The 53463-nt window shown below is 51.3% G+C and carries 54 protein-coding genes and 2 pseudogenes; 27 read left to right on the top strand and 29 right to left on the bottom strand.

Translation table 11 applies throughout. The features are described 5' to 3' along the window. A partial coding sequence (locus tag HFD94_RS21685; protein WP_167433541.1) for a LysE family transporter occupies positions 1–264 on the top strand: 264 nt, incomplete at its 5' end. A gap of 41 nt (positions 265–305) precedes the next feature. On the opposite strand, the pseudogene HFD94_RS21680 reads toward HFD94_RS21685, so the two are convergent. The 3 genes and pseudogenes from HFD94_RS21680 to HFD94_RS21670 all read right to left on the bottom strand — a co-directional run bounded on the left by HFD94_RS21680 (position 306) and on the right by HFD94_RS21670 (position 2511). Beyond that, positions 306–1465, bottom strand: a pseudogene (locus HFD94_RS21680) (IS30 family transposase). Positions 1466–1607: 142 nt separating this feature from the next. Further along, positions 1608–2111, bottom strand: coding sequence for a GrpB family protein (locus tag HFD94_RS21675; protein WP_033760036.1), 504 nt, complete (start codon positions 2109–2111; stop codon positions 1608–1610). A 31-nt stretch (positions 2112–2142) separates the two neighbouring features. Then, positions 2143–2511: a DUF4440 domain-containing protein gene (locus HFD94_RS21670; RefSeq protein ID WP_033768683.1), complete on the bottom strand. Its 369-nt coding sequence runs from the start codon at positions 2509–2511 to the stop codon at positions 2143–2145. Between the two features lie 253 nt (positions 2512–2764). On the opposite strand from HFD94_RS21670, the gene HFD94_RS21665 reads away from it, so the two are divergent. After that, the gene (locus HFD94_RS21665; protein ID WP_122890153.1) at positions 2765–3691 is read left to right on the top strand and encodes a hypothetical protein; all 927 of its coding nucleotides are present in this window, start codon (positions 2765–2767) and stop codon (positions 3689–3691) included. 173 nt (positions 3692–3864) lie between these two features. Beyond that, positions 3865–4317 carry a GNAT family N-acetyltransferase gene (locus HFD94_RS21660; RefSeq protein ID WP_033760123.1) on the top strand — a complete coding sequence of 151 codons (453 nt, stop codon included), beginning with the start codon at positions 3865–3867 and terminating at the stop codon, positions 4315–4317. A gap of 339 nt (positions 4318–4656) precedes the next feature. On the opposite strand, the gene HFD94_RS21655 is transcribed toward HFD94_RS21660, so the two are convergent. Genes HFD94_RS21655 through HFD94_RS21645 form a run of 3 tightly spaced genes read right to left on the bottom strand, consistent with a single transcriptional unit; the run spans position 4657 to position 7209 of the window. Next, positions 4657–5094: a hypothetical protein gene (locus HFD94_RS21655; RefSeq protein ID WP_364109860.1), complete on the bottom strand. Its 438-nt coding sequence runs from the start codon at positions 5092–5094 to the stop codon at positions 4657–4659. Positions 5095–5143: 49 nt separating this feature from the next. Then, positions 5144–6532, bottom strand: coding sequence for a HAMP domain-containing sensor histidine kinase (locus HFD94_RS21650; protein WP_029519286.1), 1389 nt, complete (start codon positions 6530–6532; stop codon positions 5144–5146). Beyond that, positions 6532–7209 carry a response regulator transcription factor gene (locus HFD94_RS21645; protein WP_010259845.1) on the bottom strand — a complete coding sequence of 226 codons (678 nt, stop codon included), beginning with the start codon at positions 7207–7209 and terminating at the stop codon, positions 6532–6534. The genes HFD94_RS21650 and HFD94_RS21645 overlap by 1 nt, the downstream gene beginning before the upstream one ends. Positions 7210–7415: 206 nt before the next feature. Between HFD94_RS21645 and HFD94_RS21640 the strand changes: the two genes are divergently transcribed. Together HFD94_RS21640 and HFD94_RS21635 are read left to right on the top strand one after the other, a co-directional pair. Continuing rightward, entirely contained in the window at positions 7416–8252 is an 837-nt protein-coding gene (locus tag HFD94_RS21640) for a MipA/OmpV family protein (protein ID WP_010259842.1), read from the top strand. Positions 8253–9144: 892 nt separating this feature from the next. Then, positions 9145–9588, top strand: a complete 444-nt coding sequence (locus tag HFD94_RS21635) for an NUDIX hydrolase (RefSeq protein WP_031292560.1) — start codon at positions 9145–9147, stop codon at positions 9586–9588. Positions 9589–9720: 132 nt separating this feature from the next. On the opposite strand, the gene HFD94_RS21630 is transcribed toward HFD94_RS21635, so the two are convergent. Continuing rightward, positions 9721–10638: an arginase family protein gene (locus HFD94_RS21630; RefSeq protein WP_010259828.1), complete on the bottom strand. Its 918-nt coding sequence runs from the start codon at positions 10636–10638 to the stop codon at positions 9721–9723. A gap of 144 nt (positions 10639–10782) precedes the next feature. After that, the gene (locus HFD94_RS21625) at positions 10783–10992 is read right to left on the bottom strand and encodes a DUF6434 domain-containing protein (protein ID WP_072171226.1); all 210 of its coding nucleotides are present in this window, start codon (positions 10990–10992) and stop codon (positions 10783–10785) included. 382 nt (positions 10993–11374) lie between these two features. On the opposite strand from HFD94_RS21625, the gene HFD94_RS21620 reads away from it, so the two are divergent. Then, on the top strand, positions 11375–12082 hold the full coding sequence (locus tag HFD94_RS21620) for an SDR family NAD(P)-dependent oxidoreductase (protein WP_243234814.1): 708 nt from the start codon (positions 11375–11377) through the stop codon (positions 12080–12082). Positions 12083–12388: 306 nt separating this feature from the next. On the opposite strand, the gene HFD94_RS21615 is transcribed toward HFD94_RS21620, so the two are convergent. Continuing rightward, the gene (locus tag HFD94_RS21615; RefSeq protein WP_022624627.1) at positions 12389–12736 is read right to left on the bottom strand and encodes a helix-turn-helix transcriptional regulator; all 348 of its coding nucleotides are present in this window, start codon (positions 12734–12736) and stop codon (positions 12389–12391) included. Between the two features lie 51 nt (positions 12737–12787). Between HFD94_RS21615 and HFD94_RS21610 the strand changes: the two genes are divergently transcribed. Then, complete coding sequence (locus HFD94_RS21610; protein WP_181955372.1) at positions 12788–13780, top strand: threonine/serine dehydratase; 993 nt, start codon at positions 12788–12790, stop codon at positions 13778–13780. A gap of 208 nt (positions 13781–13988) precedes the next feature. Further along, positions 13989–14429 carry a GNAT family N-acetyltransferase gene (locus HFD94_RS21605; protein ID WP_167433540.1) on the top strand — a complete coding sequence of 147 codons (441 nt, stop codon included), beginning with the start codon at positions 13989–13991 and terminating at the stop codon, positions 14427–14429. Positions 14430–14581: 152 nt separating this feature from the next. Here HFD94_RS21605 and HFD94_RS21600 read toward each other — a convergent pair whose 3' ends face one another. Then, complete coding sequence (locus HFD94_RS21600; RefSeq protein WP_122890047.1) at positions 14582–15202, bottom strand: protein phosphatase CheZ; 621 nt, start codon at positions 15200–15202, stop codon at positions 14582–14584. Positions 15203–15530: 328 nt separating this feature from the next. Beyond that, a complete protein-coding gene (locus HFD94_RS21595) occupies positions 15531–16211 on the bottom strand; it encodes a hypothetical protein (RefSeq protein ID WP_122890048.1) in 681 nt (226 codons plus the stop codon). Positions 16212–16521: 310 nt separating this feature from the next. On the opposite strand from HFD94_RS21595, the pseudogene HFD94_RS21590 reads away from it, so the two are divergent. Then, positions 16522–16832 (top strand): annotated as a pseudogene (locus tag HFD94_RS21590) (cupin). On the opposite strand, the gene HFD94_RS21585 reads toward HFD94_RS21590, so the two are convergent. After that, on the bottom strand, positions 16829–17572 hold the full coding sequence (locus HFD94_RS21585; RefSeq protein WP_122890049.1) for an alpha/beta fold hydrolase: 744 nt from the start codon (positions 17570–17572) through the stop codon (positions 16829–16831). The pseudogene HFD94_RS21590 and the gene HFD94_RS21585 overlap by 4 nt on opposite strands. A gap of 168 nt (positions 17573–17740) precedes the next feature. Then, complete coding sequence (gene gstA / locus HFD94_RS21580) at positions 17741–18346, bottom strand: glutathione transferase GstA (RefSeq protein ID WP_033773722.1); 606 nt, start codon at positions 18344–18346, stop codon at positions 17741–17743. Positions 18347–18475: 129 nt separating this feature from the next. Between gstA and HFD94_RS21575 the strand changes: the two genes are divergently transcribed. Then, complete coding sequence (locus HFD94_RS21575; RefSeq protein WP_181955371.1) at positions 18476–19366, top strand: LysR family transcriptional regulator; 891 nt, start codon at positions 18476–18478, stop codon at positions 19364–19366. Between the two features lie 196 nt (positions 19367–19562). Here HFD94_RS21575 and HFD94_RS21570 read toward each other — a convergent pair whose 3' ends face one another. The 4 genes from HFD94_RS21570 to HFD94_RS21555 all read right to left on the bottom strand — a co-directional run bounded on the left by HFD94_RS21570 (position 19563) and on the right by HFD94_RS21555 (position 25088). After that, positions 19563–21080, bottom strand: a complete 1518-nt coding sequence (locus tag HFD94_RS21570) for a hypothetical protein (RefSeq protein ID WP_122890051.1) — start codon at positions 21078–21080, stop codon at positions 19563–19565. A 230-nt stretch (positions 21081–21310) separates the two neighbouring features. Further along, positions 21311–22279, bottom strand: coding sequence for a YiiG family protein (locus HFD94_RS21565; RefSeq protein WP_122890078.1), 969 nt, complete (start codon positions 22277–22279; stop codon positions 21311–21313). A 135-nt stretch (positions 22280–22414) separates the two neighbouring features. Next, positions 22415–24292 carry a M48 family metallopeptidase gene (locus tag HFD94_RS21560; RefSeq protein WP_010670647.1) on the bottom strand — a complete coding sequence of 626 codons (1878 nt, stop codon included), beginning with the start codon at positions 24290–24292 and terminating at the stop codon, positions 22415–22417. Positions 24293–24650: 358 nt separating this feature from the next. Beyond that, complete coding sequence (locus HFD94_RS21555; RefSeq protein WP_060678963.1) at positions 24651–25088, bottom strand: DUF2628 domain-containing protein; 438 nt, start codon at positions 25086–25088, stop codon at positions 24651–24653. A gap of 401 nt (positions 25089–25489) precedes the next feature. On the opposite strand from HFD94_RS21555, the gene HFD94_RS21550 reads away from it, so the two are divergent. Together HFD94_RS21550 and HFD94_RS21545 are read left to right on the top strand one after the other, a co-directional pair. Further along, positions 25490–25831 (top strand): hypothetical protein, encoded by a 342-nt coding sequence (locus HFD94_RS21550; RefSeq protein ID WP_010259779.1) that lies wholly within the window; start codon positions 25490–25492, stop codon positions 25829–25831. A 30-nt stretch (positions 25832–25861) separates the two neighbouring features. After that, on the top strand, positions 25862–26461 hold the full coding sequence (locus tag HFD94_RS21545) for a hypothetical protein (RefSeq protein ID WP_167433539.1): 600 nt from the start codon (positions 25862–25864) through the stop codon (positions 26459–26461). A gap of 244 nt (positions 26462–26705) precedes the next feature. Here the strand turns inward: HFD94_RS21545 and HFD94_RS21540 are convergent, their stop codons facing one another. After that, positions 26706–27824, bottom strand: coding sequence for an ABC transporter ATP-binding protein (locus HFD94_RS21540; RefSeq protein ID WP_010259154.1), 1119 nt, complete (start codon positions 27822–27824; stop codon positions 26706–26708). 324 nt (positions 27825–28148) lie between these two features. Here HFD94_RS21540 and HFD94_RS21535 point away from each other — a divergent pair, with 324 nt between their 5' ends. The 6 genes from HFD94_RS21535 (at position 28149) to HFD94_RS21510 (ending at position 35761) form a co-directional block, all read left to right on the top strand. Next, positions 28149–29369, top strand: coding sequence for an extracellular solute-binding protein (locus HFD94_RS21535; protein WP_010670651.1), 1221 nt, complete (start codon positions 28149–28151; stop codon positions 29367–29369). A gap of 41 nt (positions 29370–29410) precedes the next feature. Next, positions 29411–30718, top strand: a complete 1308-nt coding sequence (locus HFD94_RS21530; RefSeq protein WP_029519279.1) for a carbohydrate ABC transporter permease — start codon at positions 29411–29413, stop codon at positions 30716–30718. Between the two features lie 10 nt (positions 30719–30728). Continuing rightward, a complete protein-coding gene (locus tag HFD94_RS21525) occupies positions 30729–31580 on the top strand; it encodes a sugar ABC transporter permease (RefSeq protein WP_010259151.1) in 852 nt (283 codons plus the stop codon). 3 nt (positions 31581–31583) lie between these two features. Next, a complete protein-coding gene (locus tag HFD94_RS21520; RefSeq protein WP_122890055.1) occupies positions 31584–32777 on the top strand; it encodes a glycosyl hydrolase 53 family protein in 1194 nt (397 codons plus the stop codon). Positions 32778–32818: 41 nt separating this feature from the next. Continuing rightward, a complete protein-coding gene (locus tag HFD94_RS21515; RefSeq protein WP_122890056.1) occupies positions 32819–34894 on the top strand; it encodes a beta-galactosidase in 2076 nt (691 codons plus the stop codon). A 543-nt stretch (positions 34895–35437) separates the two neighbouring features. Further along, on the top strand, positions 35438–35761 hold the full coding sequence (locus HFD94_RS21510) for a glucose PTS transporter subunit EIIB (RefSeq protein WP_010259145.1): 324 nt from the start codon (positions 35438–35440) through the stop codon (positions 35759–35761). Positions 35762–35844: 83 nt separating this feature from the next. Here HFD94_RS21510 and HFD94_RS21505 read toward each other — a convergent pair whose 3' ends face one another. Next, the gene (locus HFD94_RS21505; protein WP_122890057.1) at positions 35845–37107 is read right to left on the bottom strand and encodes a maltoporin; all 1263 of its coding nucleotides are present in this window, start codon (positions 37105–37107) and stop codon (positions 35845–35847) included. A gap of 265 nt (positions 37108–37372) precedes the next feature. Between HFD94_RS21505 and HFD94_RS21500 the strand changes: the two genes are divergently transcribed. Continuing rightward, positions 37373–38443 carry a LacI family DNA-binding transcriptional regulator gene (locus HFD94_RS21500; protein WP_010259142.1) on the top strand — a complete coding sequence of 357 codons (1071 nt, stop codon included), beginning with the start codon at positions 37373–37375 and terminating at the stop codon, positions 38441–38443. A 185-nt stretch (positions 38444–38628) separates the two neighbouring features. Then, positions 38629–38955 (top strand): hypothetical protein, encoded by a 327-nt coding sequence (locus HFD94_RS21495; RefSeq protein ID WP_167433538.1) that lies wholly within the window; start codon positions 38629–38631, stop codon positions 38953–38955. A gap of 101 nt (positions 38956–39056) precedes the next feature. Here HFD94_RS21495 and HFD94_RS21490 read toward each other — a convergent pair whose 3' ends face one another. The 5 genes from HFD94_RS21490 to HFD94_RS21470 all read right to left on the bottom strand — a co-directional run bounded on the left by HFD94_RS21490 (position 39057) and on the right by HFD94_RS21470 (position 43473). Then, positions 39057–39830, bottom strand: coding sequence for a hypothetical protein (locus tag HFD94_RS21490; RefSeq protein ID WP_122459900.1), 774 nt, complete (start codon positions 39828–39830; stop codon positions 39057–39059). 405 nt (positions 39831–40235) lie between these two features. Further along, a complete protein-coding gene (locus tag HFD94_RS21485; protein WP_167433537.1) occupies positions 40236–40979 on the bottom strand; it encodes an SDR family oxidoreductase in 744 nt (247 codons plus the stop codon). Between the two features lie 53 nt (positions 40980–41032). After that, entirely contained in the window at positions 41033–42136 is a 1104-nt protein-coding gene (locus tag HFD94_RS21480) for an alkene reductase (protein ID WP_061703362.1), read from the bottom strand. A gap of 53 nt (positions 42137–42189) precedes the next feature. Continuing rightward, entirely contained in the window at positions 42190–42771 is a 582-nt protein-coding gene (locus HFD94_RS21475; protein WP_029519282.1) for a TetR/AcrR family transcriptional regulator, read from the bottom strand. 63 nt (positions 42772–42834) lie between these two features. Then, the gene (locus tag HFD94_RS21470) at positions 42835–43473 is read right to left on the bottom strand and encodes a TetR/AcrR family transcriptional regulator (protein WP_167433536.1); all 639 of its coding nucleotides are present in this window, start codon (positions 43471–43473) and stop codon (positions 42835–42837) included. Positions 43474–43706: 233 nt separating this feature from the next. Here HFD94_RS21470 and HFD94_RS21465 point away from each other — a divergent pair, with 233 nt between their 5' ends. Both HFD94_RS21465 and HFD94_RS21460 read left to right on the top strand, forming a co-directional pair. Further along, the gene (locus HFD94_RS21465) at positions 43707–44090 is read left to right on the top strand and encodes a nuclear transport factor 2 family protein (RefSeq protein ID WP_033786812.1); all 384 of its coding nucleotides are present in this window, start codon (positions 43707–43709) and stop codon (positions 44088–44090) included. A gap of 433 nt (positions 44091–44523) precedes the next feature. After that, positions 44524–45771, top strand: coding sequence for a sensor domain-containing diguanylate cyclase (locus tag HFD94_RS21460; protein WP_010259132.1), 1248 nt, complete (start codon positions 44524–44526; stop codon positions 45769–45771). 292 nt (positions 45772–46063) lie between these two features. Here the strand turns inward: HFD94_RS21460 and HFD94_RS21455 are convergent, their stop codons facing one another. The 3 genes from HFD94_RS21455 to HFD94_RS21440 form a co-directional block, all read right to left on the bottom strand. Further along, positions 46064–46315 (bottom strand): hypothetical protein, encoded by a 252-nt coding sequence (locus HFD94_RS21455; protein WP_010670662.1) that lies wholly within the window; start codon positions 46313–46315, stop codon positions 46064–46066. Between the two features lie 198 nt (positions 46316–46513). After that, a complete protein-coding gene (locus HFD94_RS21450; RefSeq protein ID WP_045139921.1) occupies positions 46514–46900 on the bottom strand; it encodes a hypothetical protein in 387 nt (128 codons plus the stop codon). Positions 46901–47409: 509 nt separating this feature from the next. Next, positions 47410–48183 (bottom strand): helix-turn-helix transcriptional regulator, encoded by a 774-nt coding sequence (locus tag HFD94_RS21440; RefSeq protein ID WP_010259125.1) that lies wholly within the window; start codon positions 48181–48183, stop codon positions 47410–47412. 113 nt (positions 48184–48296) lie between these two features. Between HFD94_RS21440 and HFD94_RS21435 the strand changes: the two genes are divergently transcribed. The 4 genes from HFD94_RS21435 to HFD94_RS21420 all read left to right on the top strand — a co-directional run bounded on the left by HFD94_RS21435 (position 48297) and on the right by HFD94_RS21420 (position 51234). Then, positions 48297–49022, top strand: a complete 726-nt coding sequence (locus tag HFD94_RS21435; RefSeq protein WP_010259124.1) for a type 1 glutamine amidotransferase — start codon at positions 48297–48299, stop codon at positions 49020–49022. Between the two features lie 66 nt (positions 49023–49088). Continuing rightward, positions 49089–49709 carry a LysE family translocator gene (locus HFD94_RS21430; RefSeq protein ID WP_033780078.1) on the top strand — a complete coding sequence of 207 codons (621 nt, stop codon included), beginning with the start codon at positions 49089–49091 and terminating at the stop codon, positions 49707–49709. 9 nt (positions 49710–49718) lie between these two features. Beyond that, entirely contained in the window at positions 49719–50657 is a 939-nt protein-coding gene (locus tag HFD94_RS21425) for a right-handed parallel beta-helix repeat-containing protein (protein WP_148037990.1), read from the top strand. A 124-nt stretch (positions 50658–50781) separates the two neighbouring features. Continuing rightward, positions 50782–51234, top strand: coding sequence for a GNAT family N-acetyltransferase (locus HFD94_RS21420; RefSeq protein ID WP_122890079.1), 453 nt, complete (start codon positions 50782–50784; stop codon positions 51232–51234). Between the two features lie 240 nt (positions 51235–51474). Here HFD94_RS21420 and HFD94_RS21415 read toward each other — a convergent pair whose 3' ends face one another. Beyond that, positions 51475–52206: an aspartate/glutamate racemase family protein gene (locus HFD94_RS21415; RefSeq protein ID WP_033780081.1), complete on the bottom strand. Its 732-nt coding sequence runs from the start codon at positions 52204–52206 to the stop codon at positions 51475–51477. A 327-nt stretch (positions 52207–52533) separates the two neighbouring features. On the opposite strand from HFD94_RS21415, the gene HFD94_RS21410 reads away from it, so the two are divergent. Next, a complete protein-coding gene (locus HFD94_RS21410) occupies positions 52534–52950 on the top strand; it encodes a GNAT family N-acetyltransferase (RefSeq protein ID WP_167433535.1) in 417 nt (138 codons plus the stop codon). Between the two features lie 81 nt (positions 52951–53031). On the opposite strand, the gene HFD94_RS21405 is transcribed toward HFD94_RS21410, so the two are convergent. Then, a complete protein-coding gene (locus HFD94_RS21405; RefSeq protein ID WP_243234815.1) occupies positions 53032–53442 on the bottom strand; it encodes a GNAT family N-acetyltransferase in 411 nt (136 codons plus the stop codon). Positions 53443–53463: the final 21 nt, after the last annotated feature.

The following is a 53463-nucleotide window of genomic DNA, read 5'->3' as shown; positions in this document are numbered from 1 at the left end:
TGGATAGCTAATATTTTGAATCCTAAAGCCATCATTTTTTATCTGACAGTCGTTTCGCAGTTCGCAGGGATACAGGGAGGCGTCTACAACTATCTGACATTGGCAACAGTACATGTCGTGGTCATGAGCGTTTGGCTTTTCGCTGTCAGTCAGACACTTATATTTTCAGTAAAAAAAACAAATCCATTAATGCTCAAAAAATACGTCAACATTGCCGGCGGGGTGTTGCTCATTGCTTTTACTCTGCACAGCCTGACCCAGTAACTCATCACCTTTAGCAAAAATGTCCGCTTCTGGCTGTGAGTTCAACTGATAGATGCAACACATTGGTTAAAACGCTCTGCGGGTGATTCATAGTCTAGCGTTTTTCTTGGCCTCTCGTTGAGCTGCCTGGCAACACTGTCTAGTCTTTGCTGGCTGTGAACCGATAAGTCAGTTCCTTTTGGAAAATACTGCCTAAGCAATCTGTTTGTATTTTCATTGGAGCCGCGTTGCCAGGGGGATTGAGGATCGCAGAAGTAAACCTGGATATCTGTGGCTACAGTAAAACGGGTGTGGCTGGTCATTTCAGCGCCCCGGTCCCATGTTAATGTTTTATAAAGCTCAGCAGGTAATTCCCGGGCTTGTTTGATAAGTGCAGATATAACCGTGATGGTCTTGTTGTCCCTGATCCTGGCCAGCATAACAAAACGGGAATGACGTTCTACGAGGGTGACGATATAGGAGTTTTTAGAGCCCTGGATCAGGTCACCTTCCCAGTGACCGGGTATGGCTCTGTCAGCGGCTTCAGGTGGTCTTTCGCTGATAGAGATCGTATCCCGGATTGACCCTAATCCTTTCCCTTTAAGCGATGATGTTCTGGATCTACGCACGACTCTTCCGCTTCTGAGGCATTGCTGCAGTTCTTTTTTTAATGCACCCCGGGTTTGTATAAAAAGCGTTTTATATATCGTTTCGTGTGACACATGCATTTCCTGATTATCCGGATAACAGCGTTTCAGCTAACCGGCGATTTGTTCCGGCGACCAGTCCTGATGCATCTTCTCTGCGATGATTTTACACAGTGTGGGTCTTTCAATTAGCTTGCAAGGTTTTGGTCTCAGAGCATTTTCCCACGCAGCAGTATCCGCTTTTGATGCACGGTATTGATTTGCACCACCGTGCCTCTTTATCTCCCGGCTAATCGTTGAGGGGGCTCTCGATAGTTTGTTTGCGATCGCCCTGATGCTGATTTTGCTACCAGCGCTCTGGATATTTCCTCTCTTTCATCAAGTGAAAGCGCTAACGGATGCCGCTTTCGGACAGGGGGGCGGTATCCACCAGTCTGGTGGATAGTGGGCATAATAGAAGAATGATATCTGTCGAACATTCTGGCGATATCATGCAGGGAATCACCTTGCTTATATCTGTCCCAGATAATCGCCTTCTGCTCTGGCGTGTAGTTAATCCGAGTTCTTCGTTTCATGGAAACGCCCCCCTTGATTAAGGATAGCGTTGCATCGACCCGTTGAACTCACAGCGAACAGCAGACGTTGACTGATGACTACTCAGTGAATTCATCGTTATTGAACATACCCTCCCGGCAACGAACTCAATCTCAATCGTTCTCAGACAGCTAGCGCTAGTTGTTGATGACGCTCTATAAATTTCGCTTTGAGGGCGCTATAGCGATGAGCATCGTTCCTGCTGACTAATACAGCTGCGTGTTTTATCTCAGCATACTCTTCTGCAATGTCTTTGTTTCTTCGAAGATAATCACGGAAAGCAAGATGTCTCAATACCTGCATATCTCCGACTGCAAACGCATGGACTTGATGACTACGCTGATCACCACCTTTAATGAAATATCTGCGCCCCGCAATCCCGTTCTCACCGCGAGCAACATACCCGGCGTGGGCCATTGCTGAATGGTACTTATCCAGTTCATTGATGTCGGAAACTTCAAGTAGCATATCAATTACAGGCTTTGCTGAGAGACCAGGAACTGACGTGCTTCCAATATGATGGACATCCTTAGCCATTCCACCGAGCAATGTTTTTATCAGTAAACTTTCAGCTTCAAACATCTCAGGCCATCTATCAACGTATGGCACAACAATAATCTTCCGCATAAACACATTCTCTCTGTCCTAAGTGTGCAACTCAACCCTGAACCCCGGCATTGCCTGCAGCCGGCGTTCCCTGGTGAAAAAACAGAGTCCACTGGCCCTCATCCGAACAAATCCAGCAAGAGGAACGTAGTGCATGATGGCTACCATCAGCGTAAAACGTCCGATAGTGAAGCAGAGCGTAACCGCAGCCCATCTCCGTAAGACGGAAATCGCTGCTGAGAATATAAGGTGCAGCCTTTTCACTTAGCAGCGACGCAATGGTCTCTGACCGGTCGACCGTCACACCTGACCGGGTGATTTCACGGAATTCAGGATGAAGAATCAGTTCCAGCCACTCCGGATCATTGCGCCTGTCGCCGTGAAGGCTGCACTCAAGCAATCTGAGCTTCTCCAGAAGCATTCTGCTTATCCTCAAGTGATTAAGCCGGACGTTCAAATTTACCATAACAGTTCATGCGCTACTTCCGCTTCTGGCGGTTTTGCCTTCTTGACTGAAGGGGTAATTATCTAAGAGCCTTCTCAACTTTTTTAGACTAACGCCCTACAATCGCTTTATCATTTTTAAACTTATCGGGCCGTAAGTTTAGCAACGCTCAGGTGTGGAAAAGCGTAAAACAAGCAAGATACATATGGAATGAAGATAAGGGACAGGCATGACTGCATATTCAAACTCTGATGCGGCAAGGGACTTACGCCCGGCATTAGACAAGGCACCTATTGGCGCTGTGAACGGTGAATGGTTCTTTATTACGGAACAGGCTGGTGTTTCCTCGCAATATGGAGGTTACATGTATGCTGATGGGAGTCACGTTACTGCTGGTGACCATGTTTTTCAGAGGGTCTGCAACGTTGTAGATAAACTCGAAGCATTACAGATACAGTCCTTTAATAAGGTTATTGTTCGCTGGACTAAGTCTAAAATACCGTTCATGCGCGGGCGCGTTACGGTTGACACAATTTTCGATGAGACAATAGTGCCGCGCGGTCCTCTGAGTCCGATGTATGAGGCTGCCGCTGTCGCAAGGCGAGCATTCTGGAAAAGGTATGGCGACGTGTCAGATAGCTTTATTGCTGAACGAAATGACGCAAACGTACACAACCAGACGAAGTGGTTCGGGCCCCAACGCCGGGTACTCAGTACCAAAAGCAGCACCAAATTAACGCTGGCTACCGATGGTCTCTCGACGCCCTGGGCCGGCATTTCAGACCCGGAAAACGGCGTAAAATGCGAACTTTTCATGGAGCTGGATGCTTCAGATAATACCAGCCAGCAGATTGATGATTGGGCTCATTTGTTAATTAGCTTGGGGGATCTCGTTGCCGACGGCTATCAGGTCGCTGCCGATGTTGAAAAATATAGAGCCATACTGTTTTGCTCTCTTACCGACGACTATAAACCTATGTCCCGCATCATTCTCAGCCGTGATGCTCGTCAGATTGAAGGTTTGCCTTTCGGTTCAGTTCCGCTGATCCGTGTAACGCCGATAGCAGAGGCAGAGATTGAAAATCATGACCAGTCCGATGGATGGGCATCAAACGCAGCAAGGCATGCACTCACGGAACGGCGGATAGAAGCGTAGATAATTATCATATGGTTATTCACGTCTTCTACAGAGAAAGGTGAACCGGTCACCTTTCTTGAGGAAGATCAGCATCAAATTATCAAAATTTGTTCTGCTTTAAGTAAAGAGCAGACGTTTCACACAATCATAATTCTGTCCAGACTATGCAGATTGAAATCACTGGAAAAATCATGGATATCCAACTCATAAGCGTCACCCCGGACAGCCCAGGATTTGCTGAGTTAAGATCGCAGAGCATGGCTGAAGGATTTAACATGTTACGCCGACTGGAAGATAACTGGCTTAGCGGACAGAACCGCTTTGATAGACCCGGAGAAAAACTAATTGGGGCTTCAGTAGATGGAGTAATCGTTGGCGTTGGTGGACTCAACATCGACCCGTTTACGCTAAAAAATGGCATCGGACGTCTGCGACATCTCTACGTAGACTCAGGATGGAGGAAAAGGCAGGTTGGCAGCGCCCTGCTCAGTGAGATACTTAAGGATTCTGGCCACTGGTTTGATTTTATCAACACAAACGCTCCTCAATCGGCATTCACTTTCTATGAACGAGCTGGCTTTGTTGCTTTGACGGGCATAGAAAAAGTCACGCACCATCTATGCCTCAGAGACCCAGCGCGTTGATATAGTCACGTCATGGATAGACCGCATTTTCTGTCCACTGAACCACTTTTCAGGAACGCCTGCCGAGATACAGCCCTGACTTAACCAAACCGAACCAATTTCAGGGAAATCAGAGCCATTACAGTTAAATCCGCACCGCCCTGGACACACTGCGTTTCTGACCAGGCATTCAGAACGGCGGCTTAAACATCTTCAGGAAATCAAAGGAACTGACTGGCAGCTTTGAGCGAATAGCGGAAGTTTGAAGTGGCTCTCACCTCTGATGAAGGTATTACTTAGAATTGCGGTGTTAATCAATGTGGCGCAAGTCATATAACTGGAATGCTTCGCGGTGTCGCGCTAGCACGTTTTATCGCCGTCAGCCCAGCGCTTGATATCAATTATCTTTGGTGACCGGATTCCCGTGCTCAAGACGTTCTTGGTTGTATAAAGGGAGACCTGTGCGTTGTCACCATGCCGACTTTCGATCTCAATTAGCGTGTTATTTATCAACAATCCCTGTGAAAGGAACTTTTGATTAATCTCCCCTGCTTTGCGTTCACCATCAAATTCGCTCAGTACGATGACCGGATTTCCTGAATATGCCTCATATTCGAGGCACTGTCTTGCCATGTACCTTAGGGTTCGATAAGTATCAGATGAGCCTGCCTTGCTCACGAAACTGCCGTCAAAAGAGGATTGGCTGCTTTTTAGTTCACTGACCGTAATAGCGCACCCGCTTAGTGAGAGCGAAATTAACAGGCTTGCAAGAACAACGTATTTCACGTTTAACTCCATCATTCAGGTAACGGCCATTCGCCGGGGCGGATCAACGTTGTCCTTGCTTTCAGGCGGACTTGTGATTTGGGAAATCAACCGAAACCATCAGCCCACCTTCTGCCGACGTACTGAGGCTTACGCTGCTGTTGTGTTGCTGCGCAACGGCTTTAACGATGGCAAGCCCCAGCCCACTCCCGCTTTGCAGCTGGTTAGGATCACGAAAAAATCTGTCAAACACGCGCTCCCTCAATTCAACGGGAATGCCAGGCCCTGCATCTGAAACACGTAACTGCGTGGATTGATTTAAGGATCGTAATTCCACCTCAATCCTCCCGCCCCAGGGGCTATACTTCACGGCATTTTCGACTACGTTATCGATAAGCGACATTAACCGTTCCCTGACGCCAGTCACCCAGATTTCCTCTTCGGCGTAAAATTCAAGTTCAATCCTGCGTTCCGCCGCGAGCGGTGCCAGCCCGGCCATACGTTCTTGTATGAGCGTTGTCAGCGGCAAAGGCTCCATAACCATGTCAATGCGCGCTTCGCTGTGCATCAGCAGCAGCAACTGATTGACCAGACGAGCCGCACGGCTGTTGCTGCGAACAATGCCCGCAAGCAACTCTTTTTGGCTGTCACTGCTCACATAAGATTCCAGCGCCTCAACATTGATTCGCATCGCCGCCAGGGGGGTACGCAACTCGTGAGCGGCATCGGCAATGAAAACGCGTTCCCGTTCAGTGCTTTCCCGCACCCTGGCAAGAAATCCATTAACCGCGTCAACCATCTGGCGAAGCTCCCTGTGCTTTGGCACTGCTTTTAAGGGCGAGAGATCGTCCGGCGTGCGTAAGGACACTTCATTTACCACTTTATTCCATGGGCGCATTGCAATGCGGATCGACAGCCAGGCAGGGAACAAAAGAAAAGGAATGCATACCAGCAGCGGCATCACGTAGTAGCCACGCGAGTTCAGATAGATAAAGAAATTCCAGCCTCCAGCAGGGGTGATAAGCGTGACCTCTGTGTCGGCGTTCCCGGACTTTAAGGTACGGCTGTTCCAGGCGCGACCATCACTCTCCACGCGCTCAATTTTTCCATAACGGCTGTTTATCACTCCGACTGGCGCACCATCAGAGGCATAAATTATCTCTTTATTCTCGCGTACGATAAGGCTGATTGAGAGTGCTGGATCTTCACCGCCGCCATAATTTTCCCGTACTGCCTTACTTAATGCAGCCAGCACATGCGTTCGCTCCTGCGGGCGATCGTCCATACTCTTAACCACAGTAAAAATGGTTTCGTACGTCTTGCTGCCCGTTAATATCGCCGGACTACGTAAGTCCTCCCACAAAACGTAAGTCAGAAAAAGACACCAGAGCAGAGTGAGCAATAGCATCTGCGCTACCATAATTCGCCGCACGAACGTTGGGGTTCTCAGATGGCGCCAGACATTTCGCATCAACCTGCTCCCTTCTGAATGGGTACGGTATCAATGACATACCCAACGCCCCTCACCGTTCGTACATAGCCTTCGCCGATTTTGCGACGCAAATTCCCCATATGCACATCAAGCGCATTACTCATATTTTCTTTTGCGCCGAAGATCCTTTCTTCCAGAAAACTGCGAGTAAGCACGCGGTCAGTGCGTAACATCAACGTTTCAAGCAGCGCGTATTCACTTGCCGTCAACTCAATATGCCGTGCATTCACGGTCACGCGTCGTGTGGGCACAAAAAGTGATAATCCCCGAAGTTCTATCGCCTCGTTCTGAAAACCATAACTGCGGCGCGCAAGCGCTCTCACCCTCGCCAGCAACTCGGCGAGAACAAACGGTTTGACGAGATAGTCGTCTGCACCCGCGTCCAGCCCGGAAAGGCGATCGTGCAGTGTGCCTCGCGCCGTCAGGATGATCACGGGAATGCCCTTGTGCTGCTGACGCAGGCCCACCATCAGACTCATGCCATCGCCGTCGGGTAATCCGAGGTCGAGCAACACAAGTTCAGGCACGCAGACATCAAGCTGATGCAGCGCATCCTCTTTGCGGCGAACCCATATAACATCAAATCCTTGATCTGCAAGGGCAATACGTATGCCGTTACCGAGATCCAGGTCGTCTTCAATCAGGAGTATTTTCACAATGGTTACGGTATCAGCAGTGAATGAAGAACGTCTGAAGAAAAAAACGGTATCAGGAAATCTATCAGCTTTGCAGCATCTGTGGTTGCTTCACCCTTTCTTCATTTTTGGCTCATGAGAACTTTAGCGGGCGCATTCAAAATGAACGTTCTGGCGTTTACAACCCGCTTGCATCGTAATCATTTGAATGCATAAGGACTTCTTTAATGAGAAATAACACACTGCGTCATAAGTTCCCCCTTTCACTCACGGGGTACAGCCTGAAAAAAATGTTGTCGGGCGCAGTCCTGGCGTTACTGACCACCCCGATACTGGCGGCAGCACAGAATCAGGGCAACGCGTTGACGGTGGGAGGCGGCGCGAACGTGACGCCACGTTATTCTGGTTCGGACAAAAGCCGCGTCACGACTTCCCTGGTGCTTGATTACACCATGGAAAATGGTTTCTTCGTCAGCTCCACGCGGGGCATCGGTTATGGCAATAACATCGGCAAATTCGATTACAACGCTGCGGTGAGCTATCGCGCAGGCCGTAAGGATCGTGACGTGGACAGTGACTCCCTAAGCGATGGCAGCGACTATTTGCGAGGTATGGGGGATGTCAAAGGCTCGGCTCTCGGTGTATTTGGCTTGGGATACGGGGTGACCGACTGGCTTAATTTGCAATTGCAGGCTGAAGTGCCATTTTCTGAGCAAAACAATGGCACGGCATTGCATTTTGGCATTAATAGCCCGCTCTATACCTCACCGAATAATACAGTAACGCTGGCGCTGACCGGCAGCTGGGGGACGGACAAATACATGCAGACTTACTACGGAGTCAGTGCATCTCAATCGGCTGCATCAAGGTTTATCCGATATGATGCCGGATCGGGAATTTATGCCTGGTCGATGAATCTTGACTGGACACACAAGTTCAATGAGGACTGGAGCGTGATTGCCGCAGCAGGCGTTACGCAGTTAACGGGAGATGCGCGCAATAGCCCGATTGTGCAACGAGAAATATCACCCACAGGAAGCCTGCTGGTGACATACCACTTCTGATCGTTATTCAATGTGTGTTTCCCGCCAGCTTATGGCTCTTCTCTGCCAATAAACACGCTTTCTAATCCACCCTCTTTTCAGCTAACGGGGCAGTACGCAACAGATTGCAAAACCTAAAGCTTCAGCCCCGAACATGTATAACATCTGTTCACCTCCGCTGGCGCAACAGCAAAAGCGCGCGCGCCGAAGAACATGCCTACCTTGCTGGTGTTGCGGAATTCGCCAGCAATGCATCGGCGATATCCAGTATGGACCGCAGCGATCGATATGCCGGAGATAATAGTGACATCCCTCGGCGGCATTTGAATACTCTGCAATCCGGCGATGGCGTCGCCATGAGTCCCTGGCAGCATGGCGGCAATCCCTATTCCCCGATGGCACATCTGCGCCTGAACGTCCCGACAGGTGCTGGTGAACATGCACCGCGATTGAGGGAATCTATCGGGCAACCAGGCGACGTAAAAAAAGCGGGATGTACCGTATTAATAAGAATAAGCCCAGTGTCGTACCTACAATGAAGCGAGCATGCGATAGAGCGAGTTGCCTGCCTCCGCCACGGTGATGGATTAAGACTCGGAGTAAAGACGGTCACAAGGATAATGCCGACTACTTACTTTTTGAGAACAGTCTCGGACATAAGCTTAACTATACCCACTCAGAAAATGATATGGCTGTAGATTGCTCCCTGCATATGAGTACATCTTGATGTCAGTAATGTCAGCTTATGGCACAAAGCGGACTGACGTCAGGCCAACGTCCGCTATGAGCGAGGAGCGGACGTTGTGTAAGATTAAAGCTGTAAGAAAATACAGACCTATAGGCCGATTCAGGCTGCAATTTATGTTTATATAAATATCAAGAATTAGTATTTAAGCTTTTTTAAGGGGGGTACGTGCGCATTCGACCATCATCTCGACTGATCATTGTTTCGCCTGATAATCGCGTCCTGCTCTTTAGGTTCTGTCATAAAGATGGAGCTCTGAGAGGAAAAACATACTGGGCAACACCGGGTGGAGGGCTTGAAAAAAATGAATCTTTTGAGCAGGCCGCTATACGCGAATTATTTGAAGAAACGGGTTTGATAAGGACATTAACAGGACCACAGATAGCGTCCCAAAACTTCACAATGATGCTACCCAGTGGGGAGACTGTACTTGCTGAAGAGCGTTTCTTTATGATTGATGCAAATACAGTTGAGCTCGACCGCTCAGGGTGGAGTAGCAATGAACAGGAAGTCATACGCGATTATCATTGGTGGACAATTGAAGAGCTCATACACACCAATGAGACAATTTTTCCACGCGATTTAATCATTAACATACTTGAAAGGGAGTAAGCCGGACCTTCAACATTAACTGCAACATGATACCCTGAACGTCCGCTTATGGCACACAGCGGACTTTTACTGCAGGCTTAGGTCCGTTATTAGCGAGAAGCGGACGTAGTAACCGCATTGATTGTAAGTGGGTCAGGTATTGTTAGTTATGCTTCTGAGCATGTCCAAAATGAGCTTTGCTGCTGTCCCTTCATGATCTAAATCAGGATCATAAATGGTCACTGTGATGCCACAGCAGCGCATATTTCTGAAAAGTTCGCGACAGAGATTTACAAGTGTTTCAGAAGACAAACCGGGATTGCCGGGACAATCAACTGCAGACATTTCAGAACTGTCCAGGACATCCATATCAAGATGAATCCAGTAGGGCATTTCAGGAAAAAGGTTGAGCCGCTCGAATATCACATTGATGAGATCATGATCAGGCAACTTAAGCGCGTCAAAAATAGTTATACGCCGGATATCAGTGCCAACAATGTCAGGCCATTCATAATCTTCAAGGAGCGACTCACGCTCTCCCAGCTGAATCACTGCGTCATCCTGAACCAGGGATCCTTCGATACCGGGCCATGCAGTCAGTAATGGCTCTCCCCGACCGGTAACGAGTGCCAAATCCATTCCGGCCGCAGCGCCTGGTCGTGCTCCTGGTTCTCGCTTCCAGTTGCCGGGATGACGGAAATCGCTGTGGCCGTCAATATGCACAAGTGCAAGTTGCCCTAACTGACGCCTGCTGCCCAGCAAGGCTCCGGGCAGGATGGCGCAGTCGCCTCCGATAACAACGGGCTTTAAGTTGCGATGATGCGCCGCCTCTACTTCATCAGCCAATCGTAGATTAAGTTGTCTGAGCTTGTGACCGTTCAGGATATCAGTACCTGGCTCACATTCAGGACTGTATTCAGGGCAGGGAACAGTAACAAAGTTACAAGAGGGAAACATTTTATCGAGTCCGTGGTGCATGAGAACTGCTGGCGCACGGAATGTGCCCGGTATGTGCCCTTCATAAAGAGGGTTGAGACCAAGACCAGACGGGACAAGAATTATTTTTTCCAAAAAAATCCTGATCTTAACTGGGTTGAGTACCACATAAACTAAGCTTTCTTACGAAACAGTTTTGTCGCCGAGATAAAATTCGAGGTGTTAACCTGTGCCAGAACGCACAAGGTTCGCTATAAGTGAGAGGCTGACATCCATATTTTAACGTTTATATCGCCGTTTCCACTCATCCACGACATTACCCAAATTTTTAGGGGTAGCATTACTTATCCAGATCATAAATTCACGATTGAATCGGAAATTCTCTCCACACTCTTTGATCATAAAACGGCGAACGTTTTGTGTGTTTTTGTAATTTTTATCAATGATGGTCGAACGTGTTAGTGAGGAGCTATGCCAATTGGTTTCCATCTTTCCAGTTCCCGTAATGAGTGGTTTTAAATAAAAATTAGTACTCCACTTTAGTCAGGGAAGCTGAAATTTCTCAAGGTCTGCTCCGGGAAAAAAGCGGTCTGAAACGCGGCTCCATGCCTCCAGTGCGTTTTAACCTGCCACAACCCGTCAAAACAGAGGTGCGCTTGTTAGCCGAGCTCAATATCGACTGGCGGGCCTGCTACTGCAGTCAATCGAGCGGTTCAGGCATTGACTGTACCTCTTTCAGAAAATCTACAAAAGCGCGCAGAGGTGCTGACATAAAGCGGCTGGGAAAGTAGAGCCAGGGACCTTCAAATTCGGGCCACCACTCCGGAAGCACAGGCAGCAGTTCACCCGTCGTAAAGCAGGGCTGCAGCCAGTGTTCAAAGACGGCGACAGCCGGTTGCTGTCGGAAGGCATTAAAGTGCGGCTGGCTATCATTGACGTGACAGACCAGAAAAGTGTTGATGCGGCCGTCGGGCAGATAAAGTCAGAAGATGGAAAACTAGATGTGCTGATCAACAATGCGGGTATTCCCGGAACCTGGCCCATCGCGCCTGAGTCGCAGAGCATCAGCGATATTATGACGGTGTATAACACCAACGTTTTCGGCGTCATCAGAGTAACGCAGGCTTTTCTGCCGCTGCTCAAACTGGGTGAGGAACCCCGGATTATCATGGTCAGCAGCGGGCTGGGATCGCTGGAATGGGTATCTGACAAAGCGCATCCCCACTCTCAGGTAGCGGCACTGGGCTATACCAGTTCAAAAACAGCATTAAATGGCGTTACGGTGGCATTTGCCAATTCACTGTCTGAGTATGGCATCAGCGTAAACGCAGTTGACCCGGGATATACGGCCACCGATTTTAACGGACATACCGGTTACCGGACTGTATCCCAGGCGGCCAGGGGGATCGTCTGGCTCGCTGCTGAAGCATCCCAGACAATCACCGCAGGATTTTTTTGGATGGAGAGTGCGCACCCTGGTGAATCTCGTCTAATAAAAGCGTTTCACCTGCCTGGATGGGGCAGGTTGGTTGACGGGTGTGGGCAGAACGCCTGGCGTGTCGTGCGCAGTCGGTTCTAAAATATGTCCGAATCATACTGAAGGAAAATAAGCGGCTCAATGTTTCTTAGCGCATCTGAATGTAATTAATGGCCGCCTCAGGCACGGATCGTACAGAAAGTTAGGTCATAAGGTCCGCTTTGAACGAAAGCGGACCCAAACCTACAGGCTGGTCATCAGCCGGGGTAGTTTCTGAAGTTAAACGGCAGTTTTACAGAAGATGACAACAGATAACGATGACCGAATAAATTTATCTGAAAGGCGGGCACACCAGGAGCGAGATACACACACTGGATTTACTGCCCTGTAAATACACATACTGCCCAATTATGGCTGTTCAGGTGAATCAGTCGCCTGCTTCCCATATCCAGACAACATTGCCGTAGCTTCATCCATCCGTTGACGATCAAGTTTATAGAACACCCAGTTCTTGATACGTTTCGATGTCACAATCCCAGCTTTAGCAAGAATTTGCAGATGGCCTGTCACGGTGGGCTGACTCAGACCAATTTTTTCGGTGATAAATCCGACACACACACCATCCTTAACCAGATCGCCGTCCTGCTGCACCGGAAAATGTGACTCTGGATCGGACAGCCATTCAACAATCACGAGCCGATGCTCATTACCAAGGGCACGAAAAATATCGGCCATTAATGTCTTTGAGTTGTGCATATAGCCAATCGCCTATATAGTCATTTTCTTATATAACTTTAGGGGCATACTATGACAAACCACAGACAAAGGCTAACAGACAGTGTCACGCTGAAAGATATTTATGCCGCTTCCGGGCGAATTAAATCAACAGTATGCAAAACTCCACTGGAGCCTTCCCACTCGCTGTCTGCTCTTGTCGGGACGGAGGTCAGGCTTAAGATGGAAAATCTTCAGCATACGGGTAGCTTTAAGCTGAGAGGTGCTGCAAACGTTCTTGCCAGTCTTAATGCAGACCAGCGACGTGCCGGCGTCATCGCCCCGACGGCAGGGAATCATGGTTTAGGGCTTGCCTGTGCGGGACATGCGGCAGGCATACCCGTATCCATATTCTTACCGTTTTCAGCAGACCCGATTAAGGTTTCTGCAATGAAAAGTTATGGTGCGCAGGTTACGTTTTTTGACAACATTGAAGATGCAAGGCAGGAAGCCATTGTCGCAGCGCAACAGTCCGGCGCTACGTTCGTCTCAGCCTACAATAATCAGCAGATGATTGCCGGAGGCGGCACCGTCGGTCTGGAAATCATGGAAGACTGGCCAGACGCTGACGTTATTCTCGTGAACATTGGCGGCGGCGGGCTGGCCTCCGGTATCGCAACAGCCATCAAGGGCATAAACCCTGCAGCCGAAGTGTGGGCAGTGCAGAGTGAAGCAAGCCCGACGTTTGAGCGCTGGAAAGAAGCTGGTGAGGCGATCCCTGTGGAAATATCGTCGTCAATCGCCGAAGGCATAAGTGGCTATATAGAGCCTGAAGCGATGACCTGGCCACTTATACGCGATCGTGTCGATCGTGTTCTTCTGGTTTCAGAAGCCGAAATTAAAGCAGCGATGCTGTTAATGCTTAATCTGCACAGCCATGTTGTAGAGCCTTCAGGCGTACCCGCAGTTGCGGCAGCCATCCGTTATGCAAAAGAACTGAGCGGGCGTAAAGTTGTCTGTGTGGTGAGCGGTAGAAACATATCGGGTTCCCGCTATCTCAAATTAGTTAATGAGGCGTCACTATGAAGAAACAGAGCGGAGTTAAGGTCGGCTGAGCTCATATTGCACAACGTTCTTATCATAACGGCTTCATTCATTGCGCAGGCTTTGAGGTAGTGCCGCCTTTGACGGCCTGCCGTTTAACAGCCTTTTTGCTCAAGATTCTATGGTTCGTTTAAGGGAATGTCAGGCATCATCATCAAGAAATATTTTTGTCATACAAGGAGTAAGACTAATGAATATAAATATAAGAACAGCCCGGGCTTCTGATGTTGATAGTATTTTCGAAGTCAGAACCTCAGTGCTCGAGAATTATTTGAGTCGTGAAGAAATGCGTCAGCTGGGGATCACCGAAAGTGTCGTGGCGGATATGATTGAAAAGAATTTATGCGCCTGGGTTGCGGCTGAAAGCGAAAAAATAGTCGGCTTTTCAATGATTTTACCGGATGAAGGCTGTCTTTTTGCGGCCTTTGTTCTCCCGGAATATGAAGGCCAGGGGATAGGTCGCAGGCTGGTTTTTCTCGCCGAGCAGGAATTATTCAAACATCATGAGATTGCCTGGCTGGAAACCGATAAAAATAATCGCGCGGCGAAATTTTACATGCAGCTCGGCTGGGGCAATAAAAAAGAGATTAACGATACCGATATCAAACTGGAGAAATATCGCAGCGTGTAATCCACTGCCATTTTCATAAACGTCTGCCAATGGCATAAGGCGGACGTTTAGCCAAAATAACATCTTTGCTGTCAGCAAGACCGATTGGGTGGCCTGGCGAAAACGCTTTAATCATTAATCGTCCGTTCTCAGAGCGATTTTATTACGTCGGCTTACATTCCCAGACTGGCCAGCAGGTCGTCCACATCATCCTGACTGGCAGGAGTCTCTGGTGCGGAGGAAGGTTTAGACGGCGCAGTGCGCTCGGCGGTGCTGTGTGAGCCGGTATTATCGCGGATGACCTGTATCAGCTGCTGCTCAGCCTGATTCAGCACGGCCATCATAGCCTGCACAATCTGTCCTGTGAGGTCCTGGAAGCCCTGTGACATCATAATCGCGTGCAACTGCTGTTGCGTCAGACCCGTGACGCGGGGGACATCATTCAGCAAGGCAACGGTATCTGCCGCTAATGCCTGGGTCTGTTCTTTGTCTGACAGCGTACCGGAAGTGGCATCCCAGCGTTGCGAGAGTTTCTCCGCTTTTTCGCCCAGATCGGTTTGCAGAGGCTGCGTGATTTCCACGCTGTTGATTACGCCCTCTGCTGCTTCGCGGGTCATTGTGACGACATAACCCAGCCTTTCACGGGCGTTAGGGATGCTTCCCGCCACATCGGCGATGGTTTTATCAAGCCCCAGCTGTTGCAGACTGTCGCGAAGCTGCCGCAGGATGAAGCCAGCACGCGCCGTAATTTCGCCAATTTCCTGATGCTTACTATGGATGTCGGATGGTGACATGGATGTTGTTTCCTGCGTACAGAGTTTCGATACCTGAGGTTATCGGCAGCTCGCGGCGGTTTTTTAAATTTCCTGAGGTTTTTACTCGTGTAAAAAGTGACATGATGTGAATGAGACACCATAGAGCTAACGACATCAGGGTTGTAAAAGGCAGAAAGTGTCGCGCGCAGGCCCTGTTTTTTCAGCCGGAGGGGGGAGTCAGGTATAGAGCGGAATGTGTGCGGGTTAATGACTGTTATGAGCGAAAAAAGGGGCGTATTACCCACTTCTGAAACGTTTACGCGAGGGCAGGCAGTATCTTATTTATCATGTAATTTCTTCGTCTTAATTAATCCGCCAACGAATAACATTTTGTCCAGTTGTAGTTAACCCTCGCCAGTTTTAATTCTCCATCTACATCCCCAAAATTAATGGTCTGACGTTCAAAAATAAACTCACGCACGGGTGCAGGTAAAAAATCAGCGCCGTAGCGCAGAATCGTGCTGTGCCAGAAGGGTGCCGGTAATGGGCTGCCGGTATGACGCATCAGCAACTCATTTTTCCAGTGCGAATCCAGAACTTTTTCGCAGAATGAGTGGCGCATGGCTCCCGAACTATCAGGGATCCCCGCAAGCAATAACTGACTGGGCAATGCAACTAACCGCAGATCTCTGATAACAATTTTTATCCCATCAAATCCGCTCCAGATATTCGTCAATTCATCGATTTTTTCGGGCAATGGCTCGTTTTCGTTATAGAGCGGCAGAGTCAGGGGCAGGAAGGTAAAATGGAAACCCTGTGTGGGCAGAATATCGGCAAGGGGATCATCCTTTGTGAGCTGCTGTAATTCACAAATAAGACGTGAGACATCAAAGGTCACCGGCGGCTGAATGCCCGCTGCAAGAGCCAGCCTTACAGGATCGTAGTAATTCCCCTCTTTAACAGCCCCAATTCCTGCATTTTCCGACCAGATGGAGAGGGTGTTCTCGTTGGCAGAGCGATACAAGCTTTCCAGATTTATCGATTTCATTACAGACCTTTTGCACTGGTATGAACAGAGGCGATTCGTCATCCATGCGATTTCAGCCCATAACTGTTCAGAAGTATCCCTGTGGCTAATCGTGAACACATTACCATACGCTCAACGCCTGCTCTGGCATAAAGCGGACATGTGCGGTGCCGGGTTTGCCTGAAAAGCATTGCGACCTTCCCGCTCTGCCCCTAAACGGACAACCAGAGGACAGATCAGGACAACAGATGCCTGACGTATAGAATCGATCAACTCTCTCTGATATTGATGATGTCGATGGCGTTAAATCACTTCTGTTGAGAGAGCTAAAATGAATTTTTATTGCAGTAAGGAATTTACCGGTTCGAAGGCCTGGGACTCACAACATATTGCCAGCTTCGATAATGTCAGCGTGAAACTTCACTGGACCGATCAGCCTTATAAGTGGCACATCAACGATGGTCAGGAGGTTTTTGCTGTCATGGATGGGTGTGTTGAAATGCAATATAAGGAGCAGGGCGAAGTTAAAAGCCGTGTACTCAACGCTGGTGATATTTTTATGCCAGTGAAGGGACAGAGCATATTGCGCGTCCACAGGGCGTCGCCCGCGTGCTGGTGATTGAAAAAGAGGGATCGGTTTAATTAAGTTGTGATTCATTATCTGGCTGAGCCATCCAGCCAGTGACAAAACGGGCGATCTCTTCTCCCAGATTGAGAAGAAAGGCGTCGCGTGATGGGTGGGTGTCAGTGATATGCGGCGGCAGGATGTTCATGAAGGTAAAATGCCCGGCATCTTTAACCACGCAAAGTTCTGTCTCAGTTCGATTATCTAATTCTTCTTTGATGAACAGCGCTTGCGATGGCGGTGTCAGGGTGTCTTTCTCGCCAGTCCAGATCCTGACAGGTACTTTCACGGAGGCAAGGGCCGAGGGTGCTCTGAAAAAATCCGCAGGTGGCGCTAACAGCACCAGTTGATTCAAATCCTGTATGCCTGCATATGTCACCTTCTCTCCGGTGCGAGTCCAGGCCTTCGCCCCGGCGTGCATCAACAGAATCACGGTGCCGAGTGAGTGTCCGATGCCGGTAATCGAGGCATAATGGTGACAAAACGCATCGCGGGCGAGGACAAGCCTTTGGCTGCGTTGCAGTAAGTCAGCCTTTGAGGGCGTGGAAGAGGTTAACCGTTCGAAATGGGGCGCTACCACTGAAATACCATTGCGGCTAAAGGTCTGCAGAAGCTCAAGATGACGCAATGGACTTCCGCCAGCACCTGCTGCAAAAAGGATGCACTGGCTGGCCTCATTCACCTTCAATAACGTGACGTCAAAATTCCTGTCGGCATGCCTGATGACAGAGGTTTCCGCCCTGGTGTTGTTAATCATAAAGCCGACTCCCCGCTAAAAGGTCAGTCTGGAGATACTAACCCGTTCCCGGTGAAACGATAAATTTCAGTCCGCTTCTGGCTCCAGACTACCGTTACGCAAGGCGCCAGCAGCAGATCAAGGATCGGTTATTCATACTCTGGCCTCAGGCCACCAATCTGTCCGCGCTTATTGCGTCGCCTCTGCCCATAATGCCGCCTGCACAGCAGGGCGCACACTGATATTTGCTCTGTATGCCACCAGCGCAGGCCAGCGATCCAGTTCAATGCTGAAGAACTTACACCAGCCCAGTACGGTGAAAAGGTAGGCGTCAGCAATGCTGAATGACGGCCCCATCAGAAACGCTTTTTCGGCGAGCGTATCCTGCAGAAAGTCGAACCGCCGGAAGAGCTTTTCACGAAACAGTGACAGGACAGCGTCGGGCAGTGCCTGGTTAAACAACAGAGCGGAACCCGCGTGGATTTCACTGGTAATGAAGTTCAGCCACTCCTGCAGTCGAACACGCGCCCAGCTGCCTGCTGGCGGTGCCAGCCCGCTTTCCGGCCTCAGGTCGGCGAGGTACTGCACAATCGCCGGCCCTTCAGTCAGTATCTGCCCGTCGTCCAGTTCCAGTGCAGCAACATAGCCCTTGGGGTTGATAAGGCGAAAGTCGCGTCCGTCAGAGGTGAGCTTGCTCCTGTTATCCACTTTAACCAGCTCAAACTCCAGTGCGAGTTCACGCAGCACGATATGGGGTGACAGCGAACAGGTATCCGGGGCGTAATAAAGTTTCATGTCTTCTCCGTTAACATTGAAAGCGATGTGAGATTCTCTTTGTCGTTACGGAACAGACTGTGCTTAACGCAGAGGATTCTGTAAAATTAATGCTCCAATAATTAACTATTAGCTGGGCTACTGATAACCATGATGAATCTTCTGCACTGGCGCTTGCTGGTGGCGGTGGCCGATGCCAGTAATATTTCGCGTGCTGCTGAAACGACAGGCATGACACAGTCCGGTGCCAGTCAGGCTATCGCCCAGTTAGAATCGTCACTCGGGTTCGCGGTATTCGTGCGTGAGCGCCGGCACATCGGTGTTACCGCGCTGGGAGAACAGGTCATTGAACATGCCAGAATTATGCTGTCGCAGCTCAGCGCGATCCGCGTGCTGGCTGATGAGAGCCGGGGTTTAAAGGGCGGACGAATTCGGCTTGCCAGCTTTCCCTCTGTGACGTCCACACTCCTGCCTGGGCTGTTGCGTAACTTCAGGCGTCTGCATCCGGGCATGGAGGTGTTGGTGCTGGAAGGGACGGATGAAGAAGTTGAGGAGTGGCTTGCAGCGGACACCGTTGAACTGGGGGTGGTAATGAACCCCACACCCGGACGTGCTGATGTGATACTGGGACAGGACGCATGGGTCGCCGTCATGCCAGCCAGCGCTCCGCACATCGGTCAGTCAGGCGCGAACGGTATAACCCTGCAGGAACTGGCAGACCAGCCCTTTGTGCTTGCAACAGGCGGATGCGTCGTTAATGGCAAAAGCCTGATGGAACAGTCAGGATTCCACCTCTCTGACGTGCGCGTAAAGGTCCGCGACTGGATCAGCGCCTGCATGCTGGTGCGTGAAGGTATGGGTGTCGCGCTGGTGCCGGAATCAGCCCTGCCAGCGGAACGTCGCGGCCTGTCAGTGATGCCGGTCATCCCGCCTCTGCACCGTGAATTCGGGCTGGTCTGTTCGCCTTCCGGAAAAGCTTCTGGCGTGACGCAGGCACTCCTGAACGGGCTACGTAAAGGACAGGGTAATATCTCCGGATAATCCCACTGCACCGCTGACTTTATCTGCCGTTACCCGATCATAAACAGCAGAATGGCTGGCTGGGAAAGAGAGGTCTGCAGACTCTCCCGACCGCGATCCTTTCTCAACTCGCGTCTTAACGCTTTGCCGCATAGGGTGATCGGGGCGAATAACGGTTTTATGGCGTGGCGGAACACGCCTGAATCATCGGGATGGCTCAGAATTCGCGTAACTGGTCGAACAGCTGATACAACCGCGGCTGATCCACAAGCGTGGCGCCTTGCTCGCCCAGTTTCTGCTCCAGCGGGTTCAGAACATCGCACAGCACACTGTAGATCTCCTCACGCTCGACCGTCTCAATCGCCTTTGAACGCCGGTCGATGAGATTAAAGGCTTCGGTGTAGGCGGTTACGGCGGCGGTTAACAGGCTCGCCACATCCATGCTGCTATCGATGTTGATCGTGGCAGCCCGCAGGTTTTTGTAAGCCAGCGCTGCTTTTTTGGCATAAGTGGCCGAAATATGTTCGCGTCCATCCCAGTCCCGGAACGGATTGTGCAGATTCTCAGCCAGCCATTCCGGCTTGCGTGCTTTACTCAGCGAGAGATCCAACCCCTGAGTTGTCGCCTTTTTATAAGCGGCTCTGACAGAGCTGACCACGTCAAGCGGGACGCTGGTCATCCACAGGCATGAGAGATTGGGCAACGCTTCTGGTGAGGGAAAGTCAGCCGCGCTGAAGCCAAACAGGTCGAAGAAAGTCAGCATCTGCAACTGTGGCAGTGCGGCAATACGATGCATATTGCTGGCTACGCCGGGATTTCCCCAGATGCGCAGCTCAGTCAAACAGGTAAAGCGCTCAACGACTGGTGCCAGGTCAATCTCTTTAACGCCTGTCAATGACAATGCCCTGAGCCGGTCAATACCCTGCAGCACAGGCAAAGTCTGCGAACATTGCAGGCACAGATTGCGTCCCTCCTGATCAGCCTCTACCTGAAAGCCTGAAGAAGGCGTTGCGGTGAGTGACAGCAGGGAGAGATCAGGATTCAGACGCACGCAGCTGACGCCTTCAGGGTGCAGAATAAAACGCGACAAACGAGTCGCCCCGACATCGATTTCGCTGACGACAGCGGATTGCCAGTGCAGCTCATTAATGAAGTCATGCTGCTGTATATAGGCCATCAGTTCCGGGGTGCCATGGCGGGTTTCGATGGTCATCAGGCAGGGCAGGCGATCCAGTTCAGAGAGATCGGTCAGGGTTTGCAGGAGGTGGTCATTGATACGGGTGGTGTCCTGGCGAAGTGTCTGGCCGCCGACAACCACGTTGGGCGCGCCTGAAGCAGCCTTGAACCGCGCACGGCTGGCCGGGTCGATCTTCTCCCAGTTTCGCTGTCGAACAAGACTGTCTCCCACGTCCCAGCCGAACTTGTAGGCGTTTACTTCCTGATCTGCCAGCGGCGGCAGGTTGGCAATTAATACATGTCCCGGTGGGACATTGGCAGAGACATAACCGTGATCGAAGCTGTCTTTGACAAAATAGTAGCTACAGCGCAAAGGCTGCATACGGCTGGCTTCCGCCCTGTCAGGCAAATGATCACCTGCCCAGTCGAGCTGGAGTATGGCTGCAAGGACTTTGCCTCTGGCATTAGCAGGCTGCTGGAGGTGTGTCACCTGACAGGCGACGTACTGCTGCAACTGCGGGGAATACACGCTGTAGATATCGCCGACCTTTGCTTGCACTCTCACTCCTCTCAGTCAAAATCTGATATAGCGCGCATCCTGCTCAGGGGTGCGCTTTGCCACGGATCTCAGATCCATCCAGCACACTAGCCTGGCATAACGTTTTAACGAAATGCTGGCGCGTGAACATTTTTATTTTTTTTTCGCGGCAGGTGACAGCGTCAGTCGGGTTGCACGCAGCAGCCCGACTGACGAAGCCTGCCCGGAGGCATGCGGGGCAGGTATTCAGCTTACAGGCGGTTACCGGCCTCAACCAGTTCGTTATAGGATTTTAAAACACGCATCGGTGAACCCGATACCATCCAGCCTGAATTGCCGCTTCCTTTCAGCAGACTCTGCTCACCCGTGCTGTAAGGTGTTTTATCGCGAATCCGACGCATGCGATCCTTGCAGTCTTTCAGGAAGGTTCCGGCATTATCCTGGAAGATGGACCAGGTTAATGGCTTGCCCGCTTCGCTGGCCGTTGCCTTTTCTGCCTCACTCAGCAGCGTACTGTAAGCATCAATCGCTTTTGTCATCTCTGTCACGTCGGGAGCGGAAGAGGTAAACAGGGTCGCCAGCGGTTTGGCCTGTGTGACTAATGCCAGGCGGTAGTAGCGACTATGACGGCCCTCAGACTTTTCAATTTCAACGAGTTGCGCAGCAACAACCTCATTGTTCTCTTTTTCAACTTCAGCACCGAACTGGTCGCTGGATTTCATAAAGCTGTTAAACGCCTTCATGAGCGGCGGATGCATTTGCTTGCCTTTCGCGAAGCCATCATCCTTATAATCTTCCTGACTGTAGTAAAGATGAGCCTGCGAAACCAGTGGCTGCAATGTCGTTAAATCCGCCAGATACTGTGTTGCTGCAGCATCCAGCGCCGGTAACGTCGGTTTAGCCTTCGATGCCTGGTTGATGGCTTTAGTGCAGCTCTCCAGTTCATAAGGCGTGACCTCGCCCAGTACGTTGACGCTGCGCTCTTTGCCGGTTGGCCCCTTTTCAGCATTCGCCATCCAGCTCACATAGCGCAGGGCACTATCGCGAACCGATCCATCCGTAGTGTTAAAGCAACCCACATAGGCGTTTAATTTTGTGGTGAGTTGCGCAGCGCTATCCTCCGCAACAGCCTGGGGTTGACTCTGAGGGGCGGGTTTTGCATCCGCTTTGTCACTGTTGTCACATGCTGCCAACGGCAGCACAAGGGCAGTCAACAGCATCCCGGGTATCATGGCCCTGCTTGCTCTTTTAAACACAATCGTTCCTTTATTTATGTGGTCAGAAATAGAGATTGAAAATTAATGTTCGCATTGGCTCCCTTTTCAGCTGCGAGGAGGGAGCCGATGACAAACGGGTTATGCGCTTTGCGTCGCTGCCGCCGTTTCTTCTTTCAGCAACGCCCTGACTGTCTGATGACGATGCCAGTAATAGCCGAGGGTGTTTTTAAAGGCTTCAATCTCCTTTTTCAGGCCCGGCAGAGGGATCTCACTGCGTTTTTTTCCCTGCGAGTTTGGCTGCACATGTTGCACGTAGAGCTTATCCCGGCCGAAGCTACGAATGACGTTGATGTTTTTAACGTTATCCCACTCCAGCACTTCGCCGGTTTTCGGCGACACGATGCCCTGCCAGGTGATGACGATCTGCGAGCCATCTTTCAGGGTATAAGGAACATTGGGGAAATGCTTCAGCACCAGCGCGGTTTCCATTTCACCGTCAGGCTGATAGCGCCAGGCCAGGCTCTCTTCATGCACAGAAGAGAAGTCGCGCTCATATTTCTGCCACAACTGCTGTTCAATCTCGTTGGCAACCGGCATCAGATCGACCCAGCTCTGGGCCGGGAAATCGGCGGCGATCGCTGCATAGTCAGCTTCGTTAATCTCATACCCTACGTTGCGCATCCTTTCCGCCAGCGGCGGGTGTGAATCAAACGGGTGCGGCACATTCTGCTCACGGATGACGCTGATAAAGTCCGGAGAGGCGACATGTTCTGGCAGACCGGCAGCAATAGCTTTACTGATCCCCAGTTCATTTTCGTGCAGCGTCTGATTATTAAAGAAGTTTCGTTCAACTTCATTCCGGTAGCTGGCATACGCAGATACTTTGATCAGTGATTCGATAATCGCGGCCGGGGAGACCAGCGTTGATGCATTGCGATCCGCGACAAACTCACGTTCACGGCTGTTACGCTGCCACGCCAGTTCAAAAAGCATGCGATAAAGATAGAGCGGATAGAAGACGATCAGCGTGGCCACATTCTGACCCATCAGCTGCATATAGAGATCAAACCGATGCAGTTTCGGTCCCAGTAATGCGCCGGAGGCGGTGTCGCCTTCATGCAGGTGGGTCAGCTCATGGACCATCACGCCATCAGCCTGCGCAACGGTGAGCTGACGCAGGAGCGGAATACTGACATAGAGCTTACGGCCGGTGAGCGGATTCCCATTCACGTTCAGCGGAGCTTCGGTCACGTAGAAGTTGGTGTCGATACCCGCAACAATATGATCGGGTGGCGTGGTGCCCACTCTGGCGGCGAGCATATCAATCTGTGACCAGAGTGCCGGTGCCGCTTCGCGGGTCACGACTTCGCCTTCAATACTCTCTTCCGGTGGGAGTTTTTTGAAGATGCCTTTAATCATGTAATACATACCGGCCAGCACCAGCAGTCCTACTGCCATCACCAGTTTGGGATAGTAGGTTTGCGTGAAGAAGGCGGTGCCCCAGAATGAGAGCCATACCAGCATGCCGCCCTGCACCATGACTTCCAGCGAACAGGCCAGCATCAGGAACTTGCGGGCCAGCGCCAGACTGATAACCTGTCCCTGGCGGCTTTTAAAGGCCAGCGCACTGAACAACAGCACCATCAGCAGGACAGCGCCGCTGCCGATCAGCGTCCAGAATGCCACTTTATCCATCATGTAGAACTGCCACAGTTCGGAGTGCGGTTCGCAGACGGCGTTTTTGTAATCCTGCAGATTTTCATCTACCGGACCGCAGACACTGGAAGGCGGGTTCTGCTGCAGAAACGCCTGTAGTTTGTCCGTATCCTGATGTTGTTCCCGCGCATCGTCCATGAAGAACTGCGTGTATTGCTGATCAAGTTGTTTGTTGCCATATTCAGCAAAAAACAGGGTAATGACAGGGACGAGAAACAGTGTGAACAGCAGCCAGAAAAATACCTTTAGATAACCCTTTTTCAATTCCGTTAATGTATTCAAAATAATAACATCCTGCATGTCTATGAAAGGGAGAAGCTGCTGCTATCAGGAAATTCCGAAAAGAATATCCTGGCCCCGGTTAAACGGTGCGGAAACATTTATGCGAGCTTCACGATATTATAATTATTGCAGAGCGATTATAAGCCAGTCTGAAGCCGTTTTGAAAAGGTATAGCCGGATATTTTGGGCGATTTTTTCCTTTTCCGTCAGGTTATTTTTCTGGCGGCTTCCGGTGGTTCTGCCACGACAGCACTAATTTGAGTTAGTGCTCATCACTTATTCTGTCCGATCTCCTGACCGAGGGCTAATCCCCGCCATCTGTCTGCATCCGATACACCATAATCCTATATTTTACCATCAGAGCGGTGCGAAAAAATTACCAGCGCATCCCTTTGAAGGGATTCCAGCCTTTATCGCCTTTTTTCTCTTTCAGGTAATAACTGTAATTGGTGCTCATGCCGTACAGGGCATTAAAGCCATAGCCCAGGCCAACCTGAAGATACCGTGGAAATTCCATGCCCGCTATCGCTAAGGCGATGATCAAAATAGTATAAACAACTACCATAATTAAAATCAGCATGATGTTCTTCTTCCACAGGCCGAGTACGAACAGATAAATCGGGCCGAAAAGGAAGGCAATTAAATTCATGTTCACTTTTAATTTTTGCCTGAAAGGCAGTTGTTTCAATGCCTGTCTGAAGCCTGGTGTACTGGGAGCACCATGAAGGTCGAAAAAATCAAAGCGGGTCTGCCATTTCGCACTGTACTCTTTAGTTGCGTTTACTTTATTATGATTTTCAATAGGTTGATTCATGGTTGCCTCAATATCCTGCGCAGAAAACTACAGAGACCGACACTGTTTCAGACGGATGACAGCCGCATGGATGGTGCTCATCGACCGCCAGAACAGCGCATACGAATTTTAAAAACAGGGTAGCCGTGTTAATTTGCACGAAAATAATATCGGTACGGTACAAATAGCCATGCTACACCCTGGGTGCGCTATTAGCTGCACGGGTGCCGGATTCAGGTTAAACAACAATATTTGAAAATAAATCCATCAGAATCAGTAATGTGAAAATTGCACAGGCCGGACATCTCCTGGGCTGGATGTAATTGATATTAGCACCAAAGAAAATATCGCCACAATGATAAAAATATGTTAATTTTCAAAAAAAATATTCCTCGTTCCTCACACCTTAGAAGGATATAAAGATGATCGCATGGAGCGGAGTGGGTTTTTTCGTCGCAGTATTAATTTCTGCCGCCTACCTCTTGTGTAAATGGCTGTTAGATATTTATTACTACGACGGTTTCTTTGTCGCCCATCTATGGGCGACAGGGGCTACGCTGATCGTTTCTGCCCTTTTTTGTGCGGCCTTTGTCTGGGTGCTTCGGCAGGAAAAATGGCTGGACTCCCTTGCACAAGCAACGAAAAGCCAGCCAATGATGGCCCCTGAAAAAACCCACAACTTCTTTTTTATTCCCGTTCTCTACTGGCCGATTATTCTGTTTCTGCTCGGCTCAGGGATCTGTATTTACGACCTGACCCGATAACACTTCACATCACTGATACAGGCCATACTGATGCTGTATCAGCGAAATGGAAATATCATCAATACGAAGGAGTTCATGGTGAAATTAAGAAAATCATTAAACATTATGGGTGTGATCTGCCTGGCAACTGCCATCGGGGCTACTTCTCTGATGGCATCAGCCGCTGAGACAGCACCAGCTGCAAACACGCAGACTCAGACGATCTCTTTGCTGGATGGCAAACAGACGTTCAAACTGCAGGGCTATGAAAAGCAGCCTGTGCCGGGCGGCGGACCAGGCACCATGTATGTGAACAAGCAGGAAAAACGCGTATTGATTATTGGCGAAGAAGAGATTCCATTGATTGCGCGCGGTGGCAGTGACGCTGATTTTCTTGAAGGCGGGAAGTCTATCAAAGACAAGCAGAAGCAGGCTTCACCTTCTTATACGGTGATCAGTGAGAAAACTGAAAATACCAACGGTTTGCCGGTCTATCATATTGAAGCCACCGACAAAATGGGTGGCAACGATGTGCAACAGGCGACGCTGCTGGCGGTCGCCAACAAGAAATTCACCGTTATTCAGGTGATTTCAAACCACAAAGACAAGGCTGGCCACCTGAAAGCAGTAAACAATATCCTCGGTAAGTAAGGCCTCAGTCGATAAGCCCGGTTAGCTGATCGACCCGGATAAGGGGTTGCCGGTGGGGTTCATGAGTTTACTCAGAACTCACCTGCAATGCCTTGTCTGAACAATGCTCAGGCTGACGCGTCTGCGCGTCATCACGGCTTGCCCGCAAACCCCTTTCCTGACCTCTTTCTTCAGGCGTTATGCCAGGCCTGAAAACAGAAAAGGCCGTCTCCGGCCTCTCGTTAACTTTATGCAAACATCTACTTCAGGCTGCGCGAACCTGCGGCATCGCTATATCCGCGCTGATACGAGCACCTTCAGCATCAAATACCATGCAATGGTGCGGATGGAAGGTTGGGCGCAGCGTCTGATAAGGACGGAAATGCACATCGCCGGGCAGCAGCATCTTGAAGCCGTCGTGGCCGTGGCTCTGACCAAACAGATAGGTATTGTTGCCGAGTCGCTCAACCACTTCGCAGTGGAAGTTGATATTCAGTGGCGCATCGCCGTTGATCTGCAACTGCTCCGGCCGGATACCCAGCGTGATCTCATCACCAGGCTGCAACTGGCGGATGGGCGAGGGGAGCTGCAGCCGATGTTCGCCGTCATTGATCAGGGCGACAAGGCCAGCAGGGCCGCACTGCTCCACGCGCGCAGGCAGGAAGTTCATCTTAGGTGAGCCGATAAAACCGGCGACAAAGCGGTTAATCGGGTTGTAATAGAGCGCCATCGGTGAACCCACCTGTTCAACCTTGCCGTAGTTCATGACCACAATCTTATCGGCCAGCGTCATTGCTTCCGTCTGATCGTGCGTCACATAGACCATGGTGGTTTTCAGCTCCTGGTGCAGCTTCGCAATGTGCAGCCGCATATCGACACGCAGCTCCGCATCCAGGTTCGATAAGGGCTCATCAAACATAAACACCCGGGGATTACGCACGATTGCGCGACCAATGGCGACACGCTGACGCTGACCGCCGGAAAGCTGCTTTGGTTTACGATCCAGCAGATGCGCAAGCTGTAGCGTCTTCGCCACCATCTCTACCTGATGCTGAATCTGCGCTTTCGGCACGCCGTTCACCTTCAGTCCGTAACCGATATTTTCCGCCACCGTCATATGCGGGTAAAGCGCATAAGACTGAAACACCATTGCCACTCCGCGGTGCGAGGGTGCGACATCATTCATGATCTCATCACCAATCAAAATCTCACCGTCACTGATCTCTTCCAGCCCGGCGATCAGCCGCAGCAGTGTGGATTTACCGCAGCCTGACGGACCGACGAAGACCGCAAACTCACCGGCCTCAATATCAAGCGCGATATTTTTCAGCGTTTCTGTTTTACCAAAGCGTTTGGTGACGTTTCTCAATCTGATGCTGGACATGCTGATCCTCATGGCAAGGGATTTGGCGGCTGAAATGTATGACGTATAACAGTTTGTCTTTTTACACGTCAGCCCTGATGGTGCCTGCGCTGACTATATCGCTCCGCCAGAGTGCGCCCTACCGCTGATTTTGATTTCTGTAATAGCGATCACACATTGATGCGAACGGGCTGGAGCGCGGTACGCATTCCGCGTAGCGTATGGCTCAAATGCGATACGTTACTCACACTGCATATGCTCAATAATTCCTTGTTCAGCATGTGCCTGAAAAAAAATATCAGCAAATGACAGCTTAAAATGTCATACCTTCACATGAGGCCAGTAATGAAAATCAAAATCAGCGTTACGCTACTTCTTTCCGCATTGATGCTTAATCAATCCGCCTGGGCCGCTCAGCAACTTACCGTCTGGGAAGACATTAAAAAATCAGACGGCATCAAAACGGCGATCGCCGATTTTCAGAAACAGTTCGGCGTTGAAGTAAAAGTTCAGGAGATGCCGTTTGCACAGCAGATTGAGAAGCTGCGTCTGGATGGCCCGGCGGGTATTGGCCCGGATGTCCTGGTGATCCCTAATGACCAGCTCGGTAGCGCGGTCGTACAGGGATTACTGGCACCGCTGAAAATAGATGCAGCAGAGCAGAGCGCTTACACCCCCTCAGCAATGGCGGCTTTCACACAGAACAGTGTGGTCTACGGCGTACCCAAAGCGGTGGAAACGCTGGTGCTGATCTACAACAAAGATCTGCTGCCGTCGCCGCTGAAAACGCTGGAGGAATACCGTGCCTTCTCCCAGAAGCAGCGTGAGGCGAAGCAGTATGGCCTGCTCGCTAAGTTTGACCAGATTTATTACAGCTGGGGCGTGATGGCTCCGATGGGCTCTTACATCTTTGGCAAAGACGCCAAAGGCGCCATTAACACTCAGGATATTGGTCTGAACACCCCAGGCAGCGTGGAAGCGGTGACTTATCTCAAGCGCTTCTTCAGTGAAGGATTGTTGCCAGGCGGCATCATGGGCGACAACGGCCTCAACGCCATCGACTCGCTGTTTACCGAGAAGAAAGCGGCGGCGGTGATCAATGGGCCGTGGGCATTCCAGCCCTATCAGGCTGCCGGAATCAACTATGGCGTGGCACCGCTGCCGCTGCTGCCTAATGGCAAGCCGATGAGCTCCTTCCTGGGCGTCAAAGGCTATGTGGTCTCTACCTGGAGTAAAGATCAGGCGCTGGCGCAGAAGTTCCTCACCTTCATCAACCAGCCGCAGTACGTGAAAGAGCGTTATCAGAAAACCCAGGAGATCCCACCGGTCACCGCGCTGATGAACGATCCGATTATCAAAGATGATGAGAAGGCCAACGCGGTCGCGGTGCAGGCGGCGCGTGCGTCAGCGATGCCTGGCGTGCCGGAAATGCAGGAAGTGTGGGGGCCAGCCAATGCTGCGCTGGAGCTGAGCGTATCCGGCAAGCAGGAGCCAAAAGCGGCACTGGATAATGCAGTGAAGCAGATCACCATGCAGATTGAAGCGATGCAGGCCAGCAACCAGTAATGCAGGTTCACGGGATAACCGTACAGGATAAGGATCAGGGTGTGGCTATATCTTCCGATGAAAATCTGGTGACGGCTAAGCGTCCGCGTCGTCATGCGACCACCGGTGCGCTGTTGGCACTGCTGCCTGGCTTCGGCCAGTTTTACCACCGCCAGTGGGCTAAAGGGCTCTGTTTTCTGATTTTGCTCAGCAGTTTTACCGGCGTCTTCCACGATTTTCTGCGTGAGGGATTCTGGGGGCTCTATACGCTGGGCGAATCGGTGCCGCGTGATAACTCCATTTTTCTGCTGGCAGAGGGCATTATCAGCGTACTGATTGCCGCCTTCGGCGTGGCGGTCTGGGGAGTGTCAATGCGCGACGCCTGGGTCAATGGCGTCAGGCGCGACAAGGGCCAGAAGCTGAACAGCGTGCGCCAGCAGTATCAGTTACTGCTGCGCGATGGCTTCCCCTATCTGATGATTTCGCCAGGCTTTATTCTGCTGGTGTTTGTAGTGGTGTTTCCGATTCTGTTCGGTTTCGCCATCGCCTTCACCAACTACAACCTCTATCACACGCCTCCGGCGAAGCTGGTGGACTGGGTGGGGTTCAAAAACTTCATCAACATTTTTACTCTGTCGATCTGGCGCTCCACCTTCTTTGATGTGCTGCAATGGACGGTTGTCTGGACACTGCTCGCTACCACGCTGCAGTGCACCGTGGGCGTCATGCTGGCGATTCTGGTCAATCAGAAGGACCTGCGCTTTAAGCCGCTGATCCGCACCATCTTTATCCTGCCGTGGGCGGTGCCGGGCTTCGTCACCATTCTGGTCTTCGCCGGAATGTTCAACGACAGCTTTGGGGTGATCAACAACGCTATTCTCGACTTCTTTGGCATTGCACCTAAAGCGTGGATGACCGATCCATTCTGGACCAAAACCGCGCTGATTATGATGCAGACCTGGCTCGGTTTCCCGTTTGTGTTTGCGATGACTACCGGCGTCCTGCAGGCGATCCCTGACGATCTCTATGAGGCGGCGATCATGGACGGTGCCAGCGCCTGGACGCGGCTGAAAACCATCACGCTGCCGCTGGTGCTCTACGCCATTGCGCCGATCATCATCACGCAATACACCTTCAACTTTAATAATTTCAACATCATCTATCTGTTTAACAACGGCGGTCCGGCGGTGGCGGGGTCGAATGCCGGAGGAACCGATATCCTGGTGTCGTGGATCTACAAGCTCACCATGTCTTCGTCGCAATATGCTATCGCCGCCACTATCACCATTTTGCTGTCGATTTTCGTGGTAGGTCTGGCGCTGTGGCAGTTCCGCGCGACCCGGTCGTTTAAACAAGATGAGATGGCGTAAGGAATCAGTTATGGCGAAGTCCGGCAGTATTAAACGCGAAAGGTGGATACGCCTGTCGCTGACCTGGCTGGTGGTACTGGCCGTCTCGGCCATCATTATCTATCCGCTGGTCTGGACAGTAGGAGCATCACTGAATGCAGGTAACAGCCTGCTCAGCAGTTCGATCATTCCGGAGAATGCGTCGCTGCAGCACTACCGCGACCTGTTCAATGGCACGGTGCCTTACCTGACGTGGTACTGGAATTCGATGAAAATCAGTTTCCTGACCATGGTGCTGACGTTGATCAGTGTCAGCTGTACCGCCTACGCTTTTTCCCGTTTTCGGTTCAAGGGGCGGCAGAACGGACTAATGCTGTTTCTGTTGTTACAGATGATCCCGCAGTTTTCGGCGCTGATCGCGATTTTCGTGCTGTCGCAGCTGCTGGGGTTGATCAACAGCCATCTGGCGCTGGTGCTTATCTACGTTGGCGGGATGATCCCGATGAACACCTGGCTGATGAAGGGTTATCTCGACTCGATTCCCAAAGATCTGGATGAGTCAGCGCGCATGGACGGTGCAGGCAACTTCCGCATCTTTGTTGAGATCATTATGCCGCTGTCGAAGCCGATCCTGGCGGTAGTGGCGCTGTTCTCCTTCACCGGCCCGCTGGGTGATTTCATCCTCTCCAGCACCATTCTGCGAACGCCAGAGCAGTTCACGCTGCCGATTGGCCTCTATAACCTGGTGTCGCAAAAAATGGGCGCCAGCTACACCACATATGCCGCCGGTGCTGTGCTGATCGCCGTGCCGGTGGCGGTGTTCTATCTGGCCCTGCAGAAATACTTCGTTTCTGGCCTGGCCTCAGGCAGTACTAAAGGATAAATCATGACGCCAAAAACATTGATTCTCGCCCTGGCACTGGCCTGGGCGACACCGCTGCTCGCCGCCGATCAGCCTGTCATCGGCTCTGCCGCGCCGTGGCCAGCCGATTTTATCAAAGGTGCGGATATCTCATCGCTGGCTGAACTGGAGAAGCAGGGTGCGAAATTCTACAACGCAGATAACCAGCAGCAGGATGCCATCGCCATCCTGAAAGCCAGCGGCATCAACACCATACGGCTGCGGCTGTGGGTGGATCCCCGCGACGGCAGCGGTCAGACCTACGGTGGTGGCGGCAACGATCTGACGACCACGCTGGCGCTGGCGAAGCGCGTAAAAGCGGCGGGCCTGAAGCTACTGCTGGATATCCACTACAGCGACTTCTGGACAGACCCAGGCAAGCAGTTCAAGCCCAAAGCCTGGCAGTCGCTGCCTTTTCCGCAGCTGGAAACCCAGGTTCATGACTATACCCGCGACACCATCGCCCGTTTCAAAGCGGACGGTGTGATGCCGGATATCGTGCAGATTGGCAATGAACTTAACGGTGGCATGCTCTGGCCGGAAGGCAAAAGCTGGGGCCAGAACGGCGGTGAGTTTGATCGGCTGGCCGGTCTGCTGAAAGCCGGGATCAGCGGGGTGCGTGAGAATCTCAGCGACCCGCATCAGGTGAAGATCATGCTGCACCTGGCTGAGGGCACAAAGAACGACATGTTCCGCTGGTGGTTCGACGAGATCGTTAAGCGTGATGTGCCATTCGATGTGATTGGCCTGTCGATGTACACCTACTGGAACGGCCCCATCAGCGCCCTGAAAGCCAACATGGATGATATCTCCCGGCGCTATGACAAAGACGTGATGGTGGTGGAAGCGGCCTACGGCTACACGCTGGAAAACTGCGATAGCGCGGAGAACAGTTTCCAGGCCAAAGAGGAGCAGGCGGGCGGCTATCCCGGCAGCGTAGCAGGCCAGGCGGCTTATCTGCACGATCTGATCAAAGCGGTGCTGGCGGTGCCGGACCATCGCGGCAAGGGCGTGGTCTACTGGGAACCGGCGTGGATCCCTGCGCCCGGCAATACCTGGGCGACGCCCGCTGGCATGAAATATATCCACGACGAATGGAAACAGGGTAACGCCCGCGAAAACCAGGCGCTGTTTGACTGTCACGGCAAGGCGCTGCCTTCGCTGCAGGTTTTTCATTAACCATTAGCGCAAATGCTGATGTCTACCTCTGAGGAACAGGTATGAATAAATTTCCCCCGCTCAGCGCACGGGTTAACCGGCTGCTGCATGGTGCTGACTACAATCCCGAACAGTGGGTGCACCAGCCGGGCATTATTGATGACGACGTCATGATGATGAAGCAGGCGAACTGCAACGTTATGTCGGTGGGTATTTTCAGCTGGGCGAAGCTGGAGCCGGAAGAGGGGCGCTATGAATTTGGCTGGCTGGATGAGGTGATTGATACGCTCTGGCTGCAGGGGATATCCGTGTTTCTTGCTACCCCGAGCGGGGCCAGACCAGCCTGGATGTCGCAGGCGTATCCGGAGGTGCTGCGTGTGGGGCGCGATCGCGTGCCGGCTCTGCATGGTGGTCGTCATAACCACTGCATGACCTCGCCGGTGTATCGCCAGAAAGTGCAGGCGATGAACAGCCGGCTGGCGGCGCGTTATGCGCATCATCCGGCGGTGCTCGGCTGGCATATTTCCAATGAGTATGGCGGAGAATGTCATTGTGATCGCTGTCAGCAGGCGTTTCGCAGCTGGTTGCAGCGCCGATATGAGACGCTGGAGAACCTGAATCTCGCCTGGTGGAGTGATTTCTGGAGTCATACCTACAGCGACTGGTCACAGATTGTGTCGCCAGCGCCACAGGGTGAGATGTCGATTCACGGTCTGAATCTGGACTGGCGGCGGTTTATGACGGATCAGGTTACTGACTTCTGTCGTGAGGAGATTAAACCGCTGAAGCAGGCCAATCCCGATCTGCCTGCGACCACCAATTTTATGGAATATTTCTACGACTACGATTACTGGAAGCTGGCACCGGCGCTCGATTTTATCTCCTGGGATAGCTACCCGATGTGGCATAACGAGAAGGATGAGACCACGCTCGCCTGTTATACCGCGATGTACCACGATTTGATGCGCACCCTGAAGCAGGGCAAGCCTTTCGTGTTGATGGAGTCGACGCCGAGCGCCACCAACTGGCAGCCGACCAGCAAGCTGAAGAAGCCGGGGATGCATATTCTGTCGTCACTGCAGGCGGTGGCCCATGGTGCGGACGCGGTGCAATATTTTCAGTGGCGCAAGAGCCGGGGTTCTGTCGAGAAGTTTCATGGCGCGGTAGTCGATCATGTGGGTCATCTTGATACGCGCACCGGTCGTGAGGTGAGTAAGCTGGGCCGGATGCTGGCCGCAATGACGCCGGTGATGGGCAGCCGGGTTGAGGCGCGGGTGGCGATTATTTTCGACTGGGAGAGTCGCTGGGCGATGGATAATGCGCAGGGGCCGCGCAATCTCGGACTGCATTATGAGCGCACAGTGAACGAGCACTATCGTGCTTTCTGGGAGCAGGGCGTGGCGGTGGATGTGATTAACGGCGACTGCGATCTCAGTGGTTACGATCTGGTGATTGCGCCGATGCTGTATATGGTGCGGGATGGTTTTGCGGCGCGGGTGGAGCAGCATCTTGAGCGGGGCGGGCATTTCGTTGCCAGCTACTGGAGCGGCATCGTGAATGAGAGCGATCTGTGTTATCCCGGTGGCTTCCCGGGGCCGTTGCGGCCGTTGCTTGGCATCTGGTCAGAAGAGATCGATAGTCTGACTGATGAGGAGTTTAATGGTGTACGCGGGGTGCGCGGCAATGAGCTGGGTCTGAGCGGGCCTTATCAGGCGCGAGAGCTTTGCGAGCATATTCATCTGGAAGGGGCAACGGCGCTGGCCAGCTATGAGAGCGATTTTTATGCCGGTACCCCGGCGGTGACGGTGAATCGCGTGGGTCAGGGCAAAGCCTGGTATATCGCATCGCGTAATGATCTGTCGTTCCAGCGGGATTTTTATGGTGCGTTGATTAAGCAGCTGGCGTTGCCACGCGCTCTGGCGATTGATCTGCCACCGGGTGTGGTCGTTCAGCGGCGCACTGATGGCGAACAGGCGTTTCTTTTTGTGCAGAATTTTACCGGTCAGGTGCAGCAGCTGTCGTTGCCTGCTGGGCTCAGCGATTTGATCGATGGCTCGGTTGTGGGGGAATCGCTGGTGCTGGCGCCGTGGGGATGTCGCGTTCTGAGTGTGATGCTAACTGAAGGCACAAGCCTTTAAAGTTAGTTGAATGCCGCTCGATGGCAGGGTGAGGGTTAGCTCAGGGTGCAAATGCCCACATCGCTTAGAGTCTGGGCGTTGTTTGTGGCAGGAGGTTGCCGGAACTGTTGATATGGAGCAGCTTGATTAAGTTTGCTGGCAGTCTGAGCACTGGCTCAGGGGGCATATGCCTTCCGCAAAGACGCAAAAGATGGCATTCCTGCCAGCTCAGCACGGGCCATCCCTGGCCCGTGATGCTTTGCTCCAGGCATATGCCCCCATCGCTTTGAGTTTGGGCATTGTCTGTGGCAGGAGGGTGCGGGAACTGTGGATAATGAGCAGGTTTGGTTAAATTTGTTGGCAGGCTGAGCTTTGAGCATGAGAGTTGTGTGTGGGAAGTTCTGCCGTGGCTTTAATTGCGGACTTTGTGGCGGAGGAATAGGGTTTGAGGGCAGGAAGAGTGTATTTTCTGTGAGTGCCCTGAAGCTATTCCCCCTCGTTTTCGTTTATCAGTCGTGAGTGGCGGGCAGCAGCCCGCCTTTTTATTATCTGGAGGAGAACAACATGGTGAGTCTGAAATCGTTTAAGCAATATTTCAGTCGGCAGCCGCTGACGGCGGAAGAGGTTGAGATTGACAGTGCGCTGCTGGAGCGTCTTGTAGAGTGCTTCGGCGGGCGTGAAAATATTCAGCAGGTGGACGCCTGTTTAACCCGGCTGCGGGTGAAAGTGACATCGCTGAGAGCGGTAGATACGGCAGGATTACAGAAGGCGGGGGCGATTGGCGTGGTGATTCTGGGGCAGGAAGTTCATGCCATCTTTGGTACGCAATCCGACCAGCTGCGTCAGTTGCTGGAAGCCCGATTCTTTAAGCCGCTTCAGCCGGAGTAAAAAAAATGGATAACCGTCGCCGGTTATCCAAATAAGCCCCTGCATAAGAGCTTAACAATGATCACAATGAGGAGACTGCTTGGTTACCACCAGGCTTCGACCTGTACGCCGAAGTTCCAGGTGTTGTTACTGGTGTTGTCCTGGAAACTGTGTCCGTCTTCTGAGTCATTCAGGTAAGAGGCAAACAGACGCAGTTCCGGGCGTGACATAAATTCGGGACCGGCTGCGAGACCCAGCGCCAGCGTATATTTCTGACCCGCCTGTTTATAGTCGCTGCCCACTTTGTTCTCATCTTTCTGCCAGAAACTACCCACTTCGCCGATGCCGCGGACATATTGCGTGAACTGATACTGACCTCGACCCACCAGCGACAGCAGGGTGCTTTTGCTGGTCTGCGCGGTGACGTCATCCGCTGAACCCCAGGTTAAGACCTGATTCAGGGAGAACTTGTCGGTGATCGGCAGCAGGCCGGTATTGATTACGCGGTATCCGGTGGCATCGCGGGTATCGTTCCACATGTCATACCAGCCACCGCCCTGTGAAATCATATTTTGTGCCAGGCCTTTGTTAGCGTACTGGAACACCAGTTTCTGATAGCCGCCCCACATATCCTGACTGATTTCACTGGTGAGCATAACGCCGTTTCCCGCATCATACAGGCCACCATACTCTTCCTGCTTTTTGGTGGTGTTCGGCATGGCGTAATCAATACCAAACTCGGTCCAGGCGCCGCTCCACGGTTTCCAGCCAGCATACCGAAGATCGAGGTAGTTAATGTTGACGTCGTTATCGCCATCCACCCGGTAATCGACGTCATTGGCATCGCCACGGATCCAGGCAAAGGAGATCGCGCCCGGGCCCAGAGTGTAATTTTCGATACCCGCACCGGAGCCGGAGATATTCCAGTATTTGGTATCAATGATGTGCAAATCGTGACGCTGGTAGTAACGTTTACCGCCCCAGATCACCGCATTCTTGTCACCCGGCACCAGCCCTTTGATCTGCAGATTAAGCTGACGCAAACCAAACTGCGCATCGTCACCGAAGGTGGTTTCGTTATCGTTAGAACCGTCGGAGAACATGCTGACCATGGTGTCGACGTAAAAACTGACGTCATCCTTTTTGTAGACTTCGCTGCCCAGCTCAACCTCGCCGTAGGTGTCAGCTTCGTTGCCGAGACGGCCAATCTTGTTCTTTTGATACTCTTCAATACCGCCATCCTGCGATACGCCAACGCCACCACGCAGATAGCCATGGAAATCAATGTTGTCGATAGCAGCATAGAGCGTCGGGGAGGTCAGGGCCGCAGCAAGCGCCACAGCAGCAGTACGTAACCTTGTTTCCATGTTATCCTCAATTTTATTTGTAATACGTTCACATGACAGCGGCAGTTAACGCTTTTTGTCAGATGAGTGACAAACAAAATCGCGATAATGTGTGATGCAGTGCAAATAAAGTGGCGGTATTTGTAACGATTAGTGAATCAGATCACCAAATCTCGTGATGTGAAGGTATGACTTTTACTTTTTATTTGCGCAATGTGACTGCGGTAACCTGGCTTATTCGGCTGCTGTGATACCATTCCGCCATCGGTAATCAGGGATGCGAATTATGAAATCAAAAAATGCCACCTTAGAGGATGTCGCCCGCCATGCTGGCGTCTCTTATCAGACGGTTTCGCGGGTTTTGAATAAGTCGGCAAACGTCTCAGAATCAACGCGGCGCAAGGTGGAGCACTCTATTGAAACCCTGCGCTACGTGCCAAACAGACTGGCGCAACAGCTGGTGGGTAAGCAGAGCACAACGCTGGGTCTGGTGACCACATCGCTGGCGTTGCATGCTCCTTCGCAGGTGGCCGCTGCGGTTAAACGATATGCCAATGCCGCTGACTATCAGGTGCTGATCGCCATGATTGATGAGAACGTCAATCAAAGTCTGCAGAACTGTATCAATGAGCTGAAGTCGCAGCGCGTGGATAAGGTGATTATCAACGTTCCGCTGGAGAGCAGTGATGCGGAGCAGATCGTGCAGGAGAACGACGATATCCTGTGCCTGTTTCTTGATGTTGATCCGTACAGCGCGGTGTTTAACGTATCGTTTAACCCGGCTGACGGTACCCGTGCCAGTGTCAAATATCTCTACGAGCAGGGGCATCGGGAATTTGCTCTGCTGGCCGGGCCAGAGGAGTCCGTTTCTGCCAATCTGCGGTTAAAGAGCTGGCTGGATACGCTGGAGAGCTATCGTCTGAAGCCGGTCAGCGTCAGCCACGGTAACTGGGATGCGCAAAGTGGTTACAACGGCGTGCTGCAACTGCTGCGTGAAGCGCCGGAGTTCAGCGCGCTGCTGGTGGGAAATGATCAGATGGCACTGGGAGTGCTGAGCGCGCTGCATCAGCGCGGTGTAGCGGTGCCGGGGCAGATTTCGGTGATTGGCTACGATGACACCTATGAAAGTGCCTTCTTCCATCCGGCGCTGACCACGGTGTCGCTCGATCTTGATTTACAGGGCAAAGAGGCCGTTGCGCGTCTGTTGTTAGCCAGTGAGCAGGATGAGCAGCGTTCCTCTTCTATCCTTCCGGCAAAACTGGTGGTACGCAGCTCGACGGGTATCGCCGGTCAGCAGCAGCGTGATCTGAAGCAGATTGCTGAGCAGCTGCGGCTGCTCGCCAGTCGCCTTGAGTAGCAGAACACCGCAAGCAGATAAAAAAAGCATAAGAACGCGCCGCTGCTATGCTCAGATCAGGATAACGATTCTGCACGTCGGAAAAATTATCCGATCACTAAATCGGTCAGTGAACGGGCATTCTGCTTCGCGGTAATGCAGCCGACACGTTCAGCCCGGTTTCTCTACTCTCAGGGAGTGACATTATGCTGTGGCTTGAACAGGGGCTTTACCTCAGGATTGAAGAGTTAGCGCATGGCCCCAGGCCACTGCCGCTTTCCAGCGGTTTTACCCCGCAGACGGCTTATCGCGCGCTGGGCTGTTTTAACCCCTCTGAAACATCAGATGCTTACTACATTCTTTCAAATGACCGCGATGAAATATGGTTCATCTGTAACCGTCATCTGAGAACCGTTTTCCTTGATGCCAGCAACACGGCGTTTCGGGTGAAAATGCAGGAGCCAGCAGAGAGTCTGCCGGTACTCGCTGCTGCACCCGATGGTCAAATCGTCTCCTTTGAGCAATCTGTCTGATGTAGCCTGTTACGCATCAGATAATAAAAAAGCCGCCATCGCTGGCGGCCCTGATTACGTTTAAGTCGATGCGTTATCTGTAAATCTGCCAGTAACGTTTTTTAACTCGCCGTGGCGGTCTTCATTGCCGGACGCTGTGGCAGTATCACCAGAAGAGCGATGATGATTAGCGCCAGCGTCAGTGAGGCACCGTAGCGGCTTAGCGCGAGTCCGCCTGAGGCAAGGGGTTTGTCCAGAAAGTCGCCGACCACGGCACCCAGTGGTCGGGTCAGGATAAAGGCCGCCCAGAAGAGCCCCGTACGCGAAAGTGATGTAAAGCGACTGGCCGCCCAGATGATTGCCAGCGCGCCAACAAACAGCAGGATCCCGCCATCGTAGCCCAGCCCTTCAGTGTCTGCCGTCCAGTCACCTAAGGCCGTGCCCAGGGTTTGTGAAAACATAATAGTGACCCAGTAAAAACTCTCTGTGACGCCGTTGCTCACTGAACTGACCGCAACCGTACCGCAGGTGATTTTCCACAGGAAAAGCGAGAGGATAAGCAGGGTGCTCAGCAGCACGGTGCCACCTAAATACCCTATGCCCAGTGAGCGATCGGCAAAATCTGCCATCGTCGTGCCGACGGTGGTTGTGGCCACCACGGTGAACCAGTAAATCCATTTGTTGAAACTGTGGCGATTTATCTGTACCACCACCGCGACAAGAAAGATGATGGCGAAAATCAATGTCCCGGTCAGGTAACCGAGATTCATCGACATGGTCACCGCATCGCCGCCGGTTTCACCCAGGGTAGTCGCAGCGATTTTGGTTAACCAGAAAGCCGCGGTAACGGCCGGAACTTTACTGAGAGAGTGAGAAGCTGTGTTGTTATTTTGCATAGGGTGATACTCCGGAACAGCCCAGTATGGGCTAATACAGAGACGATGTTATAAGATTAATCTTAAGAAAAGGTTAAGCTAAAGAAAACTATGACAGGAATTTTGATCACAGCTTGTCACTCACTAAGCCGGCATTTACCCTTTGATTTAATGTAATGTTTGCCCAGTCTGAGTGCGGTGGTCGGGCTATTTTCTTTGTTAAAATATAAGAATTAATTCTGAGTTACTCTGTTTTCTTCTTAATTTTCAGGCGATGCAAAGAGTGATAGCCCGGCGGCTTAATCAGGCGAAAATTGAAGGAAAGTAGCATCAGGGCGTGCGAGCCATGCCGGGGCAGTATTGCCCTGATAATCAGCATCAGGGCAGGGTGGATGGCATAGCAACCCCGACGCTCTTATCCGGATATCACCAGTTTTGTCTGGTGGGAGAAACGATCAGGTCGTTGACGGTAACGTTCTGCGGCTGATTAAGTGCATACACCACCGCATTAGCCACATCCTGTGGGCTGATGGCTAATTTATTGAGTTCCTGAGCCACTTTACGGCCCTGAGGATCGCCGACTTTATCGGCCCAGCCGGTATTGATAACGCCAGGGCTGATGGTATTGACGCGTATCCCGTTATTAACTCCTAAGTCTTTGCGCATCGATTCTGTCATGGCATGGACGAAGAATTTTGTTGCACTGTAAACCCCTGCACCCGCATCCACCTGATGACCTGCAACCGATGCCATATTCAGGATCTGTCCCTCATTTTTCTTCAGCATAACGGGTAACACAGAGGCAATGGCGTTCAGATAGCCTTTGATGTTGACGTCGACCATTTTGTTCCACTCTTCCCAGGCAACGTCACTCCAGCTTGAGAAAAGCATCAGGCCCGCATTGTTAATCAGTATGTCTGCCGAGCCGAAGGTGTCACTGGCGAACTTCACCAGCGCCTGGGTTTCTTCCAGACGCGTAACATCGGTTACCCGGCCGACAGCGTGTCCCCCTTCAGCTTCAATCTGGCGTACCAGCGTATCGAGGCCATCCTGGTCCAGTGCTGCCGCCACAATATTCACACCATGACGCGCAAGTTCCTGCGCGGTAGCCGCACCAATCCCGGAGGATGCACCCGTAATAATGGCTGTTTTCTGTTGCAGGTAATTCATTTTAATTCTCCTTCTGGTGAAAGGGGCGGGTAGTCACCCGCCATAAACCGTTATCAGTAGCTGGCTTCCGGCCAGTCGGTATAACCCTCTGCACCACCGCCGTAATAGGCTTCTTTCGGCGCGATGGTCAGCGCGGCACCGTAACGCAGACGCTTAACCAGATCCGGGTTGGAGATGAACAGGCGTCCAAAGGCAACCGCATCAATAATTCCGGCGTTGCGGCGGCTGATGGCCATCTCAAGGTCATAGTTGTTATTGCCAATAAACGGACCGTTGAACTGGGCGCTCAGCGCGTCCATGTCCACATCGGCAGGCACATCACGAGAGGTGGCCGTCGCGCCTTCAACGAAGTGCAGATAAGCCAGGTTGAACCGGTTAAGTTGCTGAATGAGGTAGCCGTACATCGCCATAACATTGCTGTCTGGCGGGGTGTTACCGGCATCAGGCGTGACCGGAGAGAGGCGGATACCGACTTTGTCATTGCCCCAGATGTTGATGATGGCTTCTGTCACTTCCAGCGTCAGGCGGGCGCGGTTTTCAATAGAGCCACCGTAGGCGTCAGTACGGTGATTGGTGGAATCACGCAGGAACTGATCGAGCAGGTAACTGTTGGCGGAGTGCACCTCAACGCCGTCAAAACCGGCACGCAGGGCATTTTCAGCTGCACGTTTATATTGCTCAATAATGCCGGGGATTTCTTCTGTTTCCAGCGCCCGCGGCGTCGATACCGGCACAAAACCGTTTACGGTGTAAGTCTGTCCATCAGCTTTAATAGCAGAAGGTGCAACCGGACGCTGGCCCTCAGGCTGCAGTTCCACGCTTGAAAAACGGCCCACGTGCCATAACTGGCAGACGATTTTGCCGCCTTTAGCGTGAACCGCATCAGTGACTTTTTTCCATCCAGCCACCTGCTCTTCGCTCCATATCCCCGGCGTAGCGGCATAGCCGCGTCCCTGCGGAGAGATGTTGGTGGCTTCAGAAATAATCAGGCCAGCCCCGGCACGCTGTGCATAGTAGGTAGCATGGAGTTCATCAGGCACACCCTCTTCACCGTAACGGCTACGCGTGACCGGTGCCATGACAATGCGGTTTGACAGCTGAAGGCTGCCCATCGAAACAGGTGAAAATAAATCGGTACGGGTACTGTTGTCAGTCATATAAACCTCTTAATAGTTGACCGGTCGTCTAGTAATTGGATAAAAAAAACCGGCTACCCAAGTAGCCGTGTTGTTGCGTTCATTGCCTGACTGAACGCTTTGTCAGGATCGTGGATTTTCGCCATCAGGGAAGCCCCCAGCCAGAGCTGATAGAGTTCTTCTGCCAGTTCAGTGGCATCCGTTACGGCGGGCAGGGAGCCATCTTCCTGACCGAGTCGGAGGCAGGCAGCAATTTTGAGCACAATTTCATGGGTGCCCGTTGCCAGCACATGCCGCATGTTATCGTACTGGTCGCAGACTTCCGCCCCCAGCTTGACCACGAGACATTTACTTTCAGGCAGGTCTGCGCCCTGGGTCGTTTTCCAGAAGGTAAAATAGCGCAGCAGTCGCTCTCTCGCCGTTCCTGTTCCGCCTAGCTGATGCTCTACTTCCAGCAAATAGTGGCTGAAGTAGTGCTCCAGCAGCGCCTCTGCAAACGCTTCCTTCGACGGAAAGTAGTAATAGAACGAGCCTTTTGGGATATCCGCCGCTTTTACAATCTCGGAAATCCCGACGGCGCTGTAGCCCTTATGAGTAATGATCGCCCTGGCCACATCAATGATGTGCTGCCGCATATCTGTCACGTTTCTTTTCATAATGTGCACACTCTAGTGAAAAACTGACCGGTCGTCTAGTAACTTTTGACCTTTTTCATGCTTTCAGTTTCTGATTGTGAGCGGGTGAAGCAGTCGGGTGGCGTGCTGCCCGATCAATTTCAGGCTCTGAAGCGTCGCACCGTCTTTCGCCTCTATCGACATGCCTTCCAGCAGCGTATTCAGAACGGTAGCCAGCGCGACGGTGTTGGTATCTGCGGGCAGTTGCTTCTCCTGAACCGCTCTGACCAGCCTTTTTTCAAACAGATCTTTTCCTTCCTGCCTGAGAACGCTAACCGCCCTGATAACATCCGTCGATTCTGCTGAAACATTGATGGCTGCCAGCACCACCATGCAGCCGCAGGGCGCTGAAGGGGAGAGCAGAATATCGGCTGCTTCGCTAAAGAAACCGTCAATCGCTTCACCAATATCCTGCATCTCCTCAAGCCGCAGCCAGGTCGCTTTCCAGTACTTCGTTTCGTAGTAGTTCACGGCCTCCAGAAAAAGTTTTGCTTTATTGCCAAAGGCGGAATAGAGGCTGGGTGGGTTGATTTCCATGGCGGCGCAAAGTTCGGCAACCGATGCTGGCTCAAAACCTTTGCGCCAGAACAGATCCAGCGCCTTCAGCAACGCTTTATCACGGTCAAAGCTTCGTGGCCGGCCTTTCGGCTTTTCAGTGGCAGCAGGCTGGTCAGGTATTTTCATAGACGGCCTCAATCATTCTCTTGACACATTACATAGTGATCACTATACAATAATACTATTACGTAGTGCTCACTACAGAATTAAATCGACACAGTGGCTCGCCTTTTATCCCGCCTGCTCTCCCCCGGCAGGCTGATGTCGCGCTGAGTCGGTACGTGTCTGTGTCAGAAAATATCACCCAAAAGCGGGGTGTCTGAAGGGATACCTTATTAATCAGAACGGAGAGAAAACAGATGAATAACACGACCTATGTACAGGACTATAACGCCATCGTGGCAGTGCTGAATCAGTATAACGAGGGAGGAAAGCAGGCGAAAAGTGAGCTCATGAAGCCCGCTTTCAGCGACAGGGCGACCATTTTTGGTCTCGACAGTGACGGCAACCTCAGCGGCGGTCCAATTCAGGGATTGTTTGACACCATCGACACCGCATTCCGTCCTTCACCCGAAGCAAAAGCGGCTATCGTGCGCGTAGATATTGTTGGGACTGCCGCCAGTGCCCGCATCGACACTGACGACATTTCTGGTTTCCGTTTCACTGATTTTTTTAACCTGCTGAAAGTGAACGATCGCTGGACCGTGGTCAGCAAGATCTATCACACACATACGGCAGACTGATCCAGGTCTGGTCAGCTGACCGTTGCAGCCTGCGTTTGCTGCGGGCTGCAAAAAGGTATTGAGACGACTAAAACAGTAAGGTGATTTTACGCCTGATTATCCGGTTGCTATTAATCAACATAATCATACCCCAGCGCTTTTGGCAGAGGTGGCATCATTAAAGATTCTGGCCCGATCGGCCGATAAACACTGGCTCGTACTTCTGACACTGAATCCCGGGTTCGCTCACTTTTGTGCGGGCAGGGCGGCACCTCAGCAGCTGCAGACGGACAAGCGCAGCGTCAGCCGCCGTCAATGGCGGGTATTCTCGCAATGGTGAACCTGTCTCCGGATCCTCCTTCAGCTACAGGCGGACATTAACGGTTATAATCAGGTCTGTAGCGACGAGTATTGAGCCTGTTTAATATCGTCAGCTACGTCGGAGTCGGCCGCCATGAACACAATGATCAAACCCTCTTTTACCGCTGTCTGGTCTACAGATGCCCAGGGTATCTGCGTCGCCAGTCAGGAAAGCCCTGCTGGTCTGATGCCTGAACTGAAGGGTGTGACGCTGAGTTCATGGCTGAGACTGGCACAGGCCGACGACGATGCAAAGATCGCGCTGCAACTGACCGCAGCGCTTGATTTCCTGACGCCTTTTCATATTGAAGTGCCGATCCATTGTCTGGATGGCAAGACGCGTCGGGTTATTGTATCTGGCCTGCCGGATCGCCAGCCTGGCACGTCCCGTCTGCAGTATAACGGCTTCATTCTTGATGTGACCGGACAGCGTAAAGCGCTGGAAGATGCGCTGCGCACGGCGGCAGAGTATCGTCTGTTAATTGAAAACAGCACCGATCTGATTGCCCATTGCGACGCGGATGGCCGGTACGTTTCAATCTCGCCCTCTTATAGCGAAATGATTGGCTGGACAGCCGAAGAAGTTGTCGGTCAGCTGGTGGTGGATTTCCTGCATCCCGATGACCGCGGCCCCGCCTCTGAAGCTCTGGCCTGCATCTTCAACGGGGGAGTGCTGCCGGACGTCGTTGAGGTGCGCAAGCTGCATCGTGACGGCCACTACATCATTCTGGGCACCAAAGCCTGTGGCGTCATCAATCCCTCTACCGGCAAAAATATCGGTGCAGTTCTGGTGTCGCGCGACATTACGCGAGACAAAGAGAGGATGCGCAATCTGGAGAAGCTGGCAACGCTGGATACGCTGACCGGGCTGCATAATCGTACCTGGATCAACGACCAGGTCGGGCGCATGCTGGCGAAGGTGGATGATGAGGCCTATACGACGGTGATGTTTATCGATCTGAATGGCTTTAAGGCGGTGAACGATTTGATGGGCCACGCGACAGGGGATGCCTTGCTGCAGCAGGTCAGTGAACGGCTGCAACGCTGTATGCGTCCGGGCGACTCACTGGCGCGACTGGGCGGAGATGAATTTGTTGTGGCGGCAAAGTGCAGAAATCGCGATACAGCCGCTGCCATTGCCCTGCGTATTATTGAAAGTCTGCACGCGCCATTCGCCATTGATAATATGGATGTGCGCATTGGCGCGGCTATCGGTATCAGCCTTGCCCGCTTTGGGACGGCATCGGCCAAAATATTATTCGAAAACGCGGATAAAGCGATGTACCAGGCCAAAGCCCGACGTGATGGGTCGTATCAGTTTTTTGAGTCAGAAGAGCCTTAGTCGATGCATATGATTGCTGGTATGACCTTCCGGATTTGAAGGTAATGGATCTTACGTTTAACGCTTTGCCGCCTGTTCCCGCAAGGATACATTTCCTGAACGCCTGATTAACCCGCCTAATATTCTGAAACCGCGCGCCACAGCAGAAAGATTTTCTGTTTCAGGCTCAAAAAGAAGTCTGTAGCTGATGACCAACATCTATGTGCGAGACAGGCTACTGAATTCATTCAAACGTCTGTGATGAACTGGCCTGAGTGACTTCGCGGAACTCCGCTTAAGGCAATTCATTGCCTCAGTTTATTATTTCTGTTGGTTTTTCACTTTCGGGAGACCAGTAACCCCCACTGCCATGATAGGTTTCAGCTCCCAGCACGAACGAGGTTCCGCAATGATTACATGCAAAATGGTAATCAACGATATCGCCCCAAATCATCTGTTCAGCACATTCAGAAAAGGTGTACTGATTCCAGTTATTGATGGTTGAAACTTCGGAAATGATCTCTTCTTTAACTGCGTTATGTGCAATACGTATTGCCAGGCTCAACTGACGAGGTTCCCGTATAACGTATTTAACACATAGATCCTGACAGAACTCACAACTCACTCTGTAAAACCTCTCTTTTATCTGAATGTTCAGGTGTAGAGCTATCGCAGGACACTGTTTTGCACTTTATATCCCACCTGAAGGGACAGTCGCTTTCACTTCAAAAAGTTTAAATGTGTTCTTTAGTACTCATTGTATTCATTGTGAGGCAGAACGCCGGTCAATAATTTCTTTCACGTAATGCTCAATAACAATGTGATGTTCATGGCTTATCTGAGAAATAAATGTTTGCAGGAAATCGGGTGTGGAGTGAAGGGTATTTGTGACCAGTTTATCGAAGTCTTTCTGGGTAAAGCGGTCATAGCCTTTTAGCGTCGAACGCTGGAGCAAGGTATGCGCAGTAATTTCGAGCACGGCACGTCTGTAATCATCGGAAAGCAGAATGTCCAGATCGTGCCGGCTGATCTCAAAGGCAAATTCATAGCTGATAAAACCAGAATCAACAGGCAATAAGTAGGTCAGTTTACCTTCCTCCTGTGTCACATGAGGTTCGTATCCATCACCCATGAGGTGAACTGATTGCATATTAATCTCCTGCTCTTTCAGCCCTGAGTTGTTACTTCCGCAGATTAAAACCACCGATATCGATATTATTCCGCTTCTGACGACGAGCGCAAATACTCACAATATCAGATTGTTCGATAGCGTAAGTTCCCGGTTGTTCACCTGTTCGCTAACGGCAAAACTGACAAAGTGGTATGCCTGTTACGGAGAGTCATGTCAACCGTGAGCATTGAGCTAAAGTTTTCCAGGTGACTTTATGAGCCGGTCGCCTCTCCCCGCTGGTTTTCTTGTCTGCCACGGATAAGCGCTTTCAAGCTGACCCGCCAGTGCCAGCAATAAATTCTCCTGATTAAATCCTGCACAGAACTGCATGCCAATCGGCAGATTATGGGAAGAAAGGAAGCCCAGAGGAACAGACATCGCGGGGGTTACGCACACGTTCGCCAGCGCAGTAAACGGTGACTGATTGAAAACGTGATGTTAGCGCATCGACTGGCTGCTTTGAGCGAAAAGCGGACATTGGCCATGTGCTAAAGAAGAAAATTGCGTGGTGTTAATTCCAGAATGGAACGAAATGCAGCGGTAAATGCAGCCGGACATGAGAAGCCCAGTTGGTAGGAGACCTGCTTAATTGAGATGCCATTGGCGAGGAGATCTAATGACGCACAAATTCTTGCTCTTTGCTTCCAGGTTCTGAAGCTGAAGCCCGTATCCTTAATAAACATTCGCGAGAAGGTGCGTTCAGACATATTGGCAATATGGGCCAGATCGCTTAGAGATGCTTCCCAGCGGTGACTGACCAGTAACTCTTTGGTTGCCCTGTTTAAGCGCTCATCATGCGGCATAGGTAGCTCCGCGGTCAAAGGCTTTGCCTCACTGAGAATTTCTAAAATTAACAGCGCCATTTTACGCTGGCTCGGTCCAGTGTAGTCGGCATTGAAAAGCCCGGCTATCAGCTCTTTCACCAGTGCGGTGGCTGTAATCACATGCACCTGGCGACTCTTAGTAAAATTCAGGCATTCTTCGATAAGACTGCTACTGAAATAAATGGCCCGTAAGTCGGTGTGGGATAGCAGATTGTAGCTGTGAATCTGCAGAGGCGGTAGCCATAATGCCCGCTGAGGGGGGATCACCCAACGATTGCCCTCTGTTTCGACCAACATAACGCCCCTGGTAGCAAATAAGAGCTGTCCTTCAATATGATGATGAGGAGGATCGGTCTCTCCGCGTTGATAGCTGATGGCGGTGCTAGACCATCCCGTCGCTTCATCATGTCTTGGCGCTTTATCTATGCTACCTGGCATTTCAAATTTAGTTCCTGCAGTTATCTTAGTTGGACTCACCCGATTCATAACATCCCGACAGGGTGAAACTTGAAAAATTAAGGTTAACATAAGCATTACAGGAGCATATTTAAATGCACGTGCATTTCATCATCCATGAAAGTTTTGAGGCTCCCGGCGCTTATGAGTCCTGGGCCATAGGCAAAGGTAATCACGTCACCTATTCACGAGTTTATGAAGGTGAGGCTCTACCGTCCAGCGTGGATGACATCGATTTTTTGATTGTTATGGGCGGTCCACAGGACCCGGCAACCACCCCTGAAGAGTGCCCGCATTTTGATGCAAAGGCTGAGCAGGCGGTCATCGCATCCGCTGTGCGCGCAGGTAAAGCCGTTATTGGCATCTGCCTGGGTTCCCAGCTCATTGGTGAGGCGCTCGGTGCTTCTTTTGCACACAGCCCGGAAAAAGAGATCGGCAAGTTTCCTGTCTCTCTGACGCAGGCAGGGCAACAGCATGAGCTGTTTTCACATTTCGGACACACGCTTGAGGTCGGTCACTGGCATAACGATATGCCTGGGCTGACGCCTGATGCCACGGTCATCGCCCACAGTGAAGGGTGCCCGCGTCAGATCGTCGCCTACAGCGATCTGGTGTTCGGTTTCCAGTGCCACATGGAGCTGACACCGGAAGTAGTCGAACTGCTTATTGCCCACTCCGAAAAGGATCTGGGCCGGGCGGGTGAATACCGCTTTGTCCATACGCCTGCACAACTGCGTGCACATGATTACCGGGAGATGAACCAGGCTCTGTTCACATTCCTGGACAAACTGGCCGGGCGTTACAACCAGAGCCATCAATGATCGTCTTTTGCGCAGATTATCCTGCTCAAAAGAGGCAATTCTGAAACTAACAGTGCAGGTAACACTATGACTGAATCGCCAGCCGCCCTTCTGACGATAGCCGGCGCTATCCTGGTAGGCGCCATGAGTCCCGGGCCAAGCTTCATCATGATAGTACGTACTGCCGTAGTCTCATCTCGCCTCAGTGCGCTGTCCGCCGCCGCAGGCATGGGCGTGGGATGCATGATTTTCTCAGTCATTGCGCTGGCCGGGCTGCACTCTCTGCTGGAGCTGGTTCCCTGGCTGTATGCCGCGCTTAAAACCGCCGGTGGGGTTTACCTTCTCTGGCTTGGCTGTGGCATGCTTTTCAGAACGGGCAACAGCCTGGATCTGAGCCTGGGAGGCGAAAACGCACACCGTCCGGGCCGCGCGTTTCTTACCGGTATGGCGACTCAGCTCAGTAATCCGAATACAGCAATTGTATTTGGCAGTATTTTTGCTGCGCTGCTCAGTCAGCATATCTCGCCCTATCTTTATCTTTTGTTGCCCGGTATGGCGTTCTTCATTGATGCAGTCTGGTATGGCCTGGTGGCATGGCTGTTATCGGCTGAAAAGCCACGTCTCACCTATATGAAATACAAATCCCGGCTGGATAAAGCGAGTGGGCTGGTGATGGGGTATCTGGGGATCCGGCTCCTTCTGAGATGATCTCTGTCAGTGTTGACCTCTCCCTCTGTTCTTAAGTTAACTGTGAGCAAAATTACTTTGAAAGCCCTTTTACGCAATGTCAGTTTTATCGCTGGTTTCATGCTGGCATGTTACCTCCCCGCTGCAGTTGCTGCTGGCACGGTGGCGTGTTCATCTTCACAAAAACTGTCTGAATGCATTAAGCAGGTCGCCGGTGGCGGCACGGTACTGCTCGGTAAAGGTACCTGGTTTCAGGCCAGCAGCCTGTTGCTGAGCAGCAATGTGGCACTTCAAGGCACGGGGCCGGGTACGGTTATCACCTGGAGTCCTGCGGTGAGGAGCACCATTAATGCGCCGCTGCTCTATACCACTGCCGCCAGCCACGTCACGATAAAGGATGTGAAACTGGTCGGCACTATTGACCAACGGGCTGACAGTCAGGATCTGAGGAATAATCAGATTGGTCTCTTTTTTAACTGCAGCGGAGACCCGACCGCCGATGAAAAAACCGGCTGTAATGATATTACTCTTCAGAACGTTGAGGTGGAGAACAGCAGCGATGGGATCCATATCAAAGGCGCCAGTCATGTCATGGCGACGGATCTGAAGTTGCATAACAATGGCAACACTGACAAGGACTATTTTCACAACATCTACCTTCGCCGCGTCGCAGATGTTCGTCTAATCCAGACCGGAAAAAACAGCGGAGGTTATTATGCCAGCCCACGCGGGCACGGCATTCGGGGTTCGCACCTGATCAACGTTTATATGAGCGGTCTGGAGGTGCATGACAATGCCGATTACGGTATCCATATGGACACCGTCTTTAATGTCAGACTGCATAACATGCACGTTTATCACAATTGCCTCAGCGTTAAGCCTGCCTGCCAGCAGATACAATGCTTTGGCCCTCAGTGTGATGTTCATCTCAATGCGCCGGCTGAACCAGCGTCCATAATCTCCCAATAATTTTTGTCCGCTTTTGGCACAAAGCGAGCATTGATGGCAGTAGGAAGTATGAGAGTGCCATTGTCATACTGGACACAATCATAATTCTGTCCTGACTATGCAGATTGAAATCATTGGAAGAATCATGAATATCCAACTCACAAGCGTCACCCCGGACAGCCCAGGATTTACTGAGTTAAGATCGCAGAGCATGGCTGAAGGGTTTAACATGTTACGCCGACTGGAAGACAACTGGCTTAGCGGACATAACCGCTTTGACAGACCCGGAGAAAAACTAATTGGGGCTTCTGTAGATGGATTAATCATTGGCGTGTGTGGACTCAACATCGACCCGTTTACACTAAAAACTGGCATCGGACGTCTGCGACATCTCTATGTAGACTCAGGATGGAGAAAAAGGCAGGTTGGCAGCGCTCTGCTCAGTGAGATACTTAAGGATTCTGGCCACTGGTTTGATTTTATCAACACAAACGCTCCTCAATCGGCATTCACTTTCTATGAACGAGCTGGCTTTGTTGCTTTGACGGGCATAGAAAAAGTCACGCACCATCTCTGTCTCAGAGACCCAGTGCGTTGATATAGTCACGTCATGGATAGACCGCATTTTCTGTCCACTGAACCACTTTTCAGGAACGCCTGCCGGGATACAGCACTGACATAACCAAACCACTTTCAGGCAAATCAGAGCAATTACAGGTAAATCCGCGCCGCTCTGGACACACTGCGTTTCTGACCAGGCATGCAGAACGGCGGCTTAAACTTCTTCAGGAAATCAAAGGAACTGACTGGCAGCTTTGAGCGAAGAGCGGACATCAGGTTAGCCGGTATTATGGGTGTCGCTTGTAATTTTCCCGGACAGACGTCTGTAGTTTTTAATGGTCGCACTGGAAAGGCTTGCAGCCGTATCCACGATAACAAAGCTGAAAGTGTTTTCTGTTATCAGGGGACTAAGATCTGTACAGGCAATAAGGAGAGCCTCCACCTTAAGAATTGCCACTACAGACATTAAATTCATCCACTCTGACTGTACACCAGAGTCATGAAAACCTTTCTTTTTAACCCGTCCAATTAGCGATGTGGTCATCTCACGAAGCAGAGGTGAATCAATAATCTCTTTGCCAGAAGCTTCTATCCGCTCCTGATAAAAACTCGCTTCCAGTGTAGGTTCCGTAGCCAGTACAGCAATCCTGGTTGCTTCTGCAGGCAGTGACTCAAGTGCACTGTCTGCGATATGCAGAAGTGGAATAGCGAAGCTCACCGCCTTCATTTCGGCAAAGTAGCAGTGCGCAAGATTACAGGGAACAGCTATCAGACTCACTTTGGCCCTGACGAGTTCGGCAATACCCTGCTGCAGGGTTGCGATCATCGCATTATCATCAACTTTCTTGCCAGGCCAGAAAGGTGTCGGCAACGAGATAATATGCATTTTAGGAAAATCCATATCATATTTCGCTCCGTACCCGATGTGACACTCTGTCACCAGCATATCAACGAAGGGGGCTGTGGAGCGGGGTCCCATTCCTGCAAGCACACCTATAGAAACAGTCATTGTCAGTGCCTCCTTTTAAGATCTTCTTTCCGCTTAACAAATTATAGCTAAGTTGCCTGCAAAATTACTGACGAACGGAATGAACATGCGGGAGGTCACTCAGAAAGGTGCAGGTGAACTGCCGCAATTGATCAACATATCATGATGCGGAGAGAGCAGGCTTCAGGCACAAAGCGGACCTACGCTCCGGAAGGTCCGCTATGAGCGAGGAGCAGACGTTTCACTTATGGCAACTGAATGTTCTAATACGTTAAACATAACTTCACTGTTGCGGATCATTGCTCATAAGCTTATAAAATCAGAAACCTATATGGAAATGAAGGCACTATGAACATTTCAATCAGAAAGTTACTGCCGCTAGAATGGGATCATGCTTACAGTCTGATTTCACAGCTACGGAACATTTCCAAAGAAAAATTTATCGAAAGCGTCAGAATTCAGACGTTGAACGGTTATGAACTTGTTGGCGCATTTGGCAATGAAAAAATGCTTGGCTTGATGGGTTTCCGTCCCGTTCATACTCTGGCCAGAGGATCACATCTCCATATTGATGATTTGATCGTAGATGAGGCTTTAAGAAGCACAGGGATAGGGAAAAAATTGCTGGATTTTGCCACCACTGAATCAGAAAGCAGGGATATGAACTTCGTGTTCCTTGATGCCGGACAGCAGGCGATACCGTTTTATGAACGGAATGGCTTTGTGGCTCACACATCACCTTCAATGAAAAAGCCTCTCCGATAAAACCAGATAGCCTGTTCATAGGTGGTGGTGCGGACATTATAACTTTGCATCTACACCCTTTAGCAACATAAAAACATGAAGTTAAGGAAGTTTTTTGCACATAAAAACACTCAACGGATCTGTTGCATAAGGTGGGAATGAATTGCATATCTCATAACCGCATCTACGATAAAGTGCTATAGCCGCTTGCTGGTGAATCCCTGTTTCAAGCTGCAATAGGCTCAAATTCTTTTCTGAAGCAATCGTCTCGATTGCGCTGACTATCTGTTCTCCGAGCTTCCTACGCCGATATTCCGGTCGAATATAAACCCGCTTAATCTCAGCTGAGCCATTTTCATGAAATAGCAAAGCACCACAACCTGCAGGTAAGCCACCTTCATCACGTACGATAATGCACCGGAGCTGCTCATCAGTAACTGTTGAAAGATCCAGGCAGTGAATCGCCACGGATAATCTAGACACTTCCGAGCCGTTGATAATACTGGTTTTCATATTCTGTCGGTGGCATCTGAT

The sequence above is a fragment of the Pantoea sp. EKM20T genome (assembly GCF_011800485.1).
Classification (GTDB): domain Bacteria; phylum Pseudomonadota; class Gammaproteobacteria; order Enterobacterales; family Enterobacteriaceae; genus Pantoea; species Pantoea agglomerans.
The sequence above is the reverse complement of the archived record's forward strand: the minus strand, read 5'-3'. Positions and strand labels throughout refer to the sequence as shown.

Bases quoted from the DNA above. Each gene is read 5' to 3' on its own strand.
- HFD94_RS21525 (WP_010259151.1), top strand. From the start codon at position 30,729: ATGGCGAAGTCCGGCAGTATTAAACGCGAAAGGTGGATACGCCTGTCG.
- HFD94_RS21520 (WP_122890055.1), top strand. From the start codon at position 31,584: ATGACGCCAAAAACATTGATTCTCGCCCTGGCACTGGCCTGGGCGACA.
- HFD94_RS21550 (WP_010259779.1), top strand. From the start codon at position 25,490: ATGATCGCATGGAGCGGAGTGGGTTTTTTCGTCGCAGTATTAATTTCT.
- HFD94_RS21640 (WP_010259842.1), top strand. From the start codon at position 7,416: ATGAGAAATAACACACTGCGTCATAAGTTCCCCCTTTCACTCACGGGG.
- HFD94_RS21655 (WP_364109860.1), bottom strand. From the start codon at position 5,094: ATGGAGTTAAACGTGAAATACGTTGTTCTTGCAAGCCTGTTAATTTCG.
- HFD94_RS21465 (WP_033786812.1), top strand. From the start codon at position 43,707: ATGAATAACACGACCTATGTACAGGACTATAACGCCATCGTGGCAGTG.
- HFD94_RS21490 (WP_122459900.1), bottom strand. From the start codon at position 39,830: ATGCAAAATAACAACACAGCTTCTCACTCTCTCAGTAAAGTTCCGGCC.
- HFD94_RS21405 (WP_243234815.1), bottom strand. From the start codon at position 53,442: ATGAAAACCAGTATTATCAACGGCTCGGAAGTGTCTAGATTATCCGTG.
- HFD94_RS21460 (WP_010259132.1), top strand. From the start codon at position 44,524: ATGAACACAATGATCAAACCCTCTTTTACCGCTGTCTGGTCTACAGAT.
- HFD94_RS21660 (WP_033760123.1), top strand. From the start codon at position 3,865: ATGGATATCCAACTCATAAGCGTCACCCCGGACAGCCCAGGATTTGCT.
- HFD94_RS21565 (WP_122890078.1), bottom strand. From the start codon at position 22,279: ATGCTGTTGACTGCCCTTGTGCTGCCGTTGGCAGCATGTGACAACAGT.
- HFD94_RS21605 (WP_167433540.1), top strand. From the start codon at position 13,989: ATGAATATAAATATAAGAACAGCCCGGGCTTCTGATGTTGATAGTATT.
- HFD94_RS21470 (WP_167433536.1), bottom strand. From the start codon at position 43,473: ATGAAAATACCTGACCAGCCTGCTGCCACTGAAAAGCCGAAAGGCCGG.
- HFD94_RS21650 (WP_029519286.1), bottom strand. From the start codon at position 6,532: ATGCGAAATGTCTGGCGCCATCTGAGAACCCCAACGTTCGTGCGGCGA.
- HFD94_RS21420 (WP_122890079.1), top strand. From the start codon at position 50,782: ATGAATATCCAACTCACAAGCGTCACCCCGGACAGCCCAGGATTTACT.
- HFD94_RS21430 (WP_033780078.1), top strand. From the start codon at position 49,089: ATGACTGAATCGCCAGCCGCCCTTCTGACGATAGCCGGCGCTATCCTG.
- HFD94_RS21555 (WP_060678963.1), bottom strand. From the start codon at position 25,088: ATGAATCAACCTATTGAAAATCATAATAAAGTAAACGCAACTAAAGAG.
- HFD94_RS21665 (WP_122890153.1), top strand. From the start codon at position 2,765: ATGACTGCATATTCAAACTCTGATGCGGCAAGGGACTTACGCCCGGCA.
- HFD94_RS21435 (WP_010259124.1), top strand. From the start codon at position 48,297: ATGCACGTGCATTTCATCATCCATGAAAGTTTTGAGGCTCCCGGCGCT.
- HFD94_RS21505 (WP_122890057.1), bottom strand. From the start codon at position 37,107: ATGGAAACAAGGTTACGTACTGCTGCTGTGGCGCTTGCTGCGGCCCTG.
- HFD94_RS21610 (WP_181955372.1), top strand. From the start codon at position 12,788: ATGACAAACCACAGACAAAGGCTAACAGACAGTGTCACGCTGAAAGAT.
- gstA (WP_033773722.1), bottom strand. From the start codon at position 18,346: ATGAAACTTTATTACGCCCCGGATACCTGTTCGCTGTCACCCCATATC.
- HFD94_RS21670 (WP_033768683.1), bottom strand. From the start codon at position 2,511: ATGCTTCTGGAGAAGCTCAGATTGCTTGAGTGCAGCCTTCACGGCGAC.
- HFD94_RS21450 (WP_045139921.1), bottom strand. From the start codon at position 46,900: ATGCAATCAGTTCACCTCATGGGTGATGGATACGAACCTCATGTGACA.
- HFD94_RS21595 (WP_122890048.1), bottom strand. From the start codon at position 16,211: ATGAAATCGATAAATCTGGAAAGCTTGTATCGCTCTGCCAACGAGAAC.
- HFD94_RS21515 (WP_122890056.1), top strand. From the start codon at position 32,819: ATGAATAAATTTCCCCCGCTCAGCGCACGGGTTAACCGGCTGCTGCAT.
- HFD94_RS21560 (WP_010670647.1), bottom strand. From the start codon at position 24,292: ATGCAGGATGTTATTATTTTGAATACATTAACGGAATTGAAAAAGGGT.
- HFD94_RS21485 (WP_167433537.1), bottom strand. From the start codon at position 40,979: ATGAATTACCTGCAACAGAAAACAGCCATTATTACGGGTGCATCCTCC.
- HFD94_RS21615 (WP_022624627.1), bottom strand. From the start codon at position 12,736: ATGCACAACTCAAAGACATTAATGGCCGATATTTTTCGTGCCCTTGGT.
- HFD94_RS21600 (WP_122890047.1), bottom strand. From the start codon at position 15,202: ATGTCACCATCCGACATCCATAGTAAGCATCAGGAAATTGGCGAAATT.
- HFD94_RS21475 (WP_029519282.1), bottom strand. From the start codon at position 42,771: ATGAAAAGAAACGTGACAGATATGCGGCAGCACATCATTGATGTGGCC.
- HFD94_RS21410 (WP_167433535.1), top strand. From the start codon at position 52,534: ATGAACATTTCAATCAGAAAGTTACTGCCGCTAGAATGGGATCATGCT.
- HFD94_RS21480 (WP_061703362.1), bottom strand. From the start codon at position 42,136: ATGACTGACAACAGTACCCGTACCGATTTATTTTCACCTGTTTCGATG.
- HFD94_RS21675 (WP_033760036.1), bottom strand. From the start codon at position 2,111: ATGCGGAAGATTATTGTTGTGCCATACGTTGATAGATGGCCTGAGATG.
- HFD94_RS21540 (WP_010259154.1), bottom strand. From the start codon at position 27,824: ATGTCCAGCATCAGATTGAGAAACGTCACCAAACGCTTTGGTAAAACA.
- HFD94_RS21415 (WP_033780081.1), bottom strand. From the start codon at position 52,206: ATGACTGTTTCTATAGGTGTGCTTGCAGGAATGGGACCCCGCTCCACA.
- HFD94_RS21495 (WP_167433538.1), top strand. From the start codon at position 38,629: ATGCTGTGGCTTGAACAGGGGCTTTACCTCAGGATTGAAGAGTTAGCG.
- HFD94_RS21510 (WP_010259145.1), top strand. From the start codon at position 35,438: ATGGTGAGTCTGAAATCGTTTAAGCAATATTTCAGTCGGCAGCCGCTG.
- HFD94_RS21545 (WP_167433539.1), top strand. From the start codon at position 25,862: ATGCTGTATCAGCGAAATGGAAATATCATCAATACGAAGGAGTTCATG.
- HFD94_RS21535 (WP_010670651.1), top strand. From the start codon at position 28,149: ATGAAAATCAAAATCAGCGTTACGCTACTTCTTTCCGCATTGATGCTT.
- HFD94_RS21625 (WP_072171226.1), bottom strand. From the start codon at position 10,992: ATGGAAACCAATTGGCATAGCTCCTCACTAACACGTTCGACCATCATT.
- HFD94_RS21575 (WP_181955371.1), top strand. From the start codon at position 18,476: ATGATGAATCTTCTGCACTGGCGCTTGCTGGTGGCGGTGGCCGATGCC.
- HFD94_RS21500 (WP_010259142.1), top strand. From the start codon at position 37,373: ATGAAATCAAAAAATGCCACCTTAGAGGATGTCGCCCGCCATGCTGGC.
- HFD94_RS21585 (WP_122890049.1), bottom strand. From the start codon at position 17,572: ATGATTAACAACACCAGGGCGGAAACCTCTGTCATCAGGCATGCCGAC.
- HFD94_RS21440 (WP_010259125.1), bottom strand. From the start codon at position 48,183: ATGCCAGGTAGCATAGATAAAGCGCCAAGACATGATGAAGCGACGGGA.